The organism is Bartonella sp. AP11XZML (genome assembly GCF_042196445.1).
Lineage (GTDB): Bacteria > Pseudomonadota > Alphaproteobacteria > Rhizobiales > Rhizobiaceae > Bartonella.
In genome coordinates this window covers 1-57,671 of record NZ_JBHIQF010000077.1, presented here as the reverse complement: position 1 = coordinate 57,671, position 57,671 = coordinate 1, and the positions used below count along the sequence as shown (strand labels likewise).

Annotated in this window: 48 protein-coding genes and 1 pseudogene (1 of these 49 running past the window's edge); 29 read left to right on the top strand and 20 right to left on the bottom strand. The window is 37.5% G+C overall.

Annotated elements, in window-relative coordinates; genetic code table 11:
* The 4 genes in view from coaE to ACFIMG_RS07585 are tightly spaced (each overlapping or abutting the next) and all read right to left on the bottom strand, a layout consistent with a single transcriptional unit that may run on beyond the window.
* Window positions 1-571, bottom strand: the 5' portion of a protein-coding gene (coaE, locus tag ACFIMG_RS07600; RefSeq protein ID WP_375678859.1) for a dephospho-CoA kinase. 17 nt of this gene lie to the left of the window's left edge; only the first 571 of its 588 coding nucleotides appear in the window; the start codon lies at window positions 569-571; its stop codon lies off the left edge, out of view.
* Entirely contained in the window at window positions 568-1,440 is an 873-nt protein-coding gene (locus tag ACFIMG_RS07595) for a shikimate dehydrogenase (RefSeq protein WP_375678860.1), read from the bottom strand. Before ACFIMG_RS07595 ends, coaE begins: the two co-directional genes overlap by 4 nt.
* A complete protein-coding gene (locus ACFIMG_RS07590) occupies window positions 1,433-2,029 on the bottom strand; it encodes a Maf family nucleotide pyrophosphatase (protein ID WP_375611343.1) in 597 nt (198 codons plus the stop codon). Before ACFIMG_RS07590 ends, ACFIMG_RS07595 begins: the two co-directional genes overlap by 8 nt.
* Window positions 2,026-2,865: a pyruvate, water dikinase regulatory protein gene (locus ACFIMG_RS07585; RefSeq protein ID WP_375678861.1), complete on the bottom strand. Its 840-nt coding sequence runs from the start codon at window positions 2,863-2,865 to the stop codon at window positions 2,026-2,028. Before ACFIMG_RS07585 ends, ACFIMG_RS07590 begins: the two co-directional genes overlap by 4 nt.
* Window positions 2,866-3,418: 553 nt before the next feature.
* On the opposite strand from ACFIMG_RS07585, the gene rho reads away from it, so the two are divergent.
* The 6 genes from rho to ACFIMG_RS07555 all read left to right on the top strand — a co-directional run bounded on the left by rho (window position 3,419) and on the right by ACFIMG_RS07555 (window position 10,387).
* Complete coding sequence (gene rho, locus ACFIMG_RS07580; protein ID WP_015857121.1) at window positions 3,419-4,684, top strand: transcription termination factor Rho; 1,266 nt, start codon at window positions 3,419-3,421, stop codon at window positions 4,682-4,684.
* 31 nt (window positions 4,685-4,715) lie between these two features.
* Window positions 4,716-6,023: a tRNA uridine-5-carboxymethylaminomethyl(34) synthesis GTPase MnmE gene (gene mnmE, locus ACFIMG_RS07575; protein WP_375678862.1), complete on the top strand. Its 1,308-nt coding sequence runs from the start codon at window positions 4,716-4,718 to the stop codon at window positions 6,021-6,023.
* Between the two features lie 106 nt (window positions 6,024-6,129).
* Entirely contained in the window at window positions 6,130-7,998 is a 1,869-nt protein-coding gene (gene mnmG / locus ACFIMG_RS07570; RefSeq protein ID WP_375678863.1) for a tRNA uridine-5-carboxymethylaminomethyl(34) synthesis enzyme MnmG, read from the top strand.
* A complete protein-coding gene (gene rsmG / locus ACFIMG_RS07565) occupies window positions 7,998-8,645 on the top strand; it encodes a 16S rRNA (guanine(527)-N(7))-methyltransferase RsmG (RefSeq protein ID WP_375678864.1) in 648 nt (215 codons plus the stop codon). Before mnmG ends, rsmG begins: the two co-directional genes overlap by 1 nt.
* Window positions 8,646-8,651: 6 nt before the next feature.
* Window positions 8,652-9,449, top strand: a complete 798-nt coding sequence (locus ACFIMG_RS07560) for a ParA family protein (RefSeq protein ID WP_273790170.1) — start codon at window positions 8,652-8,654, stop codon at window positions 9,447-9,449.
* Window positions 9,450-9,490: 41 nt separating this feature from the next.
* Window positions 9,491-10,387, top strand: coding sequence for a ParB/RepB/Spo0J family partition protein (locus ACFIMG_RS07555; RefSeq protein ID WP_375612765.1), 897 nt, complete (start codon window positions 9,491-9,493; stop codon window positions 10,385-10,387).
* 23 nt (window positions 10,388-10,410) lie between these two features.
* Here ACFIMG_RS07555 and ACFIMG_RS07550 read toward each other — a convergent pair whose 3' ends face one another.
* The 6 genes from ACFIMG_RS07550 to dapF all read right to left on the bottom strand — a co-directional run bounded on the left by ACFIMG_RS07550 (window position 10,411) and on the right by dapF (window position 15,792).
* Window positions 10,411-10,818 carry a hypothetical protein gene (locus ACFIMG_RS07550; protein WP_375678865.1) on the bottom strand — a complete coding sequence of 136 codons (408 nt, stop codon included), beginning with the start codon at window positions 10,816-10,818 and terminating at the stop codon, window positions 10,411-10,413.
* Window positions 10,819-10,882: 64 nt separating this feature from the next.
* On the bottom strand, window positions 10,883-11,644 hold the full coding sequence (gene gloB, locus ACFIMG_RS07545) for a hydroxyacylglutathione hydrolase (RefSeq protein ID WP_375678866.1): 762 nt from the start codon (window positions 11,642-11,644) through the stop codon (window positions 10,883-10,885).
* A gap of 62 nt (window positions 11,645-11,706) precedes the next feature.
* Window positions 11,707-12,393 carry a septation protein A gene (locus ACFIMG_RS07540; RefSeq protein WP_375620900.1) on the bottom strand — a complete coding sequence of 229 codons (687 nt, stop codon included), beginning with the start codon at window positions 12,391-12,393 and terminating at the stop codon, window positions 11,707-11,709.
* Window positions 12,390-13,643 carry a signal recognition particle-docking protein FtsY gene (gene ftsY / locus ACFIMG_RS07535; protein ID WP_375678867.1) on the bottom strand — a complete coding sequence of 418 codons (1,254 nt, stop codon included), beginning with the start codon at window positions 13,641-13,643 and terminating at the stop codon, window positions 12,390-12,392. Before ftsY ends, ACFIMG_RS07540 begins: the two co-directional genes overlap by 4 nt.
* A gap of 14 nt (window positions 13,644-13,657) precedes the next feature.
* A complete protein-coding gene (gene mtaB / locus ACFIMG_RS07530) occupies window positions 13,658-14,941 on the bottom strand; it encodes a tRNA (N(6)-L-threonylcarbamoyladenosine(37)-C(2))-methylthiotransferase MtaB (protein ID WP_375678868.1) in 1,284 nt (427 codons plus the stop codon).
* A complete protein-coding gene (gene dapF, locus ACFIMG_RS07525) occupies window positions 14,941-15,792 on the bottom strand; it encodes a diaminopimelate epimerase (protein WP_375678869.1) in 852 nt (283 codons plus the stop codon). Before dapF ends, mtaB begins: the two co-directional genes overlap by 1 nt.
* A 225-nt stretch (window positions 15,793-16,017) precedes the next feature.
* Here dapF and ACFIMG_RS07520 point away from each other — a divergent pair, with 225 nt between their 5' ends.
* The 8 genes from ACFIMG_RS07520 (at window position 16,018) to lpdA (ending at window position 27,148) form a co-directional block, all read left to right on the top strand.
* Window positions 16,018-16,563, top strand: coding sequence for an AprI/Inh family metalloprotease inhibitor (locus ACFIMG_RS07520; protein WP_375678870.1), 546 nt, complete (start codon window positions 16,018-16,020; stop codon window positions 16,561-16,563).
* 98 nt (window positions 16,564-16,661) lie between these two features.
* Window positions 16,662-17,861, top strand: coding sequence for a cell division protein ZapE (gene zapE / locus ACFIMG_RS07515; protein ID WP_375678871.1), 1,200 nt, complete (start codon window positions 16,662-16,664; stop codon window positions 17,859-17,861).
* A gap of 288 nt (window positions 17,862-18,149) precedes the next feature.
* On the top strand, window positions 18,150-19,112 hold the full coding sequence (gene mdh, locus ACFIMG_RS07510; protein WP_375678872.1) for a malate dehydrogenase: 963 nt from the start codon (window positions 18,150-18,152) through the stop codon (window positions 19,110-19,112).
* An 88-nt stretch (window positions 19,113-19,200) separates the two neighbouring features.
* Window positions 19,201-20,397: an ADP-forming succinate--CoA ligase subunit beta gene (gene sucC, locus ACFIMG_RS07505; RefSeq protein WP_375612755.1), complete on the top strand. Its 1,197-nt coding sequence runs from the start codon at window positions 19,201-19,203 to the stop codon at window positions 20,395-20,397.
* 3 nt (window positions 20,398-20,400) lie between these two features.
* Window positions 20,401-21,303, top strand: coding sequence for a succinate--CoA ligase subunit alpha (gene sucD / locus ACFIMG_RS07500; RefSeq protein WP_375678873.1), 903 nt, complete (start codon window positions 20,401-20,403; stop codon window positions 21,301-21,303).
* Window positions 21,304-21,466: 163 nt separating this feature from the next.
* Window positions 21,467-24,466, top strand: a complete 3,000-nt coding sequence (locus tag ACFIMG_RS07495) for a 2-oxoglutarate dehydrogenase E1 component (RefSeq protein WP_375678874.1) — start codon at window positions 21,467-21,469, stop codon at window positions 24,464-24,466.
* A gap of 32 nt (window positions 24,467-24,498) precedes the next feature.
* Window positions 24,499-25,710: a 2-oxoglutarate dehydrogenase complex dihydrolipoyllysine-residue succinyltransferase gene (gene odhB / locus ACFIMG_RS07490; RefSeq protein WP_375678875.1), complete on the top strand. Its 1,212-nt coding sequence runs from the start codon at window positions 24,499-24,501 to the stop codon at window positions 25,708-25,710.
* Between the two features lie 31 nt (window positions 25,711-25,741).
* Window positions 25,742-27,148 carry a dihydrolipoyl dehydrogenase gene (gene lpdA, locus ACFIMG_RS07485; RefSeq protein ID WP_375678876.1) on the top strand — a complete coding sequence of 469 codons (1,407 nt, stop codon included), beginning with the start codon at window positions 25,742-25,744 and terminating at the stop codon, window positions 27,146-27,148.
* A 1,137-nt stretch (window positions 27,149-28,285) separates the two neighbouring features.
* Here the strand turns inward: lpdA and ACFIMG_RS07480 are convergent.
* Window positions 28,286-29,524 (bottom strand): saccharopine dehydrogenase NADP-binding domain-containing protein, encoded by a 1,239-nt coding sequence (locus ACFIMG_RS07480; RefSeq protein WP_375678878.1) that lies wholly within the window; start codon window positions 29,522-29,524, stop codon window positions 28,286-28,288.
* A 55-nt stretch (window positions 29,525-29,579) separates the two neighbouring features.
* A complete protein-coding gene (locus ACFIMG_RS07475) occupies window positions 29,580-30,677 on the bottom strand; it encodes a carboxynorspermidine decarboxylase (RefSeq protein ID WP_375678887.1) in 1,098 nt (365 codons plus the stop codon).
* A gap of 167 nt (window positions 30,678-30,844) precedes the next feature.
* Here ACFIMG_RS07475 and ACFIMG_RS07470 point away from each other — a divergent pair, with 167 nt between their 5' ends.
* The 7 genes from ACFIMG_RS07470 to mnhG all read left to right on the top strand — a co-directional run bounded on the left by ACFIMG_RS07470 (window position 30,845) and on the right by mnhG (window position 37,623).
* Window positions 30,845-31,342 (top strand): BA14K family protein, encoded by a 498-nt coding sequence (locus ACFIMG_RS07470; protein WP_375628553.1) that lies wholly within the window; start codon window positions 30,845-30,847, stop codon window positions 31,340-31,342.
* A 229-nt stretch (window positions 31,343-31,571) separates the two neighbouring features.
* Window positions 31,572-34,493 (top strand): monovalent cation/H+ antiporter subunit A, encoded by a 2,922-nt coding sequence (locus tag ACFIMG_RS07465; protein ID WP_375678879.1) that lies wholly within the window; start codon window positions 31,572-31,574, stop codon window positions 34,491-34,493.
* Complete coding sequence (locus ACFIMG_RS07460) at window positions 34,493-34,834, top strand: Na+/H+ antiporter subunit C (protein WP_273790150.1); 342 nt, start codon at window positions 34,493-34,495, stop codon at window positions 34,832-34,834. Before ACFIMG_RS07465 ends, ACFIMG_RS07460 begins: the two co-directional genes overlap by 1 nt.
* On the top strand, window positions 34,834-36,456 hold the full coding sequence (locus tag ACFIMG_RS07455; RefSeq protein ID WP_375678880.1) for a monovalent cation/H+ antiporter subunit D: 1,623 nt from the start codon (window positions 34,834-34,836) through the stop codon (window positions 36,454-36,456). Before ACFIMG_RS07460 ends, ACFIMG_RS07455 begins: the two co-directional genes overlap by 1 nt.
* Window positions 36,453-36,938, top strand: a complete 486-nt coding sequence (locus tag ACFIMG_RS07450; RefSeq protein ID WP_375612748.1) for a Na+/H+ antiporter subunit E — start codon at window positions 36,453-36,455, stop codon at window positions 36,936-36,938. Before ACFIMG_RS07455 ends, ACFIMG_RS07450 begins: the two co-directional genes overlap by 4 nt.
* Window positions 36,935-37,216, top strand: a complete 282-nt coding sequence (locus ACFIMG_RS07445; RefSeq protein WP_375678881.1) for a K+/H+ antiporter subunit F — start codon at window positions 36,935-36,937, stop codon at window positions 37,214-37,216. Before ACFIMG_RS07450 ends, ACFIMG_RS07445 begins: the two co-directional genes overlap by 4 nt.
* Window positions 37,213-37,623, top strand: a complete 411-nt coding sequence (mnhG, locus tag ACFIMG_RS07440; RefSeq protein ID WP_375678882.1) for a monovalent cation/H(+) antiporter subunit G — start codon at window positions 37,213-37,215, stop codon at window positions 37,621-37,623. Before ACFIMG_RS07445 ends, mnhG begins: the two co-directional genes overlap by 4 nt.
* A 16-nt stretch (window positions 37,624-37,639) precedes the next feature.
* Here the strand turns inward: mnhG and ACFIMG_RS07435 are convergent, their stop codons facing one another.
* The 4 genes from ACFIMG_RS07435 to ACFIMG_RS07420 form a co-directional block, all read right to left on the bottom strand.
* Window positions 37,640-38,032: an MliC family protein gene (locus ACFIMG_RS07435; protein ID WP_375633929.1), complete on the bottom strand. Its 393-nt coding sequence runs from the start codon at window positions 38,030-38,032 to the stop codon at window positions 37,640-37,642.
* 17 nt (window positions 38,033-38,049) lie between these two features.
* Window positions 38,050-38,445, bottom strand: a complete 396-nt coding sequence (locus ACFIMG_RS07430; RefSeq protein WP_375617422.1) for an MliC family protein — start codon at window positions 38,443-38,445, stop codon at window positions 38,050-38,052.
* A gap of 415 nt (window positions 38,446-38,860) precedes the next feature.
* Window positions 38,861-39,994 (bottom strand): 3-dehydroquinate synthase, encoded by a 1,134-nt coding sequence (gene aroB / locus ACFIMG_RS07425; RefSeq protein WP_375620917.1) that lies wholly within the window; start codon window positions 39,992-39,994, stop codon window positions 38,861-38,863.
* Entirely contained in the window at window positions 39,969-40,601 is a 633-nt protein-coding gene (locus tag ACFIMG_RS07420; RefSeq protein ID WP_375606223.1) for a shikimate kinase, read from the bottom strand. The genes aroB and ACFIMG_RS07420 overlap by 26 nt, the downstream gene beginning before the upstream one ends.
* Window positions 40,602-40,861: 260 nt before the next feature.
* On the opposite strand from ACFIMG_RS07420, the gene ACFIMG_RS07415 reads away from it, so the two are divergent.
* The 3 genes from ACFIMG_RS07415 (at window position 40,862) to ACFIMG_RS07405 (ending at window position 43,625) form a co-directional block, all read left to right on the top strand.
* Window positions 40,862-41,800 carry a site-specific tyrosine recombinase XerD gene (locus ACFIMG_RS07415; RefSeq protein WP_375628561.1) on the top strand — a complete coding sequence of 313 codons (939 nt, stop codon included), beginning with the start codon at window positions 40,862-40,864 and terminating at the stop codon, window positions 41,798-41,800.
* Between the two features lie 78 nt (window positions 41,801-41,878).
* The gene (locus ACFIMG_RS07410; RefSeq protein ID WP_375611312.1) at window positions 41,879-42,835 is read left to right on the top strand and encodes an acetyl-CoA carboxylase carboxyltransferase subunit alpha; all 957 of its coding nucleotides are present in this window, start codon (window positions 41,879-41,881) and stop codon (window positions 42,833-42,835) included.
* 40 nt (window positions 42,836-42,875) lie between these two features.
* Window positions 42,876-43,625 (top strand): L,D-transpeptidase family protein, encoded by a 750-nt coding sequence (locus ACFIMG_RS07405; RefSeq protein ID WP_375612743.1) that lies wholly within the window; start codon window positions 42,876-42,878, stop codon window positions 43,623-43,625.
* 890 nt (window positions 43,626-44,515) lie between these two features.
* Here ACFIMG_RS07405 and ACFIMG_RS07400 read toward each other — a convergent pair.
* From ACFIMG_RS07400 to ACFIMG_RS07390, 3 genes are all read right to left on the bottom strand, one after another.
* Window positions 44,516-45,577: a CobW family GTP-binding protein gene (locus ACFIMG_RS07400; RefSeq protein WP_375678883.1), complete on the bottom strand. Its 1,062-nt coding sequence runs from the start codon at window positions 45,575-45,577 to the stop codon at window positions 44,516-44,518.
* A gap of 405 nt (window positions 45,578-45,982) precedes the next feature.
* Window positions 45,983-47,080, bottom strand: coding sequence for a D-alanyl-D-alanine carboxypeptidase family protein (locus tag ACFIMG_RS07395; RefSeq protein WP_375611309.1), 1,098 nt, complete (start codon window positions 47,078-47,080; stop codon window positions 45,983-45,985).
* A 692-nt stretch (window positions 47,081-47,772) separates the two neighbouring features.
* Window positions 47,773-48,579: a lysophospholipid acyltransferase family protein gene (locus tag ACFIMG_RS07390; RefSeq protein WP_375628565.1), complete on the bottom strand. Its 807-nt coding sequence runs from the start codon at window positions 48,577-48,579 to the stop codon at window positions 47,773-47,775.
* Window positions 48,580-48,707: 128 nt separating this feature from the next.
* Here ACFIMG_RS07390 and thiD point away from each other — a divergent pair, with 128 nt between their 5' ends.
* The gene (gene thiD / locus ACFIMG_RS07385; RefSeq protein ID WP_375678884.1) at window positions 48,708-49,562 is read left to right on the top strand and encodes a bifunctional hydroxymethylpyrimidine kinase/phosphomethylpyrimidine kinase; all 855 of its coding nucleotides are present in this window, start codon (window positions 48,708-48,710) and stop codon (window positions 49,560-49,562) included.
* A 381-nt stretch (window positions 49,563-49,943) separates the two neighbouring features.
* Here the strand turns inward: thiD and ACFIMG_RS07380 are convergent, their stop codons facing one another.
* Window positions 49,944-54,104 (bottom strand): beta strand repeat-containing protein, encoded by a 4,161-nt coding sequence (locus ACFIMG_RS07380; RefSeq protein WP_375693595.1) that lies wholly within the window; start codon window positions 54,102-54,104, stop codon window positions 49,944-49,946.
* Between the two features lie 773 nt (window positions 54,105-54,877).
* Between ACFIMG_RS07380 and ACFIMG_RS07375 the strand changes: the two genes are divergently transcribed.
* From ACFIMG_RS07375 to ACFIMG_RS07360, 4 genes and pseudogenes are all read left to right on the top strand, one after another.
* Window positions 54,878-56,008, top strand: coding sequence for a metallophosphoesterase (locus tag ACFIMG_RS07375; protein ID WP_375678260.1), 1,131 nt, complete (start codon window positions 54,878-54,880; stop codon window positions 56,006-56,008).
* Between the two features lie 753 nt (window positions 56,009-56,761).
* Window positions 56,762-57,136, top strand: coding sequence for a hypothetical protein (locus tag ACFIMG_RS07370; protein ID WP_375678259.1), 375 nt, complete (start codon window positions 56,762-56,764; stop codon window positions 57,134-57,136).
* A 13-nt stretch (window positions 57,137-57,149) separates the two neighbouring features.
* Entirely contained in the window at window positions 57,150-57,596 is a 447-nt protein-coding gene (locus ACFIMG_RS07365; protein WP_375693594.1) for a phage tail protein, read from the top strand.
* A pseudogene (locus ACFIMG_RS07360) lies at window positions 57,593-57,671 on the top strand (phage tail protein); the annotation flags it as partial. The gene ACFIMG_RS07365 and the pseudogene ACFIMG_RS07360, both read left to right, overlap by 4 nt.

The window sequence follows — 57,671 nt, the reverse complement described above, 5'->3', positions numbered from 1 at the left end:
TTTTTATCACATCAAAAACCTGTTGACGTGTATTCTCTAAATCTTTCCCTGTATCAATAATAAAATCAGCGCGTTCTCGTTTTTTTTCATCTGGCATTTGTTGAGCGTTGATAAAGGCAAATTTTCTCTCATTCATACCTTGGCGAATCATTACACGTTCTTTTTGTATTTCTGGTGGAGCAGAAACAACAATAACGCTATCCACACGACTTTCACCATTTTTTTCAAACAGAAGTGGAATATCAAGAATAACTAATTTTTTCCCTTGTTCACGCGCTATATCAATAAATTCCCTTTCTTTTTCTTGCACCAAAGGATGAATTATTTTTTCTAATGTTTGTAATTTTTCCTTATCATCAATCAAAATTTCAGAAAGTTTCAAACGGTTAACTTCTCCGTTTTCAACCACACCAGGAAAAATACGCTCTATGAATGACAAAGCTGGCTCACTTTTATAAAGCTGTTGTACTGCTTCATCAGCACTAAAAACAGAAATACCCGCTTGCTTGAAAAAATCAGCAACTGTTGATTTTCCCATAGCAATTGATCCCGTTAATCCTATGATCTTCATTCTCTTTTTTCACTCATATCCTCTAAAATAGCTGTCCGTAACGCTTTTGTTACCTGTGGTCTTATTCCGAACCACTGTTCAAACCCTATAACAGCCTGATGTAGAAGCATCCCAAGTCCATCAACCGTCTTGAGATCACAAGCCTTTGCCTGTTGTAAAAAAGGAGTTATCAATGGTGTATAAATAATATCTGTTACTAATGCCGTTTTTTTTGCTTTATGAAAATCGCAAAAAAAAGAATCACTTTTTTCTTCTGGACTTTTTATGCCAATAGAGGTTGTATTAACAATCAAATCAGCTTGATGAAGTATTTCATGGATTTTATGCCAATCGTAAACTTTAATGATTTTTCCAAAATGCTGAGCTAAATTATCAGCACGTTGTTTTGTACGGTTAATTAAATAAATCTGTTCAAAACCGCGTCTTTTTAAGGCATATATGATAGCGCGTGCGGCACCACCTGCTCCAAAAACAAGAGCTGTTTCCCCTCCCCAATCAGATGCAAAATCATCAAGATTAGCGCTAAAACCATAGGCATCACTATTCGTGGCACAAAGCTTATCTCCTTCATACCAAAGTGTATTAACAGCACCAATCATTGTTGCTCTCTCATCTTTATAATCTGCTAAACGAAAAGCTTCCTGTTTATAAGGCAAAGTAACATTTCCTCCACAAAAGCCTATTTTTTGTAAAGACGCAATAAAATGACTGAACTCTTCAGATGTTACTTCTTGTGCAAGATATTCTCCTTGTAAACCATATTGTTTAAGCCAAAAATTGTGAATTTTTGGCGATTTTGAATGATGAATTGGAGAACCAATAACAAAAGCACGCGGATAATTTGTTTTTTTTATTGTTAAGTCAACCATCAATAATTCCTAAGTGGCGCAGTTTTATGAGTAGAGGCAGCAAAGGTAAACCAACAATGGTAAAAAAATCTCCTTCAATTTTTTCAAAGAGATGAATTCCTTCTCCTTCAATTTGATATACTCCCACGCTGTTTAAAACATCTTTTCCTACGCGTGCTAAATAACGTTCAATAAATTCTGATGAGAGTAAACGGACGGACATATGTGCACTAAAAGCTTCAACCCAAATTTTTTGACCATTTTTAAATAAAGCTACCGCACTATGAAGAGAATGGGTTTTTCCTGATAATTCACATAAACGTTGATGTGCTTCTTTAATATTTGTTGCTTTGTGAAAAACTTGACCTTCAAAATCAAGAACTTGATCACAACCAATAACGAAAGCATCAGGAAAACGATCTGAAACATTTTTTGCTTTTGCGCTCGCAAGAAAACAGCTGAGTTCTTTAGGTGTTTTTTCTTTTGCTTTTTTTTCTACTTCTCTTTCATCAAAAGAAGCTCCTTCAATGGAAAAATTTAAGCCTGCTTTTTTTAATAATTTTGCACGATAAAAACTAAGAGATGCTAATATTAAAGTATCTGCGTTCATGAGAATTTTCTCTCATTTCCTTCACGAAATCGTGATAACAGTTCAAATATTGCAGCAGCAGTTTCTTCAATAGAACGTCTTGTGACATCAATAATAGGCCAACCAAAACGTTCGCAAATGCGTTTTGCATGGATTAATTCTTCAGCTATGTTGATACGATTAGTATAATTATCAAGAGCAAAACCTTCTCCTAAATCTCTATTTTGACGAATATGTGAGATTCTTTCAGCTGAAGCAATTAAACCAATAATTAAAGAATTTTTTACCTCTAAAAGAGATTCTGGCAAATCAATTCCTGGAATAAGAGGAACATTAGCCGTTTTGATTCCGCGATTTGCTAAATAGATGCTTGTTGGTGTTTTAGAGGTTCTTGAAATTCCCACAAGGATCACATCTGCTTCGGATAAGCTACTGAAAGACTGTCCATCATCATGCTCTATTGTAAAATCCAGTGCCTCAATACGGCGAAAATAATCTGCATTAAGATCATGTTGTGCGCTCGCACGTAAATGTGTTGGCATTCCAAGGTAAGACTGAAAAGCATTTAAAACAGGATGCAATATATCAATACAGGGAACTTCTATTTTTTTGCATTTTTTTTGAAGGAGTAGTTTAAGTTCTTCATCAATCATTGTGTAAAGAACAATACCTGGCTCTTGTTGTATTTCATCAAGAGCTTTCTGTAACTGTATTCTATTACGAATCATAGGATAGATATGCTCTGTTGCCTGAATCATTGCATATTGCGATGCTACAGCTCTTCCAACAGAAATTAATGTTTCTCCTGTTGCATCAGAAAGCATGTGTAAATGAAAGATTTTTTTTTCTTTTGTCACAAAAATTTTAACTCCTTGTTAAGACATGTGTATATATCCTCACCGTTTTTTATAAAACTAAAATTTATGAAAAATTCTCCTTTTTTATGCACAAATTAAATGCTTGTGATAATTTAATCCCTCTTATAAAAAAAGAGGGGATAATATCTTTAAGATAGTGATATTTTTATTCTTTTTTCAGTTCCTTTTGTGGATAAAATTGAGGATAAATAATAATCCACACTAAACACAGTTATAAATAAGAATAATCCTTTCTTTAATATAAATTTATTAATATAAATTTCTGTAAAAAATACTTTTGAATAGCATTTCATTAATGCTATAATCCTAACTCACATTTTTGTTATTAAAATAATTAAATACTATTTGGATTTTATATTTTTTCAAGTTTTTCATATAATTACTTAATATTACAGGAACAAATTTCATATAAATGGTACTTGCAGATTAAAAAAATTGAGTGTAGGATATTATTTTCTTAATAATATTTCACTCATAAATTTCCATAAATTATTTAGAACAATCTTCTCCTTAATTACAAAGAGCATATTTCATGCAAAAAATGAAACTACAAGAACTTAAAAGCAAAAATCCCGTTGAGCTTGTTTCTTTTGCTGAAACATTAGAAGTTGAAAATGCCTCCCTTATGCGCAAACAAGAATTAATGTTTGCTATCTTGAAAAAACTTGCTCTACAAGACGTTGAAATTATAGGAGAAGGTGTTGTTGAAGTTTTACAAGACGGATTTGGATTTTTGAGATCTGCTGATGCTAATTATCTTCCTGGTCCTGATGATATTTATCTTTCACCTGCACAAATACAGTCGTTTTCTTTAAAAACAGGCGATACAATTGAAGGCCCCATACGCAGTCCAAAAGAGGGAGAACGTTATTTTGCTCTCCTTAAAATTAATACAATTAATTTCGAAAAACCTGAAAAGATTCGTTATAAAATCCACTTTGATAATCTTACTCCTCTTTATTCAAATGAACGTTTCCAAATGGAAATACAAGATCCTACAGAGAAAGATATGTCATCACGTGTGATTGATTTGATATCTCCATTGGGAAAAGGACAAAGAGGGTTAATTGTAGCTCCTCCTCGGACGGGAAAAACAGTTTTACTTCAAAATATTGCTCATTCTATTACCACTAATCATCCTGAATGTTATCTCATTGTTCTTTTAATTGATGAACGACCAGAAGAAGTTACTGATATGCAGCGTTCAGTAAAAGGAGAAGTGGTTTCTTCTACTTTTGATGAACCTGCAATACGTCACGTACAAGTGGCAGAAATGGTTATTGAAAAAGCCAAACGTCTTGTTGAATATGGGCGTGATGTTGTTATTCTTCTCGATTCTATTACACGTCTTGGGCGTGCATATAATACAGTTGTTCCTTCTTCGGGTAAAGTTTTAACAGGTGGTGTGGATGCAAATGCCCTCCAGCGTCCAAAGCGTTTTTTTGGTGCAGCACGTAATATTGAAGAAGGCGGATCTTTAACCATTATTGCAACGGCTTTGATTGATACAGGAAGTCGTATGGATGAGGTTATTTTTGAAGAATTTAAAGGAACAGGTAATTCGGAAATTGTTCTTGATCGAAAAGTTGCTGATAAACGTATTTTTCCTGCTATGGATATTTTAAAGTCAGGAACGCGTAAGGAAGAACTTCTGGTAGAACGACAAGATTTACACAAAATTTTTGTTCTTCGTCGTATTTTAGCATCTATGAATGTAACAGATGCAATTGAATTTTTGATTGATAAATTAAAGCAAACAAAAAACAATAGTGAATTTTTTGATTCAATGAATACGTAGAGTCATTAAAGTTTTTATTAGGATAAAACCTGTGGATACAATCTTTGCTGTTTCGAGTGGATTGTTACCTTCAGGGGTTGCAGTCATTCGGCTTTCTGGTCCTCATGTTGTGGATATAGTTAAAACGCTTTGTGGTCGTTTACCTAAAGCACGTTTTATGCATTATGGAAATCTTACTGCTCGTGATGGTAGTTTTTTAGATTCTGGTTTAACTGTTTTTTTTCCTGCTCCTCATAGTTTTACGGGGGAAAATTGTGCAGAATTCCATTTACATGGAGGAAAAGCAGTCGTTAATCGTTTTCTCGATGAATTGTCGACATTTTCTGGATGCCGTATTGCAGAAGCAGGTGAATTTTCACGTCGTGCTTTTATGGAAGGAAAATTAGATCTTGTTCAAGCAGAAGGTCTTGCTGATTTAATAGAAGCAGAAACGGAAAGCCAACGGCGTTTAGCTGTTATGGGTACAAGTGGACATTTAACGACGCTTTATCGTGATTGGCGTCATAAGCTTATGAAGGCGCGTGCTTTTATTGAGGCAGAATTTGATTTTGTTGATGAAGAAGATATTCCCAACGCAATATCTGATAAAGTTTGGAAAGATGTTCAGGATCTTTGTACTTCTATTCGGGAATATATTACTGAAGGAGAACGTGCGAGTATTTTACGTGATGGATTAAAAATTGTTATTGCTGGTGCTCCAAATTCTGGAAAATCAAGCATTATGAATCGTCTTTCGGGAAGATCTGTTGCTATTGTAACGGAAGAAGCAGGAACAACCCGTGATGCTTTAGAAATGAGAATTATTCTTGGTGGTTTACCTATTTTTTTAACCGATACTGCTGGTTTTAGAAAAACAGAAAATAAAATAGAACAGATGGGAATAGAAATTGCTAAACAGCATGTTAGGGAAGCTGATTTGGTTATTTTGGTTTATGATATAGGAAATCCTAAGCAAGTTGATTTACCAGAAACATCGGCTGAAATATGGTGTGTTGGCAATAAGCTTGATCTTTATGAAAAAAATGATCAGCGTTGGTCTATACAATTTTCCGCATTAACTGGTTTAAATTTTGATTGTTTTATAAAAGAACTTGAATCATTTTGTCATTATCGTGCTTCTAAAATTGGAAATATTGTTCCAGCACGTAAAAGGCAACTTCAATTATTAAAGCAGGCTGTTAAAGAGATTGAATTTTCTCTTAATTATCATTCTCTTGATCTCAGTTTACGTGCAGAACATCTCCGTTGTGCAAGTGATTTTCTTGGGAAAATTACAGGAGATATTGATGTTGAAGATTTGCTTGATATTATTTTTTCAGAATTTTGTGTTGGTAAATAATGATTCACGTGAAACATTGATTATTTCATAGACAGATTATAAAGATTATGTAATTTATATCCTGTTTCACGTGAAACCTTAGAATATTTTCTACGGAATTAATTAAATGCAATCATATGATGTTGTTATTGTTGGTGGTGGTCATGCTGGCTGTGAAGCGGCTTCAGCTTCAGCACGTGTAGGAGCCAAAACAGCGCTTGTTACACATAAAATATCAGCACTGGGAACAATGTCGTGTAATCCTGCTATTGGTGGACTTGGAAAAGGGCATCTAGTTCGTGAAATAGATGCGTTAGATGGTCTTATGGGAAGAGCAGCAGATGCTGCTGGAATTCAGTTTAGACTACTTAATAGACGTAAAGGACCGGCAGTAAGAGGACCACGGACACAGGCAGATAGACAACTTTATAAAAAAGCAATTCAAAAATTATTAAAAGAACAAGAAAATCTTACTCTTATTGAGGATGAAGTTATTGATCTGGTTGTTAAAGATAATTGTGTATCAGGTGTTATTTTAAAAAAACAAGGAACAATTTTTTCTGGTGCTGTTGTTTTAACAACAGGTACGTTTTTAAATGGCTTTATTCATATTGGTAATAAAACATGGGCTGCTGGTCGTATGGGAGATCAGTCAAGTGTAAAACTTGCTGAACATTTGAAAAAATATCATATAAAACTTGGACGATTAAAAACAGGAACCCCTGCTCGTTTGAGTAAAAAAACAATTGCTTGGGAAGCTCTCCAAAAACAACAAGCAGATGAAAATCCCATACCCTTTTCTCTTTTAACAGAGAAAATTGAACAACCACAAATTGAATGTGCAATAACACGTACAAATGAGAAAACACATCAAATTATTCGCGAGAATATTTATCTCTCTGCTTTATATTCTGGAAGTATTGAAGGGTTAGGACCACGTTATTGTCCTTCTGTTGAAGATAAAATTGTTAAATTTGGAGAACGTGATGGACATCAGATCTTTCTGGAACCAGAAGGATTAAATGATGATACTGTTTATCCAAATGGTCTTTCTACTTCTCTTCCTGAAGATGTACAAATTTCTCTATTGAAAACCATTGAAGGATTGGAAAATGCTATAGTTTTACAACCTGGTTATGCTATTGAATATGATTTTGTTAATCCACAACAATTAACAAAAAACTTAGAATTACGTTCTTTACCGGGTTTGTTCTTAGCAGGCCAAATTAATGGTACAACAGGATATGAGGAAGCAGCAGCACAAGGACTTTTAGCTGGATTAAATGCTGCACGTAAAGTAGGTAAATTAGATGAAATACTTATAAGTCGTTCTACTGCTTATATTGGTGTTATGATTGATGATTTGGTTTCACGTGGTGTTTGTGAACCTTATAGGATGTTTACATCACGTGCTGAATTTCGTTTATCTTTACGATCTGATAATGCTGATACACGTTTAACACCTTTGGCACAAAAATGGGGTATTGTGAGTAAAATACGTTGGGAATGTTATCAGAAAAAACAACAACGGCTTGATCAAGCACGATCAATATGTCAAAATCTTTTTTTAACACCCAATGAAGCTTCTGCTCATGGATTACATGTTAATCATGATGGAATTCGGCGTTCGGCTTATGATTTTCTTGCTTATCCTCATATGACCTTAGAGCGTCTTTCAGATTTTTGGCCACAATTACAAACAATTGATTCTAAAACAGCAGAATCTTTAGAAATTGAAGCACAATATGCGGTTTATTTAGATAAACAAGCACAAGATATTGCCTCTCTTCAGAGAGATGAACGTTTAGAAATTCCTTCTTCTCTTGATGTTCAGGCAATTTCAGGTCTTTCAAATGAACTTAAATCAAAAATTCAAGAAGTGTCGCCGCGTTCAATTGCTGATGCACAAAAAATTGATGGTATGACACCCGCCGCGTTATCGCTTATTATTACACATATTCAACGTCAACGACGTGAAAAGGCTAAAACAGCTTAATGAATTTTTCTACAGAAAAAAAATATCAACAATTATTAAATATTGTTCCTTCTGTTTCACGTGAAACGATGGAAAATTTAATTCAGTTTGAGTCTTTAGTACTTCAGTGGAATGCACATATTAATTTGATATCTGCTACAACTATACCAGATCTATGGACACGACATATTCTAGATTCAGCACAAATTTTTCCTTTGTATGCTCATTCTTTACATTGGTGTGATTTAGGATCAGGAGGAGGTTTTCCTGCAATTGTGATTGCTATCTTTTTGAAAGAAAAAAAAGCAGGACATATTAATCTTGTTGAAAGTAATGGGAAAAAAGTTGCTTTTTTGCGAACAGTTATTGCTCAACTTAATCTTCCAGCAACGGTTTATCACGCTAGAATTGAAGATATATATCAAAAAATTCCCATATCTGATATTATAACGGCACGGGGATTAGCGCCGCTTGATACTCTTTTACAACTCATTTTTCCTTTATTAACAGAAAAAACAATAGCTCTTTTGCAAAAAGGTCGGGATTACGCTACAGAAATAAAAAATGCCTCTGCCAATTGGCACTTTGATCTGTTAAAACATAAAAGTAAAGTTGATGAAAATTCTGTTATTTTGGAAATTTCTCATATTCGATCATATAGAGGGTAGAGCAAAATGAGCGAAACACGAATTATCGCTATTGCAAACCAAAAGGGTGGAGTCGGAAAAACAACCACAGCAATTAATCTTGCTACAGCTTTAGCGGCTATTGGTGAAAATGTCCTTATTATGGATGTTGATCCACAAGGTAATGCTAGTACAGGTTTAGGGATTGATCGTAATAGCCGTCCTTTATCTTCTTATGATGTTTTGGTTTCGGGCGTTTCAATTACACAGGCGGCTTTAAAAACAGCCGTACCCAATCTTTATATAGTTCCCTCTACACTTGATCTCTTAGGTGTGGAAATGGAAATTTCTTCATCAAAAGATCGCATACAACGCTTACGTAAAGCTCTCTATGATGATCCGGAAATGGAAAAAAAATTCAATTATATTTTAATTGATTGTCCTCCCTCCCTTAATCTTTTAACACTTAATGCTATGGGGGCTGCGGATTCTGTTTTAGTGCCTATGCAGTGTGAATTTTTAGCACTTGAAGGTTTAAGTCAATTACTTGAAACAGTAAAACAAGTGCGATCCGTACTTAATCCATCTTTAGAGATCCAAGGTATTGTTCTAACAATGTATGATGGACGTAATAACCTTTCAAATCAAGTTGTTGAAGATGTACGTTCTTTTATGGGAGATAAAGTTTATCGTACTGTTATTCCACGAAATGTAAGAGTATCAGAAGCGCCTTCTTTTGGCAAACCTGTATTGCTTTATGATCTTAAATGTGCTGGGAGCCAAGCTTATTTGCGTCTAGCATCAGAAATGATTCAACGTGAAAAACAAGCACGTGCTGCTGCTTAAAAATGTAAAATTTTTTGTAAGAAAACTCAAAGAGCAAAATTATGAACGATGATCTATCAAAAAAAAGACTAGGACGTGGATTAGCGGCATTGATTGGAGATATCAATTTAAACAACAATATTGCACGTTCATCAAGCTTTGATAAATTAAATGAATCCGGTAGTCTTTCTGAGCGATTTATTTCTATTGAATCTATTTCATGTAATCCTCACAATCCTCGGCGTCATTTTACTGAAACAGAGCTTGATAATTTGACACAATCAATTCGTCAACACGGTGTGGTTCAACCGGTTATTGTGAGGCCTTTAAGAGATCATCCTCATCGGTTTGAATTGATTGCGGGTGAACGGCGCTGGCGTGCAGCACAACGTGCAAATTTAAGTCAATTACCCGTTATTATTCGTGATGTGGACGATAAAACGGCTTTGGAATTGGCAATTATTGAAAATGTTCAACGTGCAGATCTTAATCCTATCGAAGAAGCAAAGGGATATGAGATGCTTCTAAATGAACATGATTATACGCAAGTAGATTTAGCGCAAGTTATAGGAAAAAGTCGTAGTCATGTTGCAAATACGCTTCGTTTGTTAAAACTTCCAGAAAAAGTACAACAATTCTTAACTGATGGACAACTTTCTGCAGGTCATGCACGTTGTCTTATAACCGTTGATGATCCACAAAATTTAGCTGAGAAAATTATTCGTGAAGGGCTTTCAGTACGTCAAACAGAAATACTTGCATATGAGCAAGCTAATCCTAAAACTAAAAAGCGTACCAATACGGAGAAAGATGCTGAAACAAAATCTTTAGAAAAATTACTTGCAGATGTGATAGGAATGAAAGTTATTATTCGACATGGTAAAAAAGGTGGAGATTTAAAAATACATTACTCTTCATTAGAACAATTAGATGAAATTTGTCGGCGTTTACAAAGTTAATCAATTGTTCTAAAAAGATTTTTTTAACAGTTATCTTTTAAAATTTTTATTATTCTATACATATGCTCTTTAGAAAATTCTATATTTCTTGCAGGTAAAGAGTTTTTTTCATAAGTAGAATTTTCTTCATCAGTAAGTACATACAATGTCGCTTGAAGTGCTAGGTGAGAAACAACAAAATCTTTCGGTGTTATATTATTTTCTTTTAAAATATTCACAAGTTTTGGTTTACTAGAAATATAGGTAGTGTAGTTTTCAATACTAGAGTGAATACTAGAATCATAAGTTATAAGATTATTTTTTTCTGGAAGTAAGTTTTTACATTCTTTTTCAATTCTTTCCAGCTTTAAAAGAAAATCTTCCGTTAAGGGATAATTTGCAATGAGAGGTGCTATAAGAGAAGAATTATCTGTTTCCTTTTCTTCTGCCATTGTTTGTTGAATATGTATCACGAAAAGAAAAGATGAAACAAACGTAATACGAACTTAAGCATGGTTAAAAATTATCCTTTCTTCTTCGAACTTCAGCAAAAACTTCTTCATCTGTTTTTTCTTCCATTACAAGGTTCTTTCGCAATACACTATCATCCCAGCGGAGAAAGGGATTGGTGGCTTTTTCTTGCCCTAAGGTTACTGGTAAAGTCATAGCATTTTTTGCACGTAGCAAAAAAACTTCCTCTATTCTTTGGTGGAGTTTTTTATTATGTGGGTCAATTGTTAGTGCGAAAAGAGCGTTATTTTTTGTATATTCGTGTCCACAATAGAGAAGTGTTTCATCAGGAAGTTTACGAAGTTTTTTTAAAGAATTCAGCATTTGTGCTGGTGTTCCTTCGAAAAGACGTCCACAGCCCAATGAAAAAAGTGTATCTCCAGCAAAGAGTAAATTCTTTTCAGGAAAATAGTAAGATAATGCGCCTAGAGTATGACCAGGTGTTGAAAGAGCTAAAAGAAGGTGTGAGCCAAAAGAAAAACTTTCATCAGGTTGAAGTGTTTTATCAAGATGATTGATCTTTTCTTTTTCTGCTTCTGGTCCGATAACCGTAGCGTTGTAAACTTGTTTTAATTCTGATAGGGCTTCTACATGGTCGTGATGATGATGAGTTACAAAAATAGTGTCAAGTGTCCAATTGCGGCGCTTTAAGGCATTGTGAATCGCTTTGCCTTCAGAAGCATCTATTGCAGCTGTCATACCACTTTTTTCATCATGAAGGAGTACACCGAAATTGTCTTCTCGACAAATAAACTGTTCAATCAACATATTTTTTCTCCCGAACAGTGTTTGGCGATGAATCTATAAAATAATCGGTAGTGATGATTTTTTTAAGAATCAGATTTGTCCTCTTCTGTAAAAAGTCCTTTTGAATGTTTTATAATTATAGGCATTTGGGTAAGCATGAAAAGGACTGTTATAGGCATGACGCCAAATACTTTGAAACTTGTCCAGAAATTATCGCTAAAATTACGCCAAATTATTTCATTCAAAATGGCAAGAAAAATGAAAAAAAACGCCCAACGATAGGTAAGTTTTTGCCAACCTAAATCATCAAGTTTTAAGGTAGAATCAAGAGCATAACGTAAAAGTGGTTTTTTAAAAAACATCCCACCAAAAAGTATAAAAGCAAATAAGCTATTAATGATTGTTGGTTTCATTTTTATGAAAGTTTCATTATGAAGCCAGAGAGTTAGAAAGCCAAAAACTAAAACAAATATTCCTGAAATAAGAGGCATAATAGGAATTTGTCTTGCAAGGATCCATGATAAGCTTAGGGAAATAATAATAGCCACCATAAAAATAGCTGTTGCAGGGAAAATAGGCTTACTAAAATTTTGAAAAAATCCAATGTTTTTTATCAGCCATTCTCCCTTATAATTGGCAAAAAAGAAGGCAACCAATGGACCCATTTCCAAAAGAAACTTAAGTGTTGGTGAGAGAGAAATTTTTTTATTGTTATTCATCTTTTTTTCAGAATTATTGTGTAAATTAAGATTAGATAAAGGCTGTTTCATGCGTGTTTTCCTGCAATAGTTTCGGCAAAGTCAGAAGCAGAAAAGGGTTGAAGGTCTTCAATATCTTCTCCTATACCGATAAAATAAACGGGTAATTTATATTTTGCTGCGATAGCGACAAGAATTCCTCCTCGTGCAGTCCCATCTAGCTTTGTCATAACTAAACCATTAACACCAGCAATATCACTGAAAATGTCCACTTGGTTGAGTGCATTTTGTCCGGTTGTTGCATCAAGAGTTTGAAGGATTGTGTGGGGTGCTTGGGGGGTGTGTTTTTTTAAAACACGAATAATTTTTGCCAACTCATCCATTAATTCAGATTTATTTTGTAAACGCCCTGCTGTATCAATAATTAATACATCACTGTTTGTTTTTTTTGCTTTTTCATAAGCATCAAATGCTAAGCTGGCGGCATCTGCACCCAATTTTGTCGAAATAACAGGAGAATTGGTACGTTCACCCCAAATGTGTAGTTGCTCAATAGCAGCGGCTCGGAAAGTATCACCTGCTGCTAGCATAACTTTTAATCCCCCTTCTGTTAATTTGGCTGAAAGTTTTCCAATAGTTGTCGTTTTTCCAGTGCCATTTACACCTACCAGCAAAATAACATGAGGTTTATGGCTGAGATCAAGTTCTAATGGTATTGCAACAGGTTCCAGAACTTTTTTGACCTCATCAGCTACAATAGTATGAATATCATCTGGGGAGAGGTTTTTTCCGTAACGACTGGAAGCTAAAGTATTTGTGATGCGTGTTGCCGTCTCTACACCTATGTCAGCTTGGATAAGAATATCTTCGAGCTCTTGCAATGTATCTTCATCAAGTTTTCTTTTAACAAAGAGATCGCCAATTGATCCGCTTAGGCGTTGTGAAGAAAGGGATAGGCCTTTTTTAAGGCGCCCAAACCACGCTGTCTTTTTTTGTTCAACAGAAGGTTCAGATAAAATTTCTTCATTCTTTTTTTCACGGATGTTGTCTGTGACAATAATTTTACCAGAAAAGGGAATTTTATCAGAATGGGATTCTAGAAATGGAGATTTTTCATCATATTTTGTAAGTATTGACTCTGGATTTTTTGTTTGTTCTTCTTTTTCTGTGTTTATAGAGATTTGATTATTTTTTGTCTTTTCATTTTTGCCTTTATTTTCTTCTATTATATCGCTTTTATCAGGAATAGAAATCTGTTGTTCAATTTCTTGCTCTTGAGATTTGTTAAAAGAGAATATTTTTTTTATAAAAGATTTAGTCATAAGAATTCTCCTGCTCAAGCAGCGTTTAATTTTGGAGGGACAGCAATCAATTTATCGCCATCATGATCAACGATAAGGGCTTGAACAATTGTTCCTGCTTTTGCACCTTTAACTTGTACAAGAGTATAATCTTCTGTTCGTCCGATTTCATCTTTTTCAACGAGAATTGTTTGTAGACTGTTTTGTAAATGAGCAAGATGCTTTTGGTAAGCCATATCACCTGCTTTACGCAATTTTTCAGCACGCAGCTTAACTATTTTACGATTGATTTGTGGCATACGTGCGGCAGGTGTTCCTTCTCTTGGACTAAAGGGGAAGACATGGAGATGGGTTAAATTACAGTCTTTGATTAAGGCAAGACTATTTTGAAACATCTCTTCTGTTTCTGTAGGAAAACCAGCAATTAAGTCGGCACCATAAACCATTGTAGAACGTTTGGCACGCAATTCTTGGCAAAATTGAATGGCATGTTCGCGCAGATGACGCCGTTTCATCCGTTTTAAAATCATATTATCACCTGCTTGCAAAGATAAATGCAAATGGGGCATGATTCTTGTTTCATAAGCTAAAAGATTTATGAGTTCTTCGTCTGCTTCAATAGAGTCAATAGATGAGAGGCGTAATCGGGCTAAGTCAGGGACATGATGCAAAATAGTTGAAGTTAATTTTCCTAGAGTAGCTTTTCCAGGAAGATCGTGGCCATAACTTGTAAGGTCAACACCTGTAAGGACCACTTCTTGGATACCCCCACCTATCAGCTTTTTAATTTGTTCTATGACAGCACCCATGGGAACTGAACGAGATGGTCCTCGTCCATAAGGAATAATGCAAAATGTACAGCGGTGATCGCATCCGTTTTGTACCTGTACAAAAGCGCGGGTGCGCTCTTGCATTGCACTGACCATATGTGGAGCAATTTTTTGTACTTCCATAATGTCATTGATATGCACCTTTTCAGAATGATTAATACCAAAATCAGGAAGTTGACGATAAGAATGAGCGTGAAGTTTATCTTCGTTTCCTAAAACAAGATCTACTTCTGTCATTGAGGCAAAATTTTGTGCTTCTGTTTGGGCTGCACACCCTGTTACAATGATACGCGCATGAGGATTTTCACGTCTTGCTTTGCGGATAGCTTGTTTTGCTTGTCGTACGGCTTCGGCAGTGATAGCACAGGTATTAAAGATAATAGCACCATCTTTAAGTTGATCTAGCCCTGAAAAAGTACTTTCTTTGCGAATGATTTCCGATTCGTAGCTATTAAGTCGACAACCAAAAGTTACAATTTCTATTGCCATCAGGAGTGATCCTTTTTGTAACACCCTGTTAAAGGGCTTAAAAAACCACTAAAGTGATATTTAATTGGTCCTGTCATGATAATATGATCGTCTTCTCGGTAAAAAATATTAAGTGTTCCCTTTGGTAAATTTACATCAACATGGCGCTCTGTAAGTCCACGACGATAAGCAGCCACTGCACTTGCACAAGCAGCACTCCCACATGCTTGTGTTAATCCTGCCCCTCGCTCCCATGTACGTAAATTTAGACTTTTCTTTGACGTTATGCAAGCAATGGAAATATTGCACCGTTCGGGAAACAGGGGATCATGTTCAAGTTTTGGCCCATATTTTTCTAATGGAATATGTTGAATATCATTTTCAACAAAAAAGATAGCATGGAGATTGCCAATGGATATGAGACAAGCGTCTTTTAGGGGACCAGCCATAATTTCTACGTGATTGGTATCAACTATTTCACGTGAAACAGGCATCTCTTTTGCATTGAAATTTGGGCATCCCATATCAACAGAAATGAGATTATCGGTTTGGTATTTTCCTTCAATAATTCCAGCGGGAGTTTCTAAATGAAATTTTTCACCAAAATTGTGATCTTTAAGCCATGCGATGACACAGCGGGTACCATTGCCACAAGCTTTAGCCATTGATCCGTCGGCATTCCATATTTCTATGCGGAAGTCGGTTTTTTTCTGGGTTGGTGTGTGGATAGCCATGATTTGATCAAAATGCATTTCAGGATCTGCCGACAAAGCAAGGATTGCTTGTGGTGTAAGAGCGCATGTGCTTTCACGCATATCAACAACAATAATTTGATTTCCAAGACCGTCCATTTTGCTAAATGGCGTTTTCATGAAACTTCTCTATTTCTAATGATTACTTATAAAAAGATATATGACTGAAAATATTATAAATTTCTAGTGTTTAATAAATATAAAATTGGGTACATAAATTATTTCTTTTAAAATAAGTGATTTTAACCTGTTTTTTTTAATTTGTTAATTTATCTTTGTAACTATAACAAATATTCGCTTAATTTTTTTGTGAACTTATTTATTGTCGTGGGAGAGAGTACAGACATGGCGTTTTCAAAAGTTTCGTTTTTCGTTGCACTATCAACTGTAATGTTTTTAGGGGGGTGTTCAACAACACGGTTTGATGGTAATGACGATGGTAACGCATTAGAAGTTTTTTATCCATCTCAACAAATGACAATATTAGAAGCGTCTGATCTGTCGTCTACTTCTTCGTCGATATCTGAAGATGCAAATGCTCCGATGTATGAAAAAGGAGATTCTCAGAGCGATGGACGAATGGCTAGTCTCGAATTGCCAAGTAATGCCACTGATTTATTTCCTGCAAGTGTTGCTGGGGTGTGGAATCTTTCTATGGGAGGAAAAGTTTGCCGGATTGCAACTCCACAAACAAAGTTTGGACAAGGGTACCGTGCTGGTCCTTTACACTGTCCAGGAATTGCTTCCCAAGTGAGATCGTGGGCTGTTAAAGGAAAAAGATTATATTTTTATAATAACTCTGGACGTGTTATCCTCGTTTTTTATTCTTCAAATGTTGATCGTTTTGAGGGACGTACACTTGATGATCATCCCGTTATTTTAAGTCGTTAAATCATTTTTGATCGTTTATGACAAACTAAACTAGACGGACAGATTCTTGAAAAGTATTTGTATTTTTCATTGAGATCGGTTTGAAAAAGGTTTTTTGGATGATTCTCGTTTCAACACGTTATAAGGAGCTTGTCGCTAAAGGAGAGGTTTGTTTTGATCCCGCTCAATTAGCTATAACAGGATATTTTGATTATTTATTAAAAAAAATTGCGGAACAAAATATCTCTCATCCTTTGCCTTGGATATTTTGCTCTTTCTTTAACAGAATATTTAAAAGGAAAAAACAAAATATTTCTTGCGTTGTAAAACAAGGAGATGAAACAGGTTTTTTTCAGGGACTGTATATTTATGGTGAAGTAGGACGGGGCAAAACCATGCTGATGGATTTGTTCTTTTCTTGTTTGCCTAAAGGTCATAAAAAGCGTGCCCATTTTAATGATTTTATGGCTGATGTGCATGAGCGTATTAATTTTTATCGTCAAGCATCTGGGTGTGCAAAATTTAAACAAGATAATCCTATTTTAGCTGTTGCTGAGGATCTTGCACGAGAAGCAAAAGTACTTTGTTTTGATGAGTTTAGTGTAACGGATATTGCTGATGCTATGGTATTGGGGCGGCTTATTTCTGCTCTGTTTGATAAAGGAATTTTCTTTATTGCAACTTCAAATGTGGCGCCGGATAACCTTTATTGTAACGGTTTGAATCGTGAGCTCTTTTTGCCTTTTATTCAAGTTTTGAAAGCATATGTTCGTGTTGTTAATCTTGATGCAAAAACAGATTATCGCCTTGAAAAATCAAATCTACAACAGGTGTATGTGTCGCCGTTGGGGGTCCCAGCAAATGAATATATGGATCAAGCATGGACACTTGTATTGCAAGGACATAAGGAGACATCTGATGAGCTTTCTATAAAAGGGCGCATTATTCCTATTCCGCGCTTTGGTGCAGGATGTGCTCGTTTTGATTATGGGGATTTATGTGAAAAGCCTTTGGCCGCGGCTGAATATTTGTTATTAGGGGAGCGTTATCATACGATTTTTATTGATAATGTACCGGTCATGGATGATACATGTCGCAATGAAACAAAACGGTTTATTTTGCTTATTGATATTCTTTATGAGCGGCATATACGGTTGTTTATGTCGGCAGCCGCAGGGATAGGGGATTTGTATAAAGGGCATGCGCAGATTACGGAAACATTTGAATTTCAAAGAACACAATCACGTCTTTTCGAAATGCAAAGCTACGATTATTTAAAACTTTGGGAAGAACATTTTCTTTTGAAGAAGAAGCATTGATTATACTTTTACCTTTACGTAAACTGTCAAAACAATAACTTTTTGAAATTAAAGAAATATAATAATTCTGTTGTATTTTTTTTAAATTCACTTTATCGATACATCGTGATAATTTTCTAATAGTTGTTTCAGCGGAGGGTTGTTGTTTCTGTAAGGAGATAAATTTGTAAATTTCATTTCTTTACTCCTTTTTATGATATTGTTTGAATATGGTTGAAGTCAAAAATATTCAGTATACGGACGTTGATGGGTGTGCGCTGAATTATCTAAAAGTTAGGAAAAAATAAAATGGTACGGAAAAAAATAGCTCTCATTGGTTCAGGTATGATTGGTGGTACTTTAGCACATATTATTGGGCTTAAAGAGCTTGCTGATGTGGTCTTATTTGATATTACAGAAGGTGTACCACAAGGTAAGGCTCTAGATATAGCCGAATCTTCTCCCGTTGATGGTTTTGATATCAGTCTAAAAGGTGCTAATGCTTATGAAGCAATTGAAGGTGCTGATGTTGTTATTGTAACAGCAGGCGTTGCACGAAAACCTGGTATGAGCCGTGATGATCTTTTGGGTATTAATTTAAAGGTTATGGAACAAGTTGGAGCTGGAATTAAAAAATACGCTTCTTCAGCGTTTGTTATTTGTGTTACAAATCCCCTTGATGTAATGGTATGGGCATTGCAGAAATTTTCAGGTCTTCCAGTGCATAAAGTGGTTGGTATGGCTGGTATTCTGGATTCAGCGCGTTTTCGTTATTTTTTATCTGAAGAATTTAAAGTCTCTGTCAAAGATGTGACAGCTTTTGTTTTAGGTGGGCATGGTGATTCAATGGTGCCCTTGGTGCGTTATTCAACAGTTGGTGGTATTTCTTTGCCTGATCTTGTTAAAATGGGTTGGACAACACAGGAAAGAATTGATCAAATTATTCAACGTACCCGTGATGGTGGTGCAGAGGTTGTTAGTTTGTTAAAAACAGGTTCTGCTTATTATGCACCAGCAGCTTCTGCTGTTTCTATGGCTGAGGCCTACCTAAAGGATACTAAGCGTGTTGTGCCTGTTGCAGCTTATCTTTCAGGAGAATATGGGGTTAATGATACCTATGTTGGGGTACCTGTTGTACTTGGTGCAGGTGGTGTTGAACGAGTCATTGAAATTGATCTTGATAAAGAAGAAAGAGGTGCTTTTGATCATTCAGTAAATGCGGTTAAAAAGCTTTGTGAAGCTTGTATTGCTCTTGTACCTAGTCTCAAGTAAATTGAACAAGATTTAATTCATTAAAATAAGTATTTAGAATGTTAAAACTTTAGGATTAATAAGATCCATAAAAGAAAAGGACAAATGCATGAATATCCATGAGTATCAGGCCAAACGTCTGCTTCATGAATATGGAGCACCAATTGCAAATGGTGTCGCTGTTTATTCTGTAGAGCAAGCTGAAAAATGGGCGGAAAAATTGCCCGGACCTCTCTATGTGGTTAAAAGTCAGATACACGCTGGTGGTCGTGGTAAGGGTAAGTTTAAAGAACTTGGTCCTGATGCAAAGGGTGGTGTTCGGCTTGCACAATCTGTTGAAGAAGTTGTTGCAAATGTTCAAGAAATGCTTGGAAAAACTTTGGTAACCAAACAAACTGGTCCAGAGGGTAAGCAGGTCAACCGCCTTTATATTGAAGATGGTGCCGATATTGAACGGGAGCTTTATCTTTCACTTTTGGTTGATCGTAGCGTTGGTCGAATTGCTTTTGTTGTTTCAACAGAAGGTGGAATGGATATTGAAACGGTTGCTGAAGAGACACCAGAAAAAATATTCACGCTTCCCATTGATGCTGTAGAGGGTGTTACTTCTGCTGATTGTGCAAGACTTTGTGATGCGTTGAAACTACAAAGTAGTGCGCGAGAAGATGGTGAAAAGCTTTTTCCGATTCTCTATAAGGCATTTTGTGAAAAAGATATGAGCCTTTTAGAAATCAATCCGCTTATTGTGATGAAAGATGGTCACTTGCGTGTTCTTGATGCGAAAGTTTCTTTTGATAATAATGCTCTGTTTCGTCATCCAGATATTTTAGAATTGCGCGATCTTTCAGAGGAAGATCCAAAGGAAATAGAAGCATCAAAGCATGATCTTGCTTATGTTGCTCTTGAGGGTACGATTGGTTGCATGGTTAATGGTGCTGGGCTTGCTATGGCAACAATGGATATCATTAAGCTTTATGGAGCAGAGCCAGCGAATTTTTTGGATGTTGGTGGTGGAGCATCAAAAGAAAAGGTGACAGCTGCTTTTAAAATTATTACGGCCGATCCAAATGTTAAGGGCATTTTAGTTAACATTTTTGGTGGTATTATGCGTTGTGATGTCATTGCTGAAGGTGTGGTTGCTGCTGTTCGTGAGGTTGGTTTAAAGGTTCCCTTGGTTGTTCGTCTTGAAGGTACTAATGTTGAGCAAGGTAAAGCAATTATCAATGAGAGTGGTTTGAATGTTATTCCTGCTGATGATTTAGATGATGCTGCCCAAAAAATTGTTGCAGCCGTGAAGGGAGCTTAAGCTATGTCAATTCTTGTGAATAAAGAGACAAAAGTTCTCGTTCAAGGGCTTACAGGAAAAACAGGAACATTTCATACAGAACAGGCGCTTGCTTATCATGGTACGCAAATGGTTGGTGGCGTTAATCCTAAAAAGGGTGGAGAAACATGGGAAGGTTCAAAAGGCGAAGCTCTTCCTATTTTCGCTAATGTTGCAGAAGCAAAAGAAAAAACAGGTGCAGATGCTTCCGTTATTTATGTTCCTCCTGCAGGGGCTGCGGCAGCTATTATAGAGGCTATAGCAGCTGAAGTTCGTTTAATTATCTGTATTACGGAAGGTATTCCCGTTATGGATATGGTTAAAGTGAAGGCGCGATTAGAAAACTCAAAGTCTCGTCTTATTGGTCCTAATTGTCCCGGTATTCTTACACCAAATGAATGTAAAATTGGTATTATGCCTGGTTCTATTTTTAGAAAAGGTTCTGTTGGGGTTGTCTCGAGGTCGGGAACTTTAACTTATGAAGCCGTTTTTCAAACGAGTCAGGAAGGTCTCGGACAAACAACTGCTATAGGGATTGGTGGCGATCCTGTTAAGGGCACTGAATTTATTGATGTGTTGGAAATGTTTTTAGCGGATGATGAAACCCAGTCTATTGTTATGATTGGTGAGATTGGTGGTTCTGCTGAAGAAGAAGCAGCACAGTTTTTGCAAGATGAAGCAAGAAAAGGTCGTAAAAAGCCAGTTGTTGGCTTTATTGCTGGCCGTACGGCTCCTCCAGGACGGACAATGGGACATGCTGGTGCTGTTATTTCTGGTGGTAAAGGTGGAGCAGAAGATAAAATTGCGGCAATGGAATCAGCTGGGATTCGTGTGTCTTCTTCGCCATCACAGATAGGTAAGACTTTGATGTCAGTTTTGAAAGGCTAAAAGAAAGTTTCACCTGAATAAGAAAAGGTTCTTAGATTCAGGTGAAAAAGCTTGAGTATAAAAAGGTAAAACTTTTTTGAATGTTCGAATCACTGCTTGTTTGTAAGCATTTAAAGGTCAAAAAGAGATATAAGGAGACGGAATAAATGTTCCGGAGAAGTATATGGCAAGGCAGGACGAAATAAATAGCCTTTTTGCACAGACATCATTTCTTTATGGTGGGAATGCGGATTATATAGATCAACTTTATGCTCAATATGAAAAAGATCCTACCAGTGTTGATTCACAGTGGCGTGCTTTTTTTGAAGGACTTCATGATAATAAAGAAGATGTTCTTAAAAATGCTGAAGGAGCAACATGGCAGCGTGATCATTGGCCATTAAAAGCAGAGGGTGAATTGATTTCTGCTCTTGATGGTGATTGGTCTTCTCTTGAAAAATATTTTGGCGATAAATTAAAGGAAAAAGCAATAACAGGTGCTGCACAAAAGGGAAAAACTTCCAGTGAACAAGATATTATTCGTGCAACACGTGATTCCGTTCATGCAATTATGATGATTCGTGCGTTTCGAGAACGGGGACATCTTCATGCGCAACTTGACCCTCTTCAATTGGCCGAAAAACAAGAAGATTATAAGGAACTTTCTCCAGAAGCTTATGGTTTTACTCCAGCTGATTACGAGCGTCCCATTTTTATTGATAATGTTTTAGGGTTGGAATATGCAACTATTCCGCAAATGCTTGAGATTCTCAATCGTACCTATTGTTCAACAATCGGTGTGGAATATATGCATGTTTCTGATCCGGTTCAGAAAGTATGGCTTCAAGAACGCATTGAAGGGCGAGATAAAAAAAATTCTTTCACACAACAAGACAAGAAAGCTATTCTGAATAAGCTTATTCAGGCAGAGGGATTCGAACAGTTTTTAGACACTAAATATAAAGGTACAAAGCGTTTTGGACTCGATGGTGGTGAGGCGCTGATTCCCGCTCTTGAACAGATTATCAAATGTGGTAGTGCTTTGGGGGTTAGGGAAGTTATTTTAGGAATGGCACATCGTGGTCGTTTAAATGTTCTTTCACAAGTTCTTGCCAAACCGCATAGGGCTATTTTTCATGAATTCAAAGGGGGATCTTACAAGCCTGATGATGTGGAGGGATCCGGTGATGTCAAATATCATTTGGGAACTACCGCTGATCTGGACTTTGATGGTAAAAAAGTTCATTTATCGCTGTTGGCCAATCCATCTCATCTTGAGATTGTTGATCCGGTTGTCATGGGAAAAGCACGTGCTAAACAAGATCAACTTATGGGACCTGCGCATACTGATTTACTCCCATTAAGTGAGCGTTCAAAAGTGATGCCATTGCTTATTCATGGTGATGCCGCTTTTGCAGGACAAGGCGTTATCCAAGAAACTTTTGGTCTTTCAGGTCTTAAAGGTTATCGTGTTGCAGGCTCACTTCATGTTATTATCAATAACCAGATTGGTTTTACAACATCTCCACGTTTTTCACGTTCTTCGCCTTATCCATCAGATGTCGCAAAAATGATTGACGCACCAATTTTCCATGTGAATGGTGATGATCCTGAGGCAGTTGTTTTTGTTGCCAAAATAGCAACAGAGTTTCGCCAAATTTTCCATAAACCAGTGGTTATTGATATGTTTTGTTATCGCCGTTATGGGCATAATGAAGGTGATGAACCTTCCTTTACGCAGCCGCTTATGTATAAAGCAATACGTAATCATAAAACAACACTTCAACTTTATAGTGACCAATTGGTAGCAGAAGGAATGGTTACTTCAGAAGAAATTGAGCAACAAAAAAAATTATGGCGCGATAAGCTTGAAGGTGAACTTGAAGCAAGTGCTTCTTATAAACCTAATAAGGCTGATTGGCTTGATGGAAGCTGGACGGGACTCAAAGCTTTTAGTAGTTCTGATGAGCAGCATTCTAGAACAACTGGTGTTGAATTAAAAACTTTAAAGGAAATTGGTCAGAAAATTGTTGAAATTCCGGCAGATTTTCACGTTCACAAAACCATTCAACGTTTTTTAAATAATCGTGCTAAAATTTTTGAAACCGGTGAGGGTGTTGACTGGGCAACTGCTGAAGCTTTAGCTTTTGGTTCACTTTGTTTGGAAGGAGCACCGGTTCGTCTTTCCGGTGAAGATGTTGAACGGGGAACTTTTTCACAACGTCATTCAGTTCTTTATGACCAAGAAAATGAGGCGCGTTATATTCCTTTGAATCATTTACAAAAGGGGCAAGCGCTTTATGACGTTGTTAATTCTATGCTTTCTGAAGAAGCTGTTCTTGGTTTTGAATATGGATATTCTCTTGCTGAACCACGAGGATTAACACTTTGGGAAGCACAATTTGGTGATTTCTCTAATGGTGCACAGGTCATTTTTGATCAATTTATTTCATCCGCAGAGCGTAAGTGGCTTCGTATGTCTGGTCTTGTGTGTTTATTGCCTCATGGTTTTGAAGGGCAAGGGCCGGAGCATTCTTCTGCACGTTTAGAACGGTTTCTTCAACTTTGTGCGGAAGATAATATGCAGGTTGCTAATTGTACAACCCCTGCAAATTATTTTCATATTTTGCGTCGACAAATTAAGCGTGATTTCCGGAAGCCATTGATTTTGATGACACCGAAATCACTTTTACGTCATAAGAGAGCTGTTTCTTTTCTCAATGAAATGGGGCCAGAAACAAGTTTTTGTCGTGTGTTGCTTGATGATGCAGAATGTCTCAAAGATTCTGTCATTAAGTTGCAAAAAGATAATAAGATTCGCCGTGTCGTTCTTTGTACTGGTAAGGTTTATTACGACCTTTATGAAGAACGTGAAAAAAGGGGTATTGATGATGTTTACCTCCTTCGTGTTGAACAGCTTTATCCTTTCCCTGCAAAAGTTTTGGTGAATGTATTATCGCGCTTTTTGCAGGCGGAAGTTTTTTGGTGCCAAGAGGAACCAAAAAACATGGGGGCTTGGTCATTTATTGAGCCTTATTTGGAATGGGTTTTGACGCATATTAATGCGCAATATTCACGTGCTCGTTATGCAGGACGTCCTGCGAGTGCGTCACCGGCCTCTGGGTTAATGGTGAAACACCTTGAACAACTGGCTGCGTTTCTTAAAGACGCGTTAGGTTCTTAATTTATTACTACTCTGATGTATGGAAAAATATTATGACTACTGAAATTCGTGTTCCTACTTTGGGCGAATCGGTTACCGAAGCAACGGTTGGCAAATGGTTTAAAAAACTTGGCGAAGCTGTCGCTATGGATGAGCCTTTGGTTGAATTAGAAACTGATAAGGTAACCGTTGAAGTTCCTTCTCCTGTTGCTGGGAAATTATCTGAAATCATTGCAAAAGAAGGCGATACGGTTGAAGTAAATGCTCTTTTAGGAGTGGTGAAAGCTGGAGAAGCTGGTATCTCCCAATCACTTTCACCTTCTGCTACACTTGTTCCAGCGGCTTCATCTGAATCGGAGAAGCCTGCTTTGAGCAGTGCAATGCCTCCTTCTCCTTCAGCAGCAAAATTGATGGCTGAAAATAATGTTGCAAAAAGCGATATTTCAGGTTCTGGAAAACGTGGACAAATTCTTAAAGAAGATGTTCTTGGTGGATTAAAACAAAGTACAAATACTCCTACACCCTCTTCTTCTGCGACGAGTTCTTCGGCAACTCCTGTCCAAGAAACACGTGAAGAGCGGGTTCGTATGACGAAATTGCGTCAAACAATTGCTCGCCGTCTTAAAGATGCACAAAATGTAGCAGCAATGTTAACCACATTTAATGAGGTTGATATGTCAGCGGTGATGGATTTGCGCAAGCGTTATAAGGATCTTTTTGAAAAGAAACATGGTGTTAAGCTTGGTTTTATGGGTTTTTTTACCAAGGCTGTTTGTCATGCATTAAAAGAACTTCCTGCTGTTAATGCAGAGATTGATGGGACAGATATTGTTTACAAAAACTATGTCAATGTTGGAATTGCTGTTGGAACGGATAAAGGGCTTGTTGTTCCAGTGGTGCGAGATGCAGAACAAATGTCATTGGCAGAGATTGAAAAAGAGATTGGTCGTTTGGGGCGTCTTGCGCGTGATGGAAAATTAGCCGTTTCTGATATGCAGGGCGGAACTTTTACCATTACCAATGGTGGTGTGTATGGATCGTTGATGTCAACACCGATTTTGAATGCACCACAATCTGGTATTTTGGGAATGCATGCGATTAAAGAGCGAGCAATGGTTGTTGAGGGTCAAGTTGTGATCCGCCCCATGATGTATTTAGCGCTTTCTTATGATCACCGTATTGTGGATGGGCAAGAAGCTGTGACTTTCCTTGTGCGTGTTAAGGAAAGCTTAGAAGATCCGGAACGCCTTGTTCTTGATTTGTAAAATACAGTTTTCAGGATGAAAGGAGAAACGGATGTCTTATGATGTGGCTGTTATCGGAGCGGGTCCAGGTGGTTATGTAGCAGCAATAAAAGCGGCGCAACTGGGACTTAAAGTAGCAATTATTGAAAAGCGTACAACATTAGGAGGAACATGTCTCAACGTTGGTTGTATTCCTTCTAAAGCGTTGTTGCATGCTTCAGAAGTGTTTTCTGAAACCCAGCATGGTTTTGAAACGCTTGGTATTTCTATTGGTAAATCTAAGCTTAATCTTGAACAAATGATGGTTCATAAGAAAGCTGTGGTGACAGCCAATACGAGTGGTGTTTCTTTTTTGATGAAAAAAAATAAAGTTGATACTTTTTTTGGGACAGCCAAAATTTTGAGTGCGGGTCATGTGGAAGTTGTTGCCAGAGATGGTAATAAACAAACAATTGAGACAAAAAATATTATTATTGCTACCGGTTCAGAGAGTTCAGGCATTCCAGGGGTGAATGTTGAAATTGATGAAAAGACTATTGTTTCTTCTACGGGAGCTCTTTCACTTGAAAAAGTACCAACGCATATGATTGTAGTAGGTGCTGGTGTCATTGGTTCAGAACTTGGATCAGTTTGGAGCCGTTTAGGTGCTAAGGTGACCATTATTGAGTATCTTAATAAAGTTTTGGGCTCAATGGATGGTGAAGTTTCACGGCAATTTCAGAAATTAATGGAAAAACAGGGGATTGAATATAAAACGGGTGCAAAGGTAACAGCTGTTACACAATCTGGCTCAACGGTTCAGGTGAGCTTTGAATCTGTCAAAGGTGGTGAATCTGAAACTTTAGAGGCTGATGTTGTGCTTATTGCTACTGGACGTTCTCCTTATACAGAGGGGCTTGGATTACAAGAGGCTGGTGTTCAGTTAGATGAACGCGGATTTATTGCAATTGATGCTCATTGGCAGACGAATGTTCCAGGAGTTTATGCGATTGGTGATGTCGTAAAAGGGCCAATGCTAGCACATAAAGCAGAGGAAGAAGGCGTTGCTGTGGCAGAAATTTTGGCAGGTCAAAAAGGGCATGTTAATTTTGATGTTATTCCTAGTGTTGTTTATACACAGCCGGAAATTGCGAGTGTAGGAAGGACAGAAGAAGAGCTAAAAACTGCTGGTATTGAATATAATGTTGGCAAATTTCCTTTTATGGCCAATGGTCGTGCACGTGCAATGCAAAAGAGTGATGGGTTCGTTAAAATCCTTTCTGATAAAAAAACAGATCGGGTATTAGGGGGGCATATTCTTGGATTTGGTGCTGGTGAAATGATCCATGAAATTGCAGTTTTAATGGAATTTGGAGGTTCATCAGAAGATCTGGGACGTTGTTGCCATGCACATCCTACCTTATCAGAAGCCGTGCGTGAGGCAGCTTTGGCAACATTTGCTAAACCACTTCATATTTAAAAAGCTTTTAAAAAGTACATTTTAAAAGGCACATGAGGCAGAAAATATTAGTGAAGCATGCAACAACATTTTAAAACTTTAAAAAAATATAACCAATTGTATTGAAATATTCCATTTGTTGTATGCTTTTCGATAATTACTGTTTTAGATATCTGTTGTGCAGTTTTGATTGATTATTCTGTTGTGCACTATCGTTTAGAGCGGTGGTGTTTAGTCTATGTAAAGTTTTATATATGGGGTAGTTTTTATACTGTTATAAAATATTTAAGATAGGATTCTGAGCCTATCTGCGTGCTTTGTGTTAAGAAAACATCTCTCAAAGTGCCCAAATCTACTTCGCGAGGGTGTTCGTGAATGGTATAGCTGTAAAAGTTCCTCTTGAAATATATGAAATTCATTCAAACTGTTATAAGACCTATTGTGCACCATCATCTTTATGTTTAGTAAAAGTACACGCTGGCATTATAATACACTTTTTCAGTTCTCAATATTGCTAAAGCTCTTTATTATTGAGAGTTTTCATAAGAGAATTTTTATTCTGTTCTTTTATCATTTTACCTCACACGCTCGTTTTGTTTGTGATGTGCAGACAAAAGATTTTAATTACTTCAATGTGAGAGAGTTTGTGATTAAGAGAATTTTACAGTATTCAGCGTTATGAATCAAGTTGAAAATAATGATTTATTGTTATAAATCAAAGCGTTATATATGAAGAGGGAAGTCAAAAGGAATTCACTCAAAGAAATTGAATTGTTTAATGATTGGTGTAGGTTAAGGATCTTTGTCATTTAAGATGAAGAGGCGAGGAATTGAATATTCTACAAAATACCGCTCTTCTTTAAAAGAGCGGTATTTTTATATCTTTTGTTTATGACACTATCTTTTGATGATAATGACAAGTTATACAGTGTGATTAAATTAGTTTTTTCTTCTCTGTTTTTCTTGATCATTGCTCGCTATGTCTTAAAAAGATGCTATGTCTCTTCTTTAGGGTTGTTAAGAAATCGCAATGTTGCCAAAATATAACGAATAGCTAAAATTTTTTTGAAAACCATAATTACACGAGAATATTAAGTTTGTTTTCATTGGGCAGTTTTGTGATAACTTAAAAAATCAAGCATATGCTTTCTATAGGTATTAAAATTGTAATTTTTTATCCTCTTGTTGTTCTCTTATAAAAGTGGGAAGCCCCATATGATCAAGATATTTAAGGAAAGGGTGGGGTGGTAATTCTTCCACATTGACCATAGTTTTAACATCCCATTCACCTGTGGCAATAAGAAGAGCTGTTGCCGCTGCTGGTACGCCAGCCGTATAGGAAATGCCTTGTGCCCCAGTTTCATGAAAAGCTTGTTTGTGATCGGCTATATTATAGATAAAAATTTCTCTCGGTTTTCCATCTTTTTCGCCTTTAATAAGATCTCCAATACAGGTTTTTCCTGTGTAGTCTGGGGCGAGAGAGGAAGGGTTGGGTAAGACGGCCTTTACGACTTTCAAGGGCACGACTTCTTGTCCTTCTGCTGTCTTAATGGGCTGTTCAGATAAGAGACCAAGATTTTTTAGAACCGTAAAAACAGTGATATAACGATCACCAAATCCCATCCAGAAACGGACATTCTCTACATCAAGATTTTTGGAAAGTGAATGAATTTCATCATGTCCTGTCATATAGGCTTTTTGTTTTCCCACAACGGGAAGATCCCATTCATGGCTGATTTCAAACATTTTATTGGAAGTCCATTTTTTATTTTGCCATGACCATACTTGTCCTGTAAATTCACGGAAGTTAATTTCTGGATCAAAATTTGTAGCAAACCAACGTCCATGATTTCCGGCATTAATATCAATAATATCAATATCTGTGATTTTATCAAAATAATCATCGCGCGCTAATGCTGCATAAGCATTCACTACACCTGGGTCAAAACCTGCTCCTAAAATAGCGGTTATACCAGCTTTTTCACATTCTGGACGCCGAGGCCATTCATAATTGCCATACCAAGGAGGTGTTTCACAAATTTTCAATGGGTCTTCATGAATTGCGGTATCGATATAAGCGCATTTGGTTTCAATACAAGCTGAAAGAACAGACATATTAAGAAAGGCAGAACCAACATTAATGACAATTTCGCATTTGGTTTTTTGGATGAGCTTTATAGTTTCTTCTACATTCATGGCATTGAGCGAATGGCTTTTGAGAACACCTTGCTCTTTCATTGTGTTTTTTTCTTTAATAGAAGCAATGATGGCTTCACATTTTTTGAGTGTTCGTGACGCAATATGAATTTCACCAAGAATATCATTGTTTTGAGCACATTTGTGTGCAACAACTTGTGCAACACCTCCGGCACCAATAATGAGAACATTTTTTTTCATTGTAGGTCCATCTCCCTTTTTAATACTGTTGTATGACGTTTTTTATGGTTTATCTTTATGAAAGGCTTTCCTGATAGTCGTTATAGCTGAATTGGCGTTGAAGTGTTAATGTACCATCGCACTCTTTGAGAACAATAGCAGGCATTGTAACGCCATTAAACCAGTTTTTCTTAACCATTGTATAACCTGCTGCATCCTGAAAAGACAGTCTATCGCCTATTTTAAGAGGTTTTTGAAATTGAAATGTTCCAAAAATATCGCCGGCAAGACAAGATTTTCCACAAATCATAATTTCGTGTGGTCCTTGATTAGGTTCTAATTTAGCATTTTCACGATAAATGAGAAGATCGAGCATATGTGCTTCAATTGAGCTATCAACGATGGCTAGATTCTTTTCATTATACAATGTGTCAAGAACACTGACTTCTAATGTGGTGCTTTTGGTAATAGCAGCTTCTCCTGGTTCTAGAAAAAGAGTGACACCATGAGTTTTAGAAAATTGTTTTAAGCGTTTTGCGAAAGCTTCTAGAGGATAATTTTCAGCCGTAAAATGGATTCCGCCGCCAAGGCTTATCCAGTCAACAGCAGAAAAAAGTTCTGCAAATTTTTCTTCCATATACCCAAGCATTTGGTTAAAAAGATTAAAGTCAGCATTTTCACAATTGTTATGGATCATCAATCCGTTGATAAGAGGCAGAACTTCTTTGATAGCGCTTTGGTTTGTTTCTCCTAAGCGGCTAAAAGGGCGTGAGGGGTTGGCAAGATCAAAATTTGATGCGCTCATTCCTGGGTTTAACCTTAAACCTCTTTGAATGGTTTTTGTTGCATCAGAAAAGCGTTGAAGCTGTTGGATGGAATTAAAGATGATTTTATCTGCATAACCACAGGCTTCATCAATTTCATCATCTGCCCAAGCCACTGAATACGCATGGGTTTCTTTGCCAAATTTTTCTCTTCCTAAACGTAGTTCATAAAGGGATGATGATGTGGTTCCATCCATGAACTCAGACATTAAATCAAAAACACTCCATGTGGCAAAACATTTTAAAGCAAGTAAAATTTTAGCTCCGGACATTTCCCGTAAAAGAGAAATTGTTTGCATGTTTTTGATGAGTTTCGATTTGTCTATAAGATAATAGGGGGTTTTTATCATCATTTATTCATTCTTTTTTGAAGGATCTTATTGCCAAGATCGACGTTTAGTACAAAGAGTAACAGAATGTCTCAAGAAAAAAGAATCTTAAGAAAAGAATCTGTTTCTGTCTAGCAAGAGAAAGGCTTTCTGTAATTACTGTTGTTTATTATGTTGAGTTTTTTGTTATGAGTATGAAAAAAAAATTATATTATGCTTTAGCTTTTGTATTTGTTAGCAGTTTTTTCATTATAACAACCACTCTTGTTAATTGGGGGCAAAATAGAAGTGACGCTAAAGCCAAACTGGTTACTCAGACTTCTGTCCAAGATAGTTCGGTGCCTCTGATTTTTACGGGGCGTAGAGAACTTAATGGTTTCAAAGGTTATCGTCATTATCGGCGTGGTTATCGTAAATACAGTGATAATTGGTGGTATCCTGAAGTGGCATTTGTTACATCACCGCACTTAAGCACAAAAGGCGCATCATTAAAAGTTGTACCAGATGCTAAAAAAGTGTTTTTAACGTCTTCTTCGGAAAAATTAGAAAAAAAAGAGCCATGGATGCTTAAACAACATATTGAATCTTGCCTTGCGCGTTATCGCTCTTATAATAAAAATGATAATAGTTTTCAGCCTTTTCATGGGGGGCGTAGGCAGTGTTTATCACGCTTTTTTAAAGGATAGAAATTAAATAAAATTTTAATTGCTTCTTGTCGTGAGCGGTATTGTTCTTACAATAAAGAGAAGACTTGTGTGGTGCGCAGTATTTTCATGCAAGCATTGTTTTTTTAAAAATTTTAAATGCTTTTAAGTTTTATTAAATCTTATTATCATTAAGTGTGGAATGGGGGGTGAGAATATAAGTTTTTGTTTTGTCGATGACAAAATATTAAGGTAAAATGGAGTTTAAAGAATGACAACACGGGAAGCAATGTTGGTATTGCTCGTTTTGCTTCCCTTTGGTGGAAGTGCTGTCATTGGCTTTTTTCGTTCGACAGCAAAAAATAATGAAGCGTGGTTTGCTGGGGTTGTCGCACTTTTCTGTCTTATTTTTACAATAATGCTTTATCCGGAAGTTCGCGGAAACCACATAGTGCGTTTAGATATTTCTTGGCTTCCAGAATGGGGAAGCGATTTGATTCTCCGCATAGATGGTTTGTCGTGGCTTTTTTGCTTGCTTATTACAGGGATTGGGCTGCTTGTTGTCATTTATTCACGTTATTACATAGATCCAGCGGATTCTGTACCGCGTTTTTTTTCCTTTTTTTTGGCCTTTATGGGATCAATGATAGGAATAGTTTTATCAGGTAATCTCATCTTTTTGGTTGTTTTCTGGGAACTTACCAGTATTTTTTCTTTTTTGCTGATCGGCTATTGGTACCATAATGCAAGTGCGCGTGAGGGTGCGCGTATGGCTCTAACGATCACAGGTTTTGGCGGCTTTGCTCTTTTTATTGGAGTTTTATTGATTGGGTATACTGTTGGCAGTTTTGATTTGGATAAGGTGCTACAGTCTGGAGATATGATCCGGTCAAGTTCTCTTTATAGTCCTATCCTTATTTGTATTTTATTGGGAGGGTTAACAAAAAGCGCGCAATTTCCCTTTCATTTTTGGCTACCTAACGCGATGGCTGCTCCAACTCCCGTATCGGCTTATTTGCATTCGGCAACAATGGTAAAAGCGGGATTGTTTTTGCTTGTTCGTTTATGGCCTGTGCTCTCTGGAACAGAATCTTGGTTTTGGCTGGTTGGCTTTTCAGGACTCTCAACTCTTCTTCTAGGTGCCTATTTTTCCATGTTTCAGCAAGACTTGAAAGGACTGCTTGCTTACTCGACTATTAGTCATCTTGGATTAATTACAACACTTTTAAGTCTTGGTAGTCCACTTGCATGTGTTGCGGCGATCTTTCATATGGCCAATCATGCTACTTTTAAAGCTTCTTTATTTATGGCTGCTGGCATTATTGATCACGAGACGGGAACACGTGATATGCGTAAACTGTCAGGGCTTTATCGTTCTATGCCTATCACAGCAACTCTTGCTTTAGTTGCGAGTGCAGCGATGGCTGGGGTTCCTTTGTTGAATGGTTTTTTATCGAAAGAGATGTTTTTTGCTGAAGCTGTTGAAACGCATATGGAATCATGGCTCGATTGGATTGCGCCTTATGTGGCAACGCTAGCTAGTCTGTTTAGTGTGACCTATTCTATACGCTTTATTCATGGCGTTTTTTTAGGACCAAAGCCTGACAATTTACCCAAGACTCCCCATGAACCACCGCATTTCATGCGTTTGCCAATGGAGCTTTTGGTGTTTATTTGTTTAGCGGTTGGTATTTTTCCTAATTTAACAATAGGACCTATTTTAGATAATGCGGTCGTGTCTGTTTTAGGACCAATGACAATTCCTTATAGTTTGGCTGTTTGGCATGGGTTTAACACTCCATTAGTGATGAGCTTTGTTGCATTATTAGGGGGCGGATTGCTCTATGCTGTTGGGCATCGTTATTTTTTATCCTGTGATGATGGGGCTCCTTTTTTCCGTCACTTAAAAGGACCGCGTATTTTTGAACGCATTCTCGTAATTATTTCTTGGAAATGGGCCCGTGCGGTGGAGTCTGCTTTGTCAACACGCCGTTTGCAGATCCAATTGCATTGGATTTTTTGGGTCTGTTTTGCCTTTGTTGGTCTTTTACTTTGGTGCGATGGTTTCATTCCAGTGGGGACATTACCGCTTTTTCCACTTGATATTCCTTTTCTCGCTCTTTGGCTGGTTGGCGGATTATGTGCGCTTTTAGTTGCTTGGCGAGCAAAGTTTCATCGTCTTGCTTCACTTATGCTTTTAGGGGGAGCTGGTTTGATGACTTGTGCAACCTTTTTATGGCTTTCTGCTCCTGATTTAGCAATAACACAATTGGTTGTTGAGGTTGTTACAGTCGTTTTATTATTGCTTGGTTTACGGTGGTTGCCTAAACGTTTGCATGACCCTGGGCCAGCTGCTGTTCATTTTTGGGTTCGCTTGCGTCGTTTCCGTGATTTCATCATATCCCTTGTAGGAGGTGCTGGTGTGGCATGGCTTTCTTTTGCAGTGATGACACGTCCCCAAGGTACAACGATTTCTGATTTTTTTCTAACGCATACTTACTCAGATGCTGGTGGTCGCAATGTTGTGAATGTGTTATTGGTTGATTTCCGTGGTTTTGATACTATGGGAGAAATTGTGGTTTTGGGTGTTGTTTCCCTTACTGTTTTTGCACTCTTACGACGTTTTCGTCCTGCGCCTGAGAGTATTGATGCGCCTTTTCAACAACGTATCCAGAAAGCCTTTGATATAGCACAGCCTAATCGAAATGTGGGAGATACAGTATTGAATTATTTAGCTGTTCCTGCTGTTATTATGGGTTGGCTCTTTCCAATTATTATCGCTTTTGCTATTTATTTATTCATGCGAGGGCATGATCTGCCAGGAGGTGGATTTGTCGGTGGTATTACTTTGGCTATAGGATTTATTTTACAATATCTTGCACGCGATATTCGGTGGGTGGAAACGCATTTGAGAGTTTTACCTTTGCGTTGGATAGGCTTTGGTTTATTATTGTCAGTCGTAACGGGGATGGGCTCTTGGTTTTTTGGATATCCTTTTTTAACATCCTTTTTTCGATATATTCATCTTCCGTTAATTGGGAAAGTTCCCATGGCATCTGCTTTTTTGTTTGATTTTGGTGTGCTTTCTCTTGTGTTAGGAGCAACTGTTCTCATTTTAATTGCACTTGCACACCAGTCAATTCGGAGTTACCGAATCGGTAAGAAACCTATTTTAAAAGAGAAGGAAAATTAATGGAAATTGTTCTTTCTTTGGGTATCGGTGTTTTTGTCGGATCAGGTATTTGGCTTGTTTTGCGTCCACGTACTTTTCAAGTCATTCTTGGTTTGTCCTTGATCTCCTATGGTGTTAATCTTTTTATATTTTCAATGAGTAGACCGCGTAGTAATGCTGCTCCAATTGTTGATCCTACCACTGTTATTAATCCAGCTAATTATGTCGATCCTCTTCCACAAGCCTTGGTTTTAACTGCGATTGTGATTGGTTTTGCAACAACAGCTTTATTTTTAGTTATCTTGTTGGTTTCACGTGGTTTAACGGGTTCTGATCACGTTGATGGACGTGAGGTGCAATAATGGAAATAGGAGTACATCATCTCCTTATTTTGCCTATTCTTTTGCCGTTAATCACTGGAGCACTTCTTCTTTTTTATGATGAACGTCGTGCAAGACTTAAATCATTCATCAGTCTTTCTTCTGCGGGACTGTTGGTCGTTACTGCCATTTTATTGATTATACGTACTCTTGAAATAGCACCGGCTTGCGATGTTTATCGACTTGGTAATTGGCCGTCTTCTTTTGGAATTGTTTTAGTCCTTGATCGCTTAAGCGCTATGATGCTTTTACTTTCCAGCTTGTTGGTGACTAGCGTGTTGGTTTTTGCGCGGGCTCATTGGTACAAAGCTGGTTCTCATTTTCAGTCACTAATGCAATTTTTTATGGTGGGGATAAATGGTGCTTTTTTGACTGGCGATTTATTTAATTTATTTGTGTTTTTTGAAGTTATGTTAACGGCTTCCTATGGGCTTGCTTTGCATGGTTCTGGTCAGACACGCGTGCGTGCAGGGTTGCATTATGTTGTGGTTAATCTTGTTGCTTCATTATTTTTTTTAGTTGGTATAGCGCTCATTTATGGAGTCGTTGGTACTCTTAATATGGCCGATTTGGCTGTTAAAATAAAATATATATCTTCTACAGATATTGTTTTGTTCGAAATAGGTGTTGCACTTTTAGGTATTGCTTTTTTGCTTAAAGCGGGTATGTGGCCGCTTAATTTTTGGTTGGTGCCAACTTACAGTGCAGCAGCAGCGCCTGTTGGAGCTTCTTTTGCACTTTTGAGCAAGGTTGGTATTTATATTATTTTACGTTTAACGTTGCTATGGTTTGGTCCTGAAAGTGAATATTTTAACCATTTTGGTCATACGGTTTTGTTTTATGGTGGGCTTGCCACTATGATTGTTGGTTTTATTGGGGTATTGGCGAGCCAAGTTTTGGTGCGTTTGGCAGCTTATAGCGTTCTTGTCTCTTCTGGTACATTGTTGGCTGCGATTGGGATAGGCAATACAGCACTGACAGCAGGCGCACTTTTTTATATTGTTTCTTCAACTTTAGCACTGGGAGCTTTTTTTCTTTTGGTAGAGTTAGTTGAACGCTGTCAAGATGTGGCTGCTAATGTTCTTGCTGTCACAATGGAGGTGTATGGTGACGATGAAGAGGAGGAAGAAGATGAAGTTGGCATCTATTTTCCAGTAACCTTGGCAATTCTTGGAGCTTGTTTTGGTATCTGTGCCATTTTGATTATTGGATTGCCGCCTTTTTCTGGTTTTGTTGCTAAATTTATGATGTTCATGGCAATTTTAAACCACAGTAGAGAGGATTTTTCTGCTTCTCTTCCGGTTTACCAAGATTGGCTTTTTGTAGTTTTTGTCACTCTCTCTGGTTTTGCGGCTTTGATTGCATTGACACGAACGGGTATCCGAACTTTTTGGGTTTCTCTTGAAGGGCGTATTCCTCGTGTGCAAGTGATAGAATTTGCGCCTATTGCCGTTCTCCTTGCTTTGTGTTTTCTTATAACAATTGTAGCCAGTCCTGTTAGTCATTATATGTCTGAAACTGCTAAGACTTTGTATGAACCTCAAAACTATATTGGGAGCGTTTTAACGGATTTTTCTCTCGAAAATAGGGAGATAAGTAAATGAATCGTTTTTGTCCTTCCCCTTTTTTCAGTGGTGTCATTGTCCTTATGTGGCTTATTTTAAATGGTTTTAGTTTAGGGCAATTGCTTTTAGGGATTTTAACCGCTTTGTTTTGTGGTTGGATGATACGGCTTCTGGAGCCGGAGAAGGTTGTTATTAAAAGCTGGAGTGCGGTTTTTCGTCTCGTTTTTCGAGTATTTATAGATTCTATATTCTCAAATGTTTCGGTGGCTTGGTTTGTTTTAACAAAAAGGTCTCGAGAGCAGAAATCTGGTTTTATTGTAGTACCTCTTCTGCTTCATAATCGCACTGCTTTGGCTATTTTAGCATGTATCCTTTCGGCAACCCCTGGAACTGCTTGGGTTGCCTATAATAGTAAAAAGGGTGAACTTTTGCTTCATGTCTTAAATTTAAAAAATGGATATGATTACAAACAGTTGATCAAACAACGGTATGAGCAATTGCTTTTGGAGATTTTTTTATGAATATGGTGATTCTTTATTGGGGGCTTTTCTTTTCACAGTTTTTTTTAAGTTTAGCGGTGATTTTCGCGCTGTTTCGGTTGATTCGTGGTCCACGGGCGCAGGATAGAATTGTTGGTTTGGATGCCCTTTATATAACCACTATTCTTTTGTTTCTTACATTCGATATTCGTTCAGGAACAACCACTTATTTTGTCGCAGCTCTCATTATTGGATTGTTGGGATCTGTCTCAAGCATCGCTTTGGCGAAATTTCTTATGCGGGGGGAGATTATTGAATGAAAGATGATATATCGCTTGTTGTTGCTATTGCTATCACAGTTTTCTTAATATTAGGGTCTGGATTGACATTGATCGCAACGATAGGTTTGGTGCTTTTTTCTAATTTTTATAAGCGTTTGCATATGCTTTCAGTATGTACGAGTTGGGGCGTTGGTAGTATTCTTATTTCTTCATTTCTTTATTCAATATTTGTGGACCATTATTTTGTTTTTCATGAAGTGTTGCTAATGTTTTTTTTATTTTTAACAGCACCGGTAGCTTCTATGTTGCTCTCACATACAGCAGCTTATCGACATCATTCAGAAGAACAGTCAGAAAAACCGCTGGCTCTTTTATTACACCAGACGGAGGAAAAGTTACCCACGTCAGAAGGAAAATCAAGAGATGAGAGCCAGCGCGGTTCTTGAAATGTAAGAACCTTCTTTATTCTGTGCTTTTTTCTTCTACACAGTGGATGGGCTTTTCTTCTTTTGGATCATTAATAAGATCGTAAAATATGGCTTCATTTTTAGTTATCCACCAAATGTATTGACCACCCACATATTTTCCTCCAGAAGCGGCAATTACATTAGAACCAACGATGCGCTTACCGTTCCATTTTAAATCAACAAGCGCAATATTGCCAGCATTATGATAAGTTGCCTCAACATGCTCTTTGCTTGTTCCCATGTCGCATTGATAGGAGACGGTCTCTGTTGTTGGTTCTGGATCATTTGGTACTTCAATGACTAAAGAACTTGCTAATGCATTAATTGAACCGAGGAGGAACACACTTAAAGTAATGAAAAATTGTTTAGTAAAAGAAATTTTTTTCATAATATTTCCCGTGTTATTTAAAATAATAATGTTGACTCATCTTTACATAGGATAGGTTTTTTTTCTTCTGGATCCTGAGCAAGGTCATAAAGCGTGACTTCTTTGTTCTTTTCCCACCAGATGTACTGAGCTCCTGCAAATTTTGCTCCTGTTGCCGCGATGACATTAGCAGCAATGACACGATCACCGTTCCATTTGAAATCAACCAACGAAATATTGTCAGCATTAAGATAAACTGCCTCTACGCGCTCTTTACCTGTTTCAGTATCACACTGATAGGTAATGGTCTCTGTTTTGGGCTCTGGATTGTCTGGTACTTCAATGATTAAAGAACCAGCTAAGCTATTGTTTGAGCTGAAGAGTGATAAACTTAAAGCGGTGAAAAATCCTAAAATGTGCAAAGTTTTTTTCATGATGCTTCCCTATATTCCTAATATTGTGCACAAAGAATAATTTGACTGATACGATGGTGTCTACGGCAGGATTCGAACCTGCGACCCCAGGATTCATACCACTTCGATTTTCACCGCCAGCCTTATCGGCTGTTTGTGGTCTGGACTGTCTCTTCACCTTGAAGCTTTTGCTCTTTAGGTGCTGCCCGTTCAGTCTCTACACCTTTCTCTCATTTGAAAAGAGACTTGGCTCGGGATTGGCATATAGTCGCCCATGAAGCTTTCCCCGAATTTGAGCAGATTCACTTTGAGGATTTCTTCTCAAAGTGCCCAATTTCTTTAGGAATCCTGTGCTCTATCCTACTGAGCTACGCAGACATCATCATGTTAATCTTTAATAGAAGTATAAAAACGAATCAATTATATTCAATATGAATTAACGAATTTCTGTTAATTTTTGTTCCAAAAAGGATAAAACGGCATCTGGTGAAACATTTTTTGCAATAAATGATTGGCCAAGTCCGCGTGTTAAGATGAAAGTCAAATTGTTTTGCGAAACTTTTTTATCTTGGGCAATGAGAGTCATTAAAGTTTCAGCATCTGGTAGACACCCTGGGATATCCTTTAATTGTGTAGGCAATCCTATAGATTTGAAGTGCGCTTCAATGCGTTGTGTAAGCGTGGGGCTTATTAAATTTAATTGAGCAGAAAATTGATGAGCTAGAATCATCCCAATTGCTACACTTTCGCCATGGATTAAACGGTTGGAGTCATAAGCGGTTGCTGTTTCAAGCATGTGTCCAAATGTATGGCCGAGATTTAAGAGTGCGCGCTCTCCTTTCTCATGTTCGTCACGTGCTACAATGGCAGCTTTAAATTGGCATGAGCGAACAATGGCCTCTGTTCGCATAGGGCCATTAGAGAAAATTTTCTGCCCATTTTTTTCAAGCCACTCAAAAAAGTCAGGTTGGTTAATGAGACCGTATTTTACTATTTCTGCGTAGCCAGCGCGAAATTCGCGCGGTGGCAGGGTATCAAGAAGACACGTGTCAGCAATAACGCATTGTGGTTGATAAAAGGCACCAATAAGATTTTTGCCATATTGGCTATTGATTCCCGTTTTTCCACCAACAGAGGAATCAATTTGTGCAAGAAGCGTTGTGGGCATTTGAATGAAGTTCATGCCACGGCGGATTATACTTGCCGCAAATCCTGCTAGATCACCAATGACACCACCGCCAAAAGCAATAACACAGTCGCCTCTTTCTAAGCGTGCAGCAAGAATTTGATCGATGACAACTTGCAGGGTTGAAAATGATTTTGATTGTTCTCCTGCTTCTACAATAATAGGGACAGTATGAATTTTATTTTTTGTTAATTCTGCTTGCAATATCTCCAAATGAAGGGAAGCAACATTTGTATCTGTAACAAGTGCCAAGCGCGTTTGATGAGGATCTTTTTTATTAAGAGCATGTTTAATTTGTGAAGCAGCTTGTGTAATCAGACCCGGACCAATGATGATATCGTAACAGTGTTTGTCCAGTTTAACAGTGACGGTTTTGGTTTGCATGCTGGTTATCCCTATTGTTAATTTCTGTGTATAGGTAGTGCTGTACGGATCGTATAACATTTTGTGCTACGGTATGACGGCTTTCTTTATGACTGTTAATTGTTAAGTTTGCCTTTGCATAGATAGGATAACGCTGTTCCATGAGTTTTTGCATGGTTTCTTTAGGATTGGCTGTTTGAAGCAGGGGACGTGTTGGGTGCTTTGAGACACGTTGCATGAGGATATCAAGATCGACTTTTAGCCATATGGATATACCATTTTGGTGAATGGCTTTTCGGATATTTTCATTTATGTAGGCACCACCACCTGTTGCTAAAACAAGGGGACTTTTTTTCATGAGATTTAGAATAACACGCTGTTCAAGAGCACGAAATTCGGATTCACCATAAATTTCAAAGAGTTCCGTGATTGTCATTTGTGCAGCTTTTTCAATTTCTTGGTCAGAATCATAAAAAGGTAAACGAAGCATGGTGGCGACGCGTTTTCCGATCACTGATTTGCCTGCCCCCATAAGACCAACAAGGACAAGTGCTCTTTTATCAAGGGACGATAAGAGCTGATTCTTTATTTGTGTTATGGGGACGCGTTTTTGTCGATTGCTTTTCATAACTTTATTTCGGCATTTATCCATCTTAAAGTCAATTCCTGTTAATCTTTGTGAGGCATAATACGAGATAGAATATTTTTGGGTAGGTTATTGTCTTATGCCAACATTGACTAGATTTTTGATGATTCTTTTCATTTTGCTTTCTGTTCTTTTCATTATAATGGGTGCTCTTGTGGTTTGGGTTGAACCAGTAACTGTGGATATGTACATTGATGTTCCCTTGGATTCATGGAATCTTTCTACGGAAGCGAATCAATGAAATGAAAAGTGGTGCTGTGATAGATCATTTTCTTGAGATGATGAGTGCGGAGAGAGGGGCTTCGTCTCATACGCTTGCGGCTTATCAGCATGATTTGCAGTGGGCACAAGACGAATTGTCTTCACACTCTGTTTCGCTTTTTTCAGCACAAAAAGAAGATTTAATTACTCTTTTGTCACTTATGCATACTTTTGGTTTTGCGGCATCGTCGCAAGCGCGCCGTTTATCGACTTTGCGTCAGTTTTATCAATTCCTTTATGCTGAAGGGTTGAGAGCAGATGATCCCTCTCATGATATTGATGCACCTCGTCAGGGGCGTCCTTTGCCCAAAATCATGAGTGAAGATGCAGTGATAAAATTGCTTGATTTTGCGGAGTTAGAAGTCAATCAAGCAGACTATGGGTCTAAAGGTTATTTCCGTGCACTGCGTCTTCAGCTATTGATTGAAATGCTTTATGCAACAGGGTTACGTATTAGTGAGTTGGTGAGTCTGCCGGTTCAGTCTGTTCGAAGGAAGGAATACAGCGTTTTGGTTCGTGGTAAGGGCAAAAAAGAACGAATGGTGCTGTTATCAAAAAAAGCATGCCAAGTTCTTTCACAGTGGTTAAATTTGCGTGATCAGGGAAAGGACGCTACGAGTTCTTATCTTTTTCCTGCGCATTCCGAGACAGGATATATTGCTCGTCAAGTCGTTGCACGAGAGTTGAAAAATCTCGCTAGAAGAGCAGGGATAGGAAGTGATAGCTTTTCTCCCCATGTGTTGCGTCATGCTTTTGCTAGTCATCTTTTGCAAAATGGTGCTGATTTGCGTGCCGTTCAACATTTGTTAGGTCATTCTGATATTGCTACCACTCAGATTTATACCCATGTGTTGGAAGAGGGACTTTATCGTTTAGTCAATGAGCATCATCCACTTGCCGATGAGCAAAAGGCTCGTTAAAGAAAAGGTGATGTTTTTGAAAAAGACTTTATAAAGCAAATTATAAGTGTATAAGTGACACTGAATGAGTTGACACAAATGTATAATTATCTTGATTTTGAAAAACCAGTTGCTGATCTTGATGGGAAAATTCTTGAATTAAAAAAAATTTCTCAGGAAAAAGGCAGTCTTGATATGAGTGACGAGATTGCTCGTCTTGAAACGCGTTCCCAAACAGCGTTGCGCGATATTTATAAAAAATTATCGCCGTGGCAAAAAACACAAGTCGCTCGTCATCCGGATCGTCCCCATTTTATGGACTATTCTAAACGCCTATTGAGTGACGTTACGCCTTTGGCCGGAGATCGCAAGTTTGCTGAAGATGAGGCTATTCAAGCGGGGTTTGCACGCTTTAAAGGTGAGGCCGTTGCTTATATCGGTCAAGAGAAAGGTCACGATACGCAAACACGTTTGCGCTATAATTTTGGTTCTGCGCGTCCAGAAGGCTATCGTAAAGCTGTACGTATTATGGAAATGGCTGACCGCTTTGGTTTGCCACTCCTCACTTTTATTGATACAGCAGGTGCTTATCCTGGGGTAAGCGCTGAAGAACGTGGGCAAGCGGAAGCAATTGCTCAATCAACAGCTACAACTTTGCGTTTGAAAGTTCCTGTGGTTTCCGTTGTTATTGGAGAAGGCGGTTCTGGAGGGGCGATAGCAATCGCGGCTGCCAACAAAGTTTATATGTTGGAGCACGCAATTTACTCTGTTATTTCACCAGAAGGAGCAGCTTCTATCTTATGGCGTGATCCAGCTCGTGCAAAAGATGCTGCAATGAATATGCGTATTACCGCTCAAGATTTGTATCGCTTAAAGATTATTGATGGCATTATTTCGGAACCTTTAGGGGGAGCGCATCGTGGCAAAGAGATTGTCATTGATGCAACGGGTGATGTTATTTCAGAGGCTTTAAAAGCTATGGCTGGAAAAGATGGTCAAGTGCTTAAACAAGAGCGAAGGGAAAAATACCTTCAAATTGGTCGATCTCTAACATAGGTTATTTTTTGTGAGGGGTGTTGGATTGGAGTTTTATTCGATGACATTTAGCAGATTCCTTGCTGTGTGTGTGTTGTTTGTAATGGGACTATTGACAGCATGTGAAGGAAGATTACCAGCCTCTATTCGCGCTAAAGTTGAGCAGCCGTTGCCGCAAGAAATCAAAAATAGAATGGTTCTGTATGATATAGATCCCTATGCACCGATTATGATGCGGTTTTTTAAGGAAGAAAATCTTGCTGAAGTTTGGAAGCAATCTCGTTCAGGACCTTTTATCTTGGTTGCTCGCTATGGCATTTGCAAATGGTCTGGTAAGCTTGGACCTAAATATAAAGAAGGGGATCTTCAGACACCAGAGGGTTTTTATACTATTAGCGCAAACCAAATGAATCCTTATTCAAAATATTATCTCTCTTTTAATATAGGATTTCCTAACCTTTATGATCAGGAAAATGGTCGCACAGGAAGCAATCTTATGGTGCATGGTTCTTGCTTTTCCGCAGGTTGTTATTCTATGAGTGATAAGAACATGGCTCAGATTTATGCGTTTGCACGGGATGCTTTTAAAGGAGGACAAAGAGAGTTTCAGTTGCAGGCTTTTCCTTTCCGCATGACCGAGGATAATATGTCACGTCATAGCAAGAATCCTCATTATCAATTCTGGGTTATGCTTAAGAAAGGTTATGATTTTTTTGAAAAAAATCGTCAACCTCCAACTGTTGAGGTTTATGGAAAACGTTACGTTTTTAATCGCGATATTGATAAAAATTCAGTTTCTCTAATGCAGTGAGTGTTATTGTATTCTACAGCACCGTAAACACTATCACTTAATAATGGTGATACAGGATATGCAAAAACTTTGCACATAAGGTGTTTAAGTGAGTAGTCAATATTTTAAAGCGCAGAGTTTTTTCATAGAGCTTTATGTAAGTAAATCATATGAAGTGGGAAGCCAAGAGGAATTTTCTCAAAGAAGTTGGATTGTTTGCACATCGTTACTGGTATCAATCTTCGTTTTTAGTGAAGAGTAAGTTAACATGAAATGTACCTCTCTTTTTATTTCTTTCAAAGAGTTTTATTCTTTTATGCTGTAAAATATTGTCTTGTCGTGCTGTTATATAAGATACATTCACATATTTTAAAATGCGATATTGCCTCTGTCTGATTTTGGTTTTTTTCTTAACAGGGATTTTGATTTCAATTAGCTTGAGTAAACATAGAGTTGAGCAGAATATTTTAGAACCAAGAATTTGGCCAATCGGTCTGTGAAATGAATCATATGAAGTGGTTTGCAGATGAAGCGCATTTAGAGAGAAAACAATCTGTTTGCAGATTGATGGGTATTAAATTTTTTATCATAACAATTTGATTTATAATGATAATTTAGTGTTGTTCAAGTTAAATTAAAACCCTGAATACCATAAGATTCTCTCATTTCAAAGCCGTTCCATGTTGAATAAATTAAAACCATTTTCTTGCACGTTACAAGCGGGGATAACCGCGTGGGTGAAACTGTGCAAGAAAGACTAAAATGCTTTTTACAAACCGTCTCAAGTACCAAGGGCTTGTTTCAACATTGGGAATTAGCAAAGTGTGTAATGGTGCCGGTTTACTTCTTTAAAAGCATAAAGATGGTGGTGCCAATGAATTTAATATTATATCATTGAAGGGGAGAAAAAATTAAAATTTTATTCCTGGAATGACCAGAGGATTTTCTAAGAGAGCTGTTTTGTCTGCAGTATCTATTGCTGGTTTATTAAAAAAAGCATTGAGGAGCTTTTGTATTGCGTCTTTTTCAACACCATCGGCAATGATGACAAAACGTGTTTGTTTTATTCCTTTTGGCCATGCCGGCAATCTTATGGGAGGATGAAAAAATGTTTGTACGCCATGTAATACAAGTGGGCGATAAGGGTCATCACGCAATGCGATAATTGCTTTAATACGTAATAATTTTGTACCATAACGCTCTTGTAGGAGATCTAAAAAAGCTTCAATTGTGGGGTAATCAACAGGACCCTCACAGTTTAATGAAAAGGTACGAATGGTTTTATGGGGGGTATGATCATGTGGGGTAGTCGTAAGATTTTGTTTAAGTTTTGTATTTTCTACTTTTTCATCCCATAATGTGTTATTTATTAATAGATTTGAACAGAAATCTTTAGAATGGGCGTCAATGATTTGTGCTGTAGGATTCATTGTTTTAAGTGTGCTAAGGAGTGCATCTGAAAGCGTTTGTGGGTCTCTAAGATCTGTTTTGGTGAGAATGATTTTATCAGCAAATATTAATTGTTTATATATTTCAGGATAGCGCTTACATATGGAAAGTGGACTTAATGTATCAAATGTTGCAAGAACAGCATTTATGGACAATGTTTGAATAAACAATGGGTGGCTTAAAAGTATTTGTAAAATAGGGGCGGGATCAGCCATCCCTGTGGTTTCAATGATAATATGATGGAGTTGTTTGATCTGTCCTGCCTGAACGCGATTTATTAAATCAATTAATGTGTCGATGAGATCACTGCGTAAATTACAGCATAAGCAACCATTGGCAAGCTCAATAATTCCTTCTGTCGTTTTTTCAACCAGAAGGTGGTCAATACTGATTTCGCCGAATTCATTGATGATAACAGCACATTCTGTTAGAAGAGGGGCTTGTAGCATACGGTTGAGCAAAGTTGTTTTGCCAGAGCCTAAAAAACCCGTAATAAGCGTGAGAGGGATGCGCTTTATTTTCATGTTAATCATCAATCATAGTTTTGTTTTTAAAAAATATATCTCAGTATGTCTAACCAATTTATAATGATGTCCGTGAGGGATGTAATGGTTAATCCCTCATGAGATCCATTGTACCACTATCTTTACGCTTATAAAGGTAGGTGCACGTGGGTATATTATACACTTTTAGCGTCAATGTTATGATAATTTTTGGTTCTTGAAAGGACTTATAGGAAGGATTTTTATTCCTTGTTTTAATTATTTTATCTACATGTTCATCCACCTTGTGGCGCGCAAGAGACTGGTTTTATTGATTCAACAAATACAGATTTGAAATGAGAGAATCTTACAATACTTGTGGTTTTGACATAAGGTACAAAATAATTAATTATCATTATAAATCAAAGTATTATAATTAATTGTAGATTATGATTTATGGCTTTTTATAGAATGGTTTGCGTGCCTTTTATACGGAATATAGGGTTTTCTTAGTGGTTTTACTGTCATTTTAGGTGTTTGTGGCGTACGAATGAGGTGTACTGATAAAGGATGAGAAAAAGAAGGTGGAGCAGTGATAAAAGGTGAGGTGAGAATAATATTTCCTTGATCATCATATGAATTTGCATGCATTTTTATGGCTTCAGGTGTGCATGTTTGTTGTCTCATATTGTTGGCTTGTGTTATGTTGCTCCCATAAGGTTTTAATGTTGCTAGTGTTAATTGGGGGCTTCCTTGGTGCAAAAATCCTATTTCAAGAAGTTGTGCAGCTTTTTCTTCTCTTTCACTTATGTTGTTAGCACCTAGAATGACAGCAATAATTGTGCGTTTATTGCGGGTGGCTGAGGCAACAAGATTAAAACCAGAGGCACAAATAAAGCCTGTTTTCATACCGTCTATCCCATAAAAACGGCCAATGAGGTTGTTTGAGTTATGTTGGATTTTTCGATTATTACCAAAATCAATGGCTGGAATAGAAAAATAATGAGCATATTGTGGAAATTCTCGACGTATTTGAACGGCTAAAAGAGCAATATCGCGTGCCGTGGAGTAGTTTTGAGGATCTGGTAAACCACTTGCGTTCGCAAAATGGGTGCCAAACATGCCTAAACGTTTAGCTTCGCTATTCATTTTACGTACAAAATCTTTCTGTGAACCCGCAACAGCTTCACTCATGGCAATGGCTAAATCATTGGTAGATTTAACCATGGTGATACTTAAGGCTGTATCAAGTGTGAGTACAGAACCAGCTTTATAGCCTGAACGATATGAGGGAGCTTTTGCGGCGTATTCGCTGATGGTGATATGTTTGTTTGGTGAAACTTCCCCTCGGCTCATGGCACGAAAAATAACATAAGCGGTCATTAATTTTGTCAAGGAAGCAGGATACCAACGCTCAAAAGCTTGATTATGTTTTAAGATTCGCCTCGTTGTAACATCAACAGAAATAAAAGGCTGCGCTAGAGCAACAGCGCTGGATAAACTCAAAATCACAGAAAAAAATAAATTATAGAAGAGACGTCGCATTAATTTAAATCTAGTTCCCTCTTATTCGTTATTTAGAATTGTTTTAATGTAGCACACAAAGCATTTAAGTCTAGGATAGGAAGGAAAGATGGTTAATTGCTGTATCCGTTGTGTCTGTGGGATAAAAACCAATTCTCATTTTTATTTTCCCCTTGAATTTGGTTTGATGACTTAAGTATCTCAAGAAATACTTTTTAAATAATGAAGATTGTACAAGATTTCAGGTTCTTGGAGGGATTGAATTTCTCAGAAAGGAATGAATCTGCATAATCATGCATTTTTCTTGCTCTCCTGTTAGGATAGCCCTTGGCACTTGAGACGGTTCGTAAAAAGCATTTTAATCTTTTCTTGTATCGTTTTATTCACACAGATATCCCCGCTTGTAATGTGTAAGAAAATGATTCTAATTGATTCAACCTAGAATAGATTTGAAATGAGAAAATCTTACGGTATTCAGGGTTCTCATTAAAGTTGAATAACGCTAAAACATCCTTATAAATCAATGAGATGTATGTTATTTAAATGATTTTAAAGAGAGGAAGAATTCTTTTTCAAAAAAATTTACACATTGATCATTTCTTATCATGTACAAGTGTTTTACAATTTTAAATTAGAAAGTTTGAAGTATCTTTCTTATATTTTTGTTCCCTATACTCCGCTCAATATACAAAGTTATGCATTATTCTTATCAATCAGTGCATTGTTTCATGTTGATTTAGTTTTTGAAGTTTCTGAACAGCGTATGGTGGCATAGGAGGAGGGGTAGGGTCTTGAGCTGCTAAGAGAAGCAGTTCATCACACGCTTTTTCAGTTTTTTGGACAAGTTGATCTAGAAAATCACGTTTGCTTAAACCAGCCTCTATCGGGGGAAGAATACGGACACGAATTGTTCCGGGATAGCGGCGAAAATTATTGCGTGGCCAATATAAACCCGCATTGTGTGCAATAGGGACAACTTGAAGTCCTAATTCATTATAGAGCGCGACAATTCCTGACTTATAATCTGGTTCTTGACCGGGTTGTCGGCGTGTTCCTTCGGGAAAAATCAAGATTTGGCGCCCTTGTTTTACTTTCTCTTTTGCTTTTTGTATAATCATTTTTAAGGCTTTGATGGGTGTTGTGCGGTTAATGGGGATAATTTGCGTTTTTGCCATATACCAGCCAAACAATGGAATCCACATCAATTCACGTTTTAAAATGAGAGTGGGATCATCAAAATAGGGAACAAGACTGAAAGTTTCCCAAGCCGATTGATGCTTTGGAGCAATGATGTAGGGTCCTTTGGGAAGATTTTCTAAACCTTCAATCTCATAACTTGTGCCTGCGATGTATTTTTGCAAAAAGAGAGTAACGCGCGCCCATGTTTTAGGGACAATCCATGCCTTTTTGCGGGGCATTAAAAAATAAACGGGAGCGTAAAGAATCATTTGTATGAAAGTTGTTGTATAAAAAGCGAACGTAAAAAGAATAGAACGAAGGATAAGCACTACATTTTCCATTTTATATCTATAAGAAGACTTCGTATATAATATAATTCACGTGAGAAAACATCTTCTTTATATTTTTTCAAGCATCTATTTTTCGGTAACTCATTTTCCGATATTTAAAAACAGAAGGAAAGAGGTTGATGGAATTACAAAAAGATAAACTTTTTATTCCACGGATTTTATCTATTGCGGGAACAGATCCTTCTGGTGGCGCTGGAATGCAGGCGGATTTGAAGGTTTTTTCAGCTATGAAAACTTATGGTATGAGTGTGGTTACAGCTGTTGTTGCACAAAATACTCAGGGTGTGCGTTCTTTTCAGGCATTAGATGCTTCTTTTGTTGCAGATCAAATTGATTCTGTTTTTGAGGATATCCATGTTGATGCCGTTAAAATTGGTATGGTTGCAAATGCTCAGATTGCACAGGTTATTGCAGAACGTCTTGCTTATCATAAAGCGCGTTTCATTGTTTTTGATCCGGTTATGGTTGCAAAAAGTGGTGATGTTCTTTTAAAGTCTGATGCAATTGAAATTATGCGTGATGTTCTTGTGCCGATGTCAACTTTGATCACGCCAAATTTGCCTGAAGCTGCATTGTTATTGGGATGTGAAGTGCAATGGTCTTTAGAGACTATGTATCAATATGCTCCACGACTCTTGGCGCTAGGGTGTCATGCAGTTTTGTTAAAAGGGGGACATTTGAATACGCTTACCAGAAATAGTACAGAAAATTACGATTGTTCTAGTCCAGATCTTTATTGTGATTGTGAAAACCTTGTTATACTTGAAGCCTCTCGTCTTTCAACCACTCATGATCATGGGACAGGGTGTACCATTTCTGCTGCCATTGCAGCTCTGTTACCTACTCAACCTTTGGATTGCGCTGTTAAACAAGCAAAAGATTATTTGCATGGCGCTTTAACTGCCGCAGATGCTTTAAAAGTAGGGAAAGGGCGAGGGTCACTTCATCATTTTTATGCATTATGGAAAGATTAATACAACGGTTGATAGTGAAAAATCTTCACTCTATGAATTTGTTTCGTCATTATATGATGTTTTGGACTTATGACTGATAAATGTTAGCGTATTGTAGCTTAACAGTTATTTTGTATTAAGAAGGATAAGAAAAAATGTTATAATTTGCTTCTTTTATATATTTTTTACGATTAATCTATCCTGTTTCAGAGGCAATTTTGAGTATAAAAAAGAGAGCAAGGAATTGTAAAATCAGGATTTGATAGCAAAAAGAGTAGAGGGAAAGACCTTTTACAAGGCGATATTAAAGCTGGCGGATCCACTATATTCGCTGTTTCTTATATTGGTGGCAAAACAGCCATCCAGCCCATCGTGCAATTTGCGGGAGCTTCTCCTATAAATTCATCTGCGAGAGAGCAAAGAGACAAAGACCGTTCCACCATCACCCACAATCAAAATGTCACGGTGCATGTCAATGGTGCCCGTGAACCCATGGCCACTGGTCGTGCGGTTGCCCATGCTTTGCAACGGGCACGCGCTAATGCGCTGCATGGCGGGACAGAATAAGGGGAGGGAGCCTATGGCTGGGAGACACAGAGTGATTAAGAAAAATACAAGNGCATGGATTTCTGAATTTGTGAGATTAACTGTACCAATTGACAGATCGGCACTATTTTCAATGTTATTTTTAGTGAAAGCTCCAACAAAAATTCCAGTACCATTTTCAGCATGAAGCTCTGCATTGGTTAAATTGATTTCACTGCTTTTACGTTTTTGTGGATCATCTGGATAAGCTAGATCAGGATTAGAGAGAGCTATAAATTGCAAACCAGCAACTCCTGCTATCATAGAAGTATTCACGACATCAATATGTCCGTTAAATGCCGCCCATAGTGCAACTTTTTTTGCTTCTATTTTATTTTTTATTGTATTCTCTGCTGCTTCAATATAACCATTCGTCATCTTAATTGTGCTATTATTTGCTGCGGTGAGACCAAAATCAAAGTTTTGAATGATTGTTTTACCATTTAATTCGATTGCACTACCAAGTTCCGCAACGTTTACAGCAACGGTTTGTTGTTTACTTTCACCACCAGTTATTGTTAAATCTCCGCTAATGATTTTACTTCCACCGTCTGCATAAAACCCTTCATCAACATTTTGAATGGTTGTTTTGCCCATTAACCTAACTTCACTACCAGAGTCCGATGTCCATATACCAGTGCGTTCGTTGTCGGGGCCTTCAAGTGCTTCACCACCGATTATTGTTAAATCTTTGCTGGTGATTTTACCACCGTCAACTGCTTCAAGGCCGCCCAAAGTATTGTTAATTATTGTATCACCATGCAATTGAATTGTGCTGTCATTGCCACTTACAAATGCACCGCTTCCTTTTCCCTCTGTTTTTAGAGCAACATCTGTGGCATCAATATGCCCACCGTTGATTGCGAATAACGCTGTTTTGTTCGCGGCTACGGATCCTCTCGTCATTATGATCTTAGATCCTGAACCGTCTGCAAGGAGTCCTTCGCCATTAGATGATATAATGTTAGCATTGTTTTTTAAGATAATCGTACTGCTGGTTTCGGCGCTTCCTCCTACATCACGTCCACTAAATGACCCTCCTGAGATCGTTATTGTAGAGTGGTTATTTGCAACTATACTGGCGGCTGCTTGAGTCACTGTTACATCTTTTAAAGTGACGGTACTTTTATCTGCTTTTATTCCAAAGTTCAGTAGCGCATCGTCTTTACTATTCGATATCTTTACACCTTCTAGCTTGTTTTCGCTGTTGTTACTGTTTAAGAAGCCAGCACCAACTAGAGAAGTTTTAATGGCTCCTCCAGTCATCTTGATTGCACCATCGTTTAGTGCTTGAAGCCCGAGTGCACTATTACTAATAGTTGTATTTCCAAGTAATTCAATTACACTGCCTTCACCAACAGAAAATACACCAGACGATATATAGTCGTCACTTGGAGCCACATCTGTGACAGTTAGAGCCACATCTGCAACAGTAATATGTCCACCATTTTCAGCAACCAATGCATTACCTTTCCCCGTGACAGTTCCTCCCGTCATTGTGATGGTGGATTTTGAACCTTCTGCATAGAGTCCAACATTATCAGATGATGTAATGTTTGCATCATTGGTTAAAGTGATAGTGCTGCCGCTTTTAGCAGATATTGTTGTATTTTGTGCATGAAATGATCCTCCCGAGATTGTTATTGTCGAATCATTCTCTGCAAATATACCGGCGGCTGCTTGAGTCACTGTTACATCTTTTAAAGTAACGGTACTTTTATCTGCTTTTATCCCAAAGTTCAGTGGCGTATCATCTTTATCACTCGATATTGTCACATTTTCTAGTTTGTTTTCATGACTGTTACTGTTTAAGAATTCAGCACCAGCTGCAGAAGCTGTAATGGTTCCTCCAATCATCTTGATTGCGCCATCATTTTGGAATGCAAGCCCGATTGCACTACCACTAATTGTGGTCTTTCCAAGCAATTCAATTACACTATTTGCGCCATTAGAAAATACACCAAATGACTTATCGCTATCATTTGTTTTTAGGGTAACATCTGTAACAGTAATATGACCACCATCTTCAGCAACCAAAGCACTCGCTTTTCCCGTGACGTTTCCTTCTATCATTGTGATGGAGGAGTTTGAATCTTTTGCATATAATCCAACATCATCAGATGATGTAATTTTTGCACCGTTTGTTAAAGTGATGGCGCTGCCGTTTTGAGCAGATATTGTTGCATTTTGTGCATGAAATGATCCTCCCGAGATTGTTATTGTCGAATCATGATCTGCAAATATACCGGCTGCTGCTTGAGTCACTGTTACATCTTTTAAAGTGACGGTACCTTTATCTGCTTTTATTCCAAAGTTCAGTGGCGCATCGTCTTTACCACTCGATATTGTCACATTTTCTAGTTTGTTTTCACGGCTGTTACTGTTTAAGAAGCCAGCACCAGCTGCAGAAGCTGTAATGGTTCCCCCAGTCATCTTGATTACACCACCGTTTTGTGCTTGAAGCCCGATTGCACTATCACTAATCGTTGTCTTTCCAAGTAATTCAATCATGCTACCAAGGTCATCAGAAGCTACACCAATTCCATCACCATTTGTTTTTAGGGTGACATCTGTAACAGTAATATGGCCACCGTATGTTGTCGTTACTGCTTCCTCTTTCGCTGTAATGCTCCCTCCTGTCATTTCGATGATGGACTTTGAACCTTCCGCATAGAGTCCAGCATCGTTATATGATGTAATTTTTGCACCGCCAGTTAAAGTGATGTTGCCGCCGTTTTGAGCAAATATTGCTGCTTTTTCTGCATCAAATGATCCTCCTAAGACTTTTACTGTGGAATCATATGCATCTATGGCAGTTTGTGCTTGCGTCACTGTTACATTATTTAAAGTGACATTACTGTTAGTTGCCTTGATTCCATTTATTAGTGGCGCATCATCTTTCCCACTTGATGTCACTACATCTTTCAGTTCGTTTTCTTTGCTCTTGCTATCTAAAAAGAATGCACCAACTTTGGACGCTGTAATGCTTCCCCCAGTCATTGCGATTGCGCCACTTTCTTGTGTTTTTAACCCGATTGTCGCATCATTGATCTTTGTATCAGATAATTCAATCACACTGTTTTCACCTTGAGACAATGCGCCGAATCCACTCTCAATTTTAGTACCCTTATTATATGCAGGGTTATCCCCTTCTGTAGTAGGTGCACTTGTGGTATCTTCCTTAGCTGTTAGAGTACCACCCGTGACTTTAATATGACCACCGTCGTTTGTATACAATGCTGCGTCTTTTCCAGTTACGCTTCCCCCAGTCATTTTTATGGTGGTATTTTCATCATCGGCATGGAGTCCGTTACCATTAGATGAGGTAATGTTAGTACCGCCATCTACAGTAATGGTGGTGCCGCCCATAGCATATACGCCATCCATTTTACCTTCGAATGATCCTCCGGATACTATAACTTGAGAAACGACATCCGCAAGTATACCAGTTTCTGCTTGCTTAACTGTTACATTTTCTAAAGTGATAAAACTTTCGTTGTTTATTTCTATTCCAAGGAGTGATGATGCTTCATTTTTATTATCTGATATCACTACATTTTGTAGTATATTTCTATTATCCTTACTATCATCAATATAAACACCAGTTTGAGAAGCTGTAATGTTCCCCCCAGTCAGGTTGATGTTAGCGCCGTCTTTTACAGAAATACCAAAACGAACATCAGAATCAGTGCCTTGAATATTTAAGCCATTTAATTCAAGCGCACTGTTAGCACCTTCAACTGTTACAACATATTTATCGCTACTTGTGTCTGTATTTGTGTTTTCATTTCCAGTTACAGTTACAGTACTGCCGGTGATTTTTCCTTTGTCTTTTACATAAATAGTCTCGTACGTTTTTCCGGATATATCTTTTTCTTCGTTGGCAACGCCAAGAGTTTCAGCATGTGCAGTGAACTGGATGTTGAATAGGATGATAGCAGCCGCAGCTGTGCATGATAAAAGGGATGTTTTATACACCAGTATTCTCCTTATGAGAGCCCCCAAATATTCATTTCCCCGCGAACTTTATAAGAAGAAGTGAAAATGGATAGTTGTTATTAATTTCAGTAATTGTTTTTATTTGGTAAGATATTTTTGGTTTTTTGTCAAAATTAAAAAACAAATGATATTAAATTTGTATTAATTTATATTTAACACACAATGTGTTTGTAATTATTTGTATTATATAATTAAATTTATTGTAAATCTATATTATAGAAATTATAAATATTATTATAACACTTACATAAGTTATATTATTTTTTATAAAGTAATAATAGTATTTTCTGTAATACTTCTGCATTTTTATAACTTATCAAAGTAAGTTATGACGGTAATACTCAAACACTATTGCTAGCACTTTTGATTATTTATACCTTATTTATCATAATATTCTAATATATTTGATCTTGATATCCAAAGGAGTTGGGTGCTCTAGTATAAGAATACATTTTTTCTCCTGTTGGGGATATTTTAATAGTATACGACTAAGTTTTTATAAGCTGTTGATGTATCGATGACATTTGAAAGAGCCAGAGCCCAAGCTTATAAATCTTAATCAATGAAGATGCTTCAAGTTGAAGGCTTGAAATCAACAGTGCTTTTATATCATCAAAGTGCACCTTCATTGAAGGATTATTGCTTTTGTTATTTCGAATTTTTGACATATTTTTGACAATAAAATCTAAAAAATTGTCTCTGAGGAATTTTTTAATATAAAAAATATGTAACGTTTTTATGGTGATAGGTTTATGAGATATAAAGTTAAATTGGTAATCACCGTGATTGCTTTTACTCTCTCTGGTTGTTTTAATCTTGATTCTGAAAAAATAAAAAGAGACAAGAGTCCTTATCATGATGCATTCATGGATTGGTCGATGAAAGAAAAGTCTCTTACAAAAAATTATACTGCTATCATTATGGCTGATCCGCAGCCGTGGCGTTTAAACTCTGGTGATGCCAATGGAATATCAAACAGAGAGCCATGGTTAAAGATAAATGAGCAGGTTGCTGGTGTGATAAAAGCGCACAAGGCCGCGTTCCATATTGTCAATGGTGATCTGACGGAGTTTGGACAACAAAAAAACTATGATGATTATAAAAATGTTTATAAAACTCTTGGAGCGCCTGTCTATGAGGGGCTAGGGAATCACGATTATGCCAATAATGTTGGTAATTGTACAAATCCTCAAGAATTCAGCTTTTACAAAGATGCTTGTGCTATAAGTGCAGTTTCAAGAATGGTATCGGAAATCAAAAAATACCGTAGTCAATTATCGCATTTCAATGCAGATGTTACTGAAAGCTTGGTTCCCATTTCGGGTGGAAATATTCGCTCGATAAGGGGGAGTTTGAGTTATTCTTGGGATTATGGAGATGTTCACTATGTGCAGCTTCACAATTATCCAAGCTATACGGTTGGTTTGAAGGGGCAGTCTACAGAAGTGCAAATCAATAAATCTTTAGATTGGCTTAGGAACGATTTAGCTGCTGCTGATGCAAGAGGTAAAGTGACAATCATTAATTTTCATGATGCGCGTGCTGCTTCCATTGATGGTGAATCCTTTTTTATTCGTAAAAAGAATGCTAAAGATTTGTCGGTCTTTAAGTCAATTATTACCTCTCATAATGTTAAAGCAATCTTCGTGGGTCACACGCATTATCAGTCTTATTGCCGTGCGAAAAATGATAAGGTTTTTGGAAATATCCCTATATATACAGCTGGTGCGCTTTTTAATGGAGATTATTACCTCATAGATGTGAAAGGCAAGACCATTCACGTTAAAGCCTATAATGGAGAAATAGGAAAACCGCTTTTAATTAAAGATCTTGGTGTTATAGGGAAAGACACCCAATTTTCGGCAAGTTGCAGTAAGTTATAATAGGATTTGTTTCTTTGTCTTAAAGCATGAGGGAAAAAACGTATTATATGTGCGGACTTGAAGAGCAGTAGGAGTGTCTAAATGTTATTTAGAAATAGAGTGAAAAATCAGACATATTTTTTTCAAAGCTGCTAAGATTTCAGGTTATACGCTATAAGTGCAATGGTTTAATGTGAACTGAGCTTTAATACAAAGCAGAATAATGGTTTGTTATTCTATTTTTCTTTTTAGGCTTTCATCTTTGAAGAAAGGGGAGTTTGTCAAGGGTGTGTTCATAATTTGCTAGCACATGTTGTCCAGAATTATCAAGAAGGCTGTTTCTATTAGTTTGTTGCGGTATAATTATCAAGTTATGCCCTTTGTTAGAGTTTATAATATCTACTCATGGGCAACTCTTTTCTTTTTCATAAGAAAAGCTTTTTATTTTGATCAATTTTTTACGTATAATCTTCAAACAATTGATGTTTTGTGATGCTATATAATTTCTCTTGATTAACCGTATGAACTTTTAGTTGTATTACAATTTTATCTTCTTCTTTTATACGTAAGTAAATCGTTACAATAATATGATACAAATATTGGAGTCTATTTATAGCTGTTATGGTCTCATGCAATTATCCTTAGATGACTCTCACGTGTTTTGGCAGTTTTATCTTTGCTTTGAGAGAGGTGTAAAAAGGGGATTTTAAGAAGTTCCAGTTTAGAAAGAGCTTTTTTGCCCGCGAAAAGCTCTCTGATGCTGCCAAGGCTGGTATGGAACAAGCGGGCGAAGATCTGGCTAATTCGATTGTCGATGGCTTTATGTCGTCTATCTCACAATTGATGGATTATTGTAAATCTTTGCCTAGCCGCATTAAGGGGTGGATTGGGTCGATTGATGTAAGAGAGTTTTTGCCAAGTTTTTTGGGGGGTAAAACAGCCATCCAACCCATCGTGCAATTTGCGGGAGCTTCTCCTATAAATTCATCTGCGAGAGAGCAAAGAGACAAAGACCATTCCACCATCACCCACAATCAAAATGTCACGGTGCATGTCAATGGGGCGCGTGAACCCATTGCCACCGGTCGTGCCGTTGCCCATGCTTTGCAATGGGCACGCGCTAATGCATTGCATGGCGGGACAGAATGAGGGGAGGGAGCCTATGAGAGATCCTTTGATGATGTTAGGTCCGCATCAATTTTATGTGGACTGGCTGAATTTCCAATCCTTTGAAGAAGAGTTTTCCGCCTCATGGGTTTGTATGGAGCGTTTTGGCAAGGCACCCAGTTTGCAATTTACCGGCTATGGCAATGATGCAAAAACCATTCATGGCGTTTGGTTTCCAGAAGAGTTTGGTGACCGTGTAGCGATAGATGCCATCACTACAACTATCCGAAGAGCAAAGCCGGTCCAGATGCTTCATTGGATCAATGATACGACCTATAGTGTCCTTCTCCATGGACCCGTAGTAATCACCACGATCAATAAAGACCATGACTATATCAGTCGCTCTGGTCAATCCCAGCGCATCCGCTATTCCATTACGCTCTTGCCCTTTTTTAATGGCGGAAAACCACAAGGTCAATATCAGGTGGGACAAACTCCATGAAGATACCAGAAAAGCATGTTGTTGTAGAGCTAGAGGATATGAGTCTTGATCTTATCTGCTTTCACCATGCCATGG

Coding starts and splice junctions, on each gene's coding strand:
- ACFIMG_RS07595 (WP_375678860.1), bottom strand. CDS start 1,440: ATGGTTGACTTAACAATAAAAAAAACAAATTATCCGCGTGCTTTTGTT.
- ACFIMG_RS07590 (WP_375611343.1), bottom strand. CDS start 2,029: ATGAACGCAGATACTTTAATATTAGCATCTCTTAGTTTTTATCGTGCA.
- rho (WP_015857121.1), top strand. CDS start 3,419: ATGCAAAAAATGAAACTACAAGAACTTAAAAGCAAAAATCCCGTTGAG.
- mnmG (WP_375678863.1), top strand. CDS start 6,130: ATGCAATCATATGATGTTGTTATTGTTGGTGGTGGTCATGCTGGCTGT.
- rsmG (WP_375678864.1), top strand. CDS start 7,998: ATGAATTTTTCTACAGAAAAAAAATATCAACAATTATTAAATATTGTT.
- ACFIMG_RS07560 (WP_273790170.1), top strand. CDS start 8,652: ATGAGCGAAACACGAATTATCGCTATTGCAAACCAAAAGGGTGGAGTC.
- ACFIMG_RS07555 (WP_375612765.1), top strand. CDS start 9,491: ATGAACGATGATCTATCAAAAAAAAGACTAGGACGTGGATTAGCGGCA.
- ACFIMG_RS07550 (WP_375678865.1), bottom strand. CDS start 10,818: ATGGCAGAAGAAAAGGAAACAGATAATTCTTCTCTTATAGCACCTCTC.
- gloB (WP_375678866.1), bottom strand. CDS start 11,644: ATGTTGATTGAACAGTTTATTTGTCGAGAAGACAATTTCGGTGTACTC.
- ACFIMG_RS07540 (WP_375620900.1), bottom strand. CDS start 12,393: ATGAAACAGCCTTTATCTAATCTTAATTTACACAATAATTCTGAAAAA.
- ftsY (WP_375678867.1), bottom strand. CDS start 13,643: ATGACTAAATCTTTTATAAAAAAAATATTCTCTTTTAACAAATCTCAA.
- mtaB (WP_375678868.1), bottom strand. CDS start 14,941: ATGGCAATAGAAATTGTAACTTTTGGTTGTCGACTTAATAGCTACGAA.
- dapF (WP_375678869.1), bottom strand. CDS start 15,792: ATGAAAACGCCATTTAGCAAAATGGACGGTCTTGGAAATCAAATTATT.
- ACFIMG_RS07520 (WP_375678870.1), top strand. CDS start 16,018: ATGGCGTTTTCAAAAGTTTCGTTTTTCGTTGCACTATCAACTGTAATG.
- zapE (WP_375678871.1), top strand. CDS start 16,662: ATGATTCTCGTTTCAACACGTTATAAGGAGCTTGTCGCTAAAGGAGAG.
- mdh (WP_375678872.1), top strand. CDS start 18,150: ATGGTACGGAAAAAAATAGCTCTCATTGGTTCAGGTATGATTGGTGGT.
- sucC (WP_375612755.1), top strand. CDS start 19,201: ATGAATATCCATGAGTATCAGGCCAAACGTCTGCTTCATGAATATGGA.
- sucD (WP_375678873.1), top strand. CDS start 20,401: ATGTCAATTCTTGTGAATAAAGAGACAAAAGTTCTCGTTCAAGGGCTT.
- ACFIMG_RS07495 (WP_375678874.1), top strand. CDS start 21,467: ATGGCAAGGCAGGACGAAATAAATAGCCTTTTTGCACAGACATCATTT.
- odhB (WP_375678875.1), top strand. CDS start 24,499: ATGACTACTGAAATTCGTGTTCCTACTTTGGGCGAATCGGTTACCGAA.
- lpdA (WP_375678876.1), top strand. CDS start 25,742: ATGTCTTATGATGTGGCTGTTATCGGAGCGGGTCCAGGTGGTTATGTA.
- ACFIMG_RS07480 (WP_375678878.1), bottom strand. CDS start 29,524: ATGAAAAAAAATGTTCTCATTATTGGTGCCGGAGGTGTTGCACAAGTT.
- ACFIMG_RS07475 (WP_375678887.1), bottom strand. CDS start 30,677: ATGATAAAAACCCCCTATTATCTTATAGACAAATCGAAACTCATCAAA.
- ACFIMG_RS07470 (WP_375628553.1), top strand. CDS start 30,845: ATGAGTATGAAAAAAAAATTATATTATGCTTTAGCTTTTGTATTTGTT.
- ACFIMG_RS07465 (WP_375678879.1), top strand. CDS start 31,572: ATGACAACACGGGAAGCAATGTTGGTATTGCTCGTTTTGCTTCCCTTT.
- ACFIMG_RS07460 (WP_273790150.1), top strand. CDS start 34,493: ATGGAAATTGTTCTTTCTTTGGGTATCGGTGTTTTTGTCGGATCAGGT.
- ACFIMG_RS07455 (WP_375678880.1), top strand. CDS start 34,834: ATGGAAATAGGAGTACATCATCTCCTTATTTTGCCTATTCTTTTGCCG.
- ACFIMG_RS07450 (WP_375612748.1), top strand. CDS start 36,453: ATGAATCGTTTTTGTCCTTCCCCTTTTTTCAGTGGTGTCATTGTCCTT.
- ACFIMG_RS07445 (WP_375678881.1), top strand. CDS start 36,935: ATGAATATGGTGATTCTTTATTGGGGGCTTTTCTTTTCACAGTTTTTT.
- mnhG (WP_375678882.1), top strand. CDS start 37,213: ATGAAAGATGATATATCGCTTGTTGTTGCTATTGCTATCACAGTTTTC.
- ACFIMG_RS07435 (WP_375633929.1), bottom strand. CDS start 38,032: ATGAAAAAAATTTCTTTTACTAAACAATTTTTCATTACTTTAAGTGTG.
- ACFIMG_RS07430 (WP_375617422.1), bottom strand. CDS start 38,445: ATGAAAAAAACTTTGCACATTTTAGGATTTTTCACCGCTTTAAGTTTA.
- aroB (WP_375620917.1), bottom strand. CDS start 39,994: ATGCAAACCAAAACCGTCACTGTTAAACTGGACAAACACTGTTACGAT.
- ACFIMG_RS07420 (WP_375606223.1), bottom strand. CDS start 40,601: ATGAAAAGCAATCGACAAAAACGCGTCCCCATAACACAAATAAAGAAT.
- ACFIMG_RS07415 (WP_375628561.1), top strand. CDS start 40,862: ATGAAAAGTGGTGCTGTGATAGATCATTTTCTTGAGATGATGAGTGCG.
- ACFIMG_RS07410 (WP_375611312.1), top strand. CDS start 41,879: ATGTATAATTATCTTGATTTTGAAAAACCAGTTGCTGATCTTGATGGG.
- ACFIMG_RS07405 (WP_375612743.1), top strand. CDS start 42,876: ATGACATTTAGCAGATTCCTTGCTGTGTGTGTGTTGTTTGTAATGGGA.
- ACFIMG_RS07400 (WP_375678883.1), bottom strand. CDS start 45,577: ATGAAAATAAAGCGCATCCCTCTCACGCTTATTACGGGTTTTTTAGGC.
- ACFIMG_RS07395 (WP_375611309.1), bottom strand. CDS start 47,080: ATGCGACGTCTCTTCTATAATTTATTTTTTTCTGTGATTTTGAGTTTA.
- ACFIMG_RS07390 (WP_375628565.1), bottom strand. CDS start 48,579: ATGGAAAATGTAGTGCTTATCCTTCGTTCTATTCTTTTTACGTTCGCT.
- thiD (WP_375678884.1), top strand. CDS start 48,708: ATGGAATTACAAAAAGATAAACTTTTTATTCCACGGATTTTATCTATT.
- ACFIMG_RS07375 (WP_375678260.1), top strand. CDS start 54,878: ATGAGATATAAAGTTAAATTGGTAATCACCGTGATTGCTTTTACTCTC.
- ACFIMG_RS07370 (WP_375678259.1), top strand. CDS start 56,762: ATGGAACAAGCGGGCGAAGATCTGGCTAATTCGATTGTCGATGGCTTT.
- ACFIMG_RS07365 (WP_375693594.1), top strand. CDS start 57,150: ATGAGAGATCCTTTGATGATGTTAGGTCCGCATCAATTTTATGTGGAC.